This window comes from Luteipulveratus halotolerans, assembly GCF_001247745.1.
Taxonomy (GTDB): Bacteria; Actinomycetota; Actinomycetes; order Actinomycetales; family Dermatophilaceae; genus Luteipulveratus; species Luteipulveratus halotolerans.
This window is the reverse complement of record NZ_LAIR01000002.1, coordinates 1,072,776-1,128,824: the sequence shown is the minus strand read 5'-3', so window position 1 is coordinate 1,128,824 and position 56,049 is coordinate 1,072,776. Positions and strand designations below refer to the sequence as shown.

The 56,049-nt window shown below is 70.9% G+C and carries 53 protein-coding genes, 1 pseudogene and 1 riboswitch (2 of these 55 running past the window's edge); of the genes and pseudogenes, 30 read left to right on the top strand and 24 right to left on the bottom strand.

Translation table 11 applies throughout. The features are described from left to right. The 4 genes in view from VV01_RS05945 to VV01_RS05930 are tightly spaced (at most 10 nt apart) and all read left to right on the top strand, a layout consistent with a single transcriptional unit that may run on beyond the window. Positions 1-236, top strand: partial view of an ATP-dependent helicase gene (locus VV01_RS05945; protein ID WP_050671753.1) — the final stretch only. Its footprint begins 4,474 nt before the window's first position; only the last 236 of its 4,710 coding nucleotides appear in the window; its start codon lies off the left edge, out of view; it ends in the stop codon at positions 234-236. A 5-nt stretch (positions 237-241) separates the two neighbouring features. Beyond that, positions 242-811 (top strand): AAA family ATPase, encoded by a 570-nt coding sequence (locus tag VV01_RS05940; RefSeq protein WP_050669083.1) that lies wholly within the window; start codon positions 242-244, stop codon positions 809-811. 10 nt (positions 812-821) lie between these two features. Continuing rightward, positions 822-1,178: a VOC family protein gene (locus tag VV01_RS05935; protein ID WP_157508760.1), complete on the top strand. Its 357-nt coding sequence runs from the start codon at positions 822-824 to the stop codon at positions 1,176-1,178. Between the two features lie 3 nt (positions 1,179-1,181). Beyond that, the gene (locus VV01_RS05930) at positions 1,182-2,018 is read left to right on the top strand and encodes a DNA-formamidopyrimidine glycosylase family protein (protein WP_050669081.1); all 837 of its coding nucleotides are present in this window, start codon (positions 1,182-1,184) and stop codon (positions 2,016-2,018) included. 3 nt (positions 2,019-2,021) lie between these two features. Here the strand turns inward: VV01_RS05930 and VV01_RS05925 are convergent, their stop codons facing one another. Then, on the bottom strand, positions 2,022-2,321 hold the full coding sequence (locus VV01_RS05925) for a helix-turn-helix domain-containing protein (protein WP_050669080.1): 300 nt from the start codon (positions 2,319-2,321) through the stop codon (positions 2,022-2,024). 369 nt (positions 2,322-2,690) lie between these two features. On the opposite strand from VV01_RS05925, the gene VV01_RS05920 reads away from it, so the two are divergent. Further along, positions 2,691-3,605: an SPFH domain-containing protein gene (locus VV01_RS05920; RefSeq protein ID WP_050669079.1), complete on the top strand. Its 915-nt coding sequence runs from the start codon at positions 2,691-2,693 to the stop codon at positions 3,603-3,605. Between the two features lie 8 nt (positions 3,606-3,613). Continuing rightward, entirely contained in the window at positions 3,614-3,841 is a 228-nt protein-coding gene (locus VV01_RS05915) for a hypothetical protein (RefSeq protein ID WP_050669078.1), read from the top strand. Positions 3,842-3,923: 82 nt separating this feature from the next. Here VV01_RS05915 and VV01_RS05910 read toward each other — a convergent pair whose 3' ends face one another. From VV01_RS05910 to rimO, 4 genes are all read right to left on the bottom strand, one after another. Then, positions 3,924-5,918, bottom strand: coding sequence for an OPT family oligopeptide transporter (locus tag VV01_RS05910; RefSeq protein ID WP_050669077.1), 1,995 nt, complete (start codon positions 5,916-5,918; stop codon positions 3,924-3,926). Positions 5,919-6,003: 85 nt separating this feature from the next. Then, a complete protein-coding gene (locus VV01_RS05905; protein WP_050669076.1) occupies positions 6,004-6,486 on the bottom strand; it encodes a CinA family protein in 483 nt (160 codons plus the stop codon). Then, positions 6,483-7,121, bottom strand: coding sequence for a CDP-diacylglycerol--glycerol-3-phosphate 3-phosphatidyltransferase (gene pgsA / locus VV01_RS05900; RefSeq protein ID WP_050669075.1), 639 nt, complete (start codon positions 7,119-7,121; stop codon positions 6,483-6,485). The genes VV01_RS05905 and pgsA overlap by 4 nt, the downstream gene beginning before the upstream one ends. Beyond that, a complete protein-coding gene (rimO, locus tag VV01_RS05895) occupies positions 7,118-8,569 on the bottom strand; it encodes a 30S ribosomal protein S12 methylthiotransferase RimO (protein WP_050669074.1) in 1,452 nt (483 codons plus the stop codon). The genes pgsA and rimO overlap by 4 nt, the downstream gene beginning before the upstream one ends. Positions 8,570-8,610: 41 nt before the next feature. On the opposite strand from rimO, the gene VV01_RS05890 reads away from it, so the two are divergent. From VV01_RS05890 to VV01_RS05865, 7 genes are all read left to right on the top strand, one after another. Beyond that, positions 8,611-9,810: a dipeptidase gene (locus VV01_RS05890; RefSeq protein WP_050669073.1), complete on the top strand. Its 1,200-nt coding sequence runs from the start codon at positions 8,611-8,613 to the stop codon at positions 9,808-9,810. A gap of 80 nt (positions 9,811-9,890) precedes the next feature. Further along, positions 9,891-9,977: a K(+)-transporting ATPase subunit F gene (gene kdpF, locus VV01_RS24895; protein WP_071606306.1), complete on the top strand. Its 87-nt coding sequence runs from the start codon at positions 9,891-9,893 to the stop codon at positions 9,975-9,977. Continuing rightward, a complete protein-coding gene (gene kdpA, locus VV01_RS05885; protein WP_050669072.1) occupies positions 9,977-11,623 on the top strand; it encodes a potassium-transporting ATPase subunit KdpA in 1,647 nt (548 codons plus the stop codon). The genes kdpF and kdpA overlap by 1 nt, the downstream gene beginning before the upstream one ends. Next, entirely contained in the window at positions 11,620-13,632 is a 2,013-nt protein-coding gene (gene kdpB, locus VV01_RS05880; RefSeq protein ID WP_050669071.1) for a potassium-transporting ATPase subunit KdpB, read from the top strand. The genes kdpA and kdpB overlap by 4 nt, the downstream gene beginning before the upstream one ends. Positions 13,633-13,637: 5 nt before the next feature. After that, a complete protein-coding gene (gene kdpC / locus VV01_RS05875; protein ID WP_050671752.1) occupies positions 13,638-14,201 on the top strand; it encodes a potassium-transporting ATPase subunit KdpC in 564 nt (187 codons plus the stop codon). 56 nt (positions 14,202-14,257) lie between these two features. Beyond that, entirely contained in the window at positions 14,258-16,783 is a 2,526-nt protein-coding gene (locus tag VV01_RS05870) for an ATP-binding protein (protein ID WP_050669070.1), read from the top strand. Then, positions 16,780-17,460: a response regulator gene (locus VV01_RS05865; RefSeq protein WP_050669069.1), complete on the top strand. Its 681-nt coding sequence runs from the start codon at positions 16,780-16,782 to the stop codon at positions 17,458-17,460. Before VV01_RS05870 ends, VV01_RS05865 begins: the two co-directional genes overlap by 4 nt. Positions 17,461-17,475: 15 nt before the next feature. Here VV01_RS05865 and VV01_RS05860 read toward each other — a convergent pair whose 3' ends face one another. From VV01_RS05860 to VV01_RS05850, 3 genes are read right to left on the bottom strand one after another with little or no spacing between them, the layout of a single operon-like run. Then, positions 17,476-18,177 carry an ion channel gene (locus VV01_RS05860; RefSeq protein WP_082220844.1) on the bottom strand — a complete coding sequence of 234 codons (702 nt, stop codon included), beginning with the start codon at positions 18,175-18,177 and terminating at the stop codon, positions 17,476-17,478. Continuing rightward, positions 18,174-18,740, bottom strand: a complete 567-nt coding sequence (locus VV01_RS05855; protein ID WP_157508759.1) for a hypothetical protein — start codon at positions 18,738-18,740, stop codon at positions 18,174-18,176. The genes VV01_RS05860 and VV01_RS05855 overlap by 4 nt, the downstream gene beginning before the upstream one ends. Positions 18,741-18,761: 21 nt before the next feature. After that, entirely contained in the window at positions 18,762-21,512 is a 2,751-nt protein-coding gene (locus tag VV01_RS05850) for a DNA translocase FtsK (protein ID WP_407942897.1), read from the bottom strand. Positions 21,513-21,682: 170 nt separating this feature from the next. After that, a riboswitch (SAM riboswitch) is annotated at positions 21,683-21,795 on the top strand. A 16-nt stretch (positions 21,796-21,811) separates the two neighbouring features. Between VV01_RS05850 and VV01_RS05845 the strand changes: the two genes are divergently transcribed. Then, positions 21,812-23,185 (top strand): aminotransferase class V-fold PLP-dependent enzyme, encoded by a 1,374-nt coding sequence (locus VV01_RS05845; RefSeq protein ID WP_231635165.1) that lies wholly within the window; start codon positions 21,812-21,814, stop codon positions 23,183-23,185. A 17-nt stretch (positions 23,186-23,202) separates the two neighbouring features. Here the strand turns inward: VV01_RS05845 and VV01_RS05840 are convergent, their stop codons facing one another. Continuing rightward, positions 23,203-23,721, bottom strand: a complete 519-nt coding sequence (locus tag VV01_RS05840; protein ID WP_050669067.1) for a hypothetical protein — start codon at positions 23,719-23,721, stop codon at positions 23,203-23,205. A 170-nt stretch (positions 23,722-23,891) separates the two neighbouring features. Further along, complete coding sequence (locus VV01_RS05835) at positions 23,892-24,827, bottom strand: endonuclease/exonuclease/phosphatase family protein (RefSeq protein WP_157508758.1); 936 nt, start codon at positions 24,825-24,827, stop codon at positions 23,892-23,894. 123 nt (positions 24,828-24,950) lie between these two features. Here VV01_RS05835 and VV01_RS05830 point away from each other — a divergent pair, with 123 nt between their 5' ends. The 3 genes from VV01_RS05830 to VV01_RS05820 all read left to right on the top strand — a co-directional run bounded on the left by VV01_RS05830 (position 24,951) and on the right by VV01_RS05820 (position 27,478). Beyond that, entirely contained in the window at positions 24,951-25,595 is a 645-nt protein-coding gene (locus VV01_RS05830) for a SatD family protein (protein WP_050669065.1), read from the top strand. Then, the gene (locus VV01_RS05825) at positions 25,592-26,344 is read left to right on the top strand and encodes a hypothetical protein (protein ID WP_050669064.1); all 753 of its coding nucleotides are present in this window, start codon (positions 25,592-25,594) and stop codon (positions 26,342-26,344) included. Before VV01_RS05830 ends, VV01_RS05825 begins: the two co-directional genes overlap by 4 nt. A 156-nt stretch (positions 26,345-26,500) precedes the next feature. Beyond that, positions 26,501-27,478: a helix-turn-helix domain-containing protein gene (locus VV01_RS05820; protein ID WP_050669063.1), complete on the top strand. Its 978-nt coding sequence runs from the start codon at positions 26,501-26,503 to the stop codon at positions 27,476-27,478. 3 nt (positions 27,479-27,481) lie between these two features. Here VV01_RS05820 and VV01_RS05815 read toward each other — a convergent pair whose 3' ends face one another. Further along, complete coding sequence (locus VV01_RS05815; protein ID WP_050669062.1) at positions 27,482-29,164, bottom strand: ribonuclease J; 1,683 nt, start codon at positions 29,162-29,164, stop codon at positions 27,482-27,484. Further along, positions 29,161-30,048, bottom strand: coding sequence for a 4-hydroxy-tetrahydrodipicolinate synthase (gene dapA / locus VV01_RS05810; RefSeq protein WP_050669061.1), 888 nt, complete (start codon positions 30,046-30,048; stop codon positions 29,161-29,163). Before dapA ends, VV01_RS05815 begins: the two co-directional genes overlap by 4 nt. A 250-nt stretch (positions 30,049-30,298) precedes the next feature. Here dapA and VV01_RS05805 point away from each other — a divergent pair, with 250 nt between their 5' ends. Together VV01_RS05805 and VV01_RS22245 are read left to right on the top strand one after the other, a co-directional pair. Beyond that, positions 30,299-31,093 (top strand): thymidylate synthase, encoded by a 795-nt coding sequence (locus tag VV01_RS05805; protein WP_050669060.1) that lies wholly within the window; start codon positions 30,299-30,301, stop codon positions 31,091-31,093. Then, the gene (locus VV01_RS22245) at positions 31,090-32,046 is read left to right on the top strand and encodes a dihydrofolate reductase (protein ID WP_071606305.1); all 957 of its coding nucleotides are present in this window, start codon (positions 31,090-31,092) and stop codon (positions 32,044-32,046) included. The genes VV01_RS05805 and VV01_RS22245 overlap by 4 nt, the downstream gene beginning before the upstream one ends. Here VV01_RS22245 and VV01_RS05795 read toward each other — a convergent pair. Beyond that, the gene (locus VV01_RS05795; protein ID WP_050669059.1) at positions 32,031-32,993 is read right to left on the bottom strand and encodes a DUF3626 domain-containing protein; all 963 of its coding nucleotides are present in this window, start codon (positions 32,991-32,993) and stop codon (positions 32,031-32,033) included. The two genes, VV01_RS22245 and VV01_RS05795, sit on opposite strands and share 16 nt — an antisense overlap. Before the next feature lie 157 nt (positions 32,994-33,150). Here VV01_RS05795 and VV01_RS05790 point away from each other — a divergent pair, with 157 nt between their 5' ends. Further along, positions 33,151-35,016, top strand: a complete 1,866-nt coding sequence (locus tag VV01_RS05790) for an Hsp70 family protein (protein ID WP_050669058.1) — start codon at positions 33,151-33,153, stop codon at positions 35,014-35,016. Positions 35,017-35,020: 4 nt separating this feature from the next. Here VV01_RS05790 and paaE read toward each other — a convergent pair whose 3' ends face one another. From paaE to paaA, 5 genes are read right to left on the bottom strand one after another with little or no spacing between them, the layout of a single operon-like run. Then, positions 35,021-36,136: a 1,2-phenylacetyl-CoA epoxidase subunit PaaE gene (paaE, locus tag VV01_RS05785; RefSeq protein WP_050669057.1), complete on the bottom strand. Its 1,116-nt coding sequence runs from the start codon at positions 36,134-36,136 to the stop codon at positions 35,021-35,023. After that, entirely contained in the window at positions 36,136-36,624 is a 489-nt protein-coding gene (gene paaD, locus VV01_RS05780) for a 1,2-phenylacetyl-CoA epoxidase subunit PaaD (protein ID WP_050669056.1), read from the bottom strand. The genes paaE and paaD overlap by 1 nt, the downstream gene beginning before the upstream one ends. Next, positions 36,618-37,421: a 1,2-phenylacetyl-CoA epoxidase subunit PaaC gene (paaC, locus tag VV01_RS05775; protein WP_231635164.1), complete on the bottom strand. Its 804-nt coding sequence runs from the start codon at positions 37,419-37,421 to the stop codon at positions 36,618-36,620. Before paaC ends, paaD begins: the two co-directional genes overlap by 7 nt. After that, complete coding sequence (gene paaB / locus VV01_RS05770; RefSeq protein WP_050669054.1) at positions 37,418-37,714, bottom strand: 1,2-phenylacetyl-CoA epoxidase subunit PaaB; 297 nt, start codon at positions 37,712-37,714, stop codon at positions 37,418-37,420. The genes paaC and paaB overlap by 4 nt, the downstream gene beginning before the upstream one ends. Next, a complete protein-coding gene (gene paaA / locus VV01_RS05765; protein WP_082220841.1) occupies positions 37,711-38,754 on the bottom strand; it encodes a 1,2-phenylacetyl-CoA epoxidase subunit PaaA in 1,044 nt (347 codons plus the stop codon). Before paaA ends, paaB begins: the two co-directional genes overlap by 4 nt. 82 nt (positions 38,755-38,836) lie before the next feature. On the opposite strand from paaA, the gene VV01_RS05760 reads away from it, so the two are divergent. From VV01_RS05760 to VV01_RS05750, 3 genes and pseudogenes are all read left to right on the top strand, one after another. Beyond that, positions 38,837-39,379 (top strand): GNAT family N-acetyltransferase, encoded by a 543-nt coding sequence (locus VV01_RS05760; protein ID WP_050669053.1) that lies wholly within the window; start codon positions 38,837-38,839, stop codon positions 39,377-39,379. Then, positions 39,376-40,066, top strand: a pseudogene (locus VV01_RS22770) (AzlC family ABC transporter permease). The gene VV01_RS05760 and the pseudogene VV01_RS22770 overlap by 4 nt, the downstream one beginning before the upstream one ends. Then, positions 40,063-40,377, top strand: a complete 315-nt coding sequence (locus VV01_RS05750; RefSeq protein WP_050669052.1) for an AzlD domain-containing protein — start codon at positions 40,063-40,065, stop codon at positions 40,375-40,377. Before VV01_RS22770 ends, VV01_RS05750 begins: the two are co-directional and overlap by 4 nt. On the opposite strand, the gene VV01_RS05745 is transcribed toward VV01_RS05750, so the two are convergent. Next, positions 40,374-41,111: a FadR/GntR family transcriptional regulator gene (locus tag VV01_RS05745; RefSeq protein ID WP_050669051.1), complete on the bottom strand. Its 738-nt coding sequence runs from the start codon at positions 41,109-41,111 to the stop codon at positions 40,374-40,376. The genes VV01_RS05750 and VV01_RS05745 overlap by 4 nt on opposite strands. A 131-nt stretch (positions 41,112-41,242) precedes the next feature. Between VV01_RS05745 and VV01_RS05740 the strand changes: the two genes are divergently transcribed. From VV01_RS05740 to VV01_RS05725, 4 genes are read left to right on the top strand one after another with little or no spacing between them, the layout of a single operon-like run. Continuing rightward, positions 41,243-43,000: an L-lactate permease gene (locus tag VV01_RS05740; RefSeq protein ID WP_050669050.1), complete on the top strand. Its 1,758-nt coding sequence runs from the start codon at positions 41,243-41,245 to the stop codon at positions 42,998-43,000. After that, positions 42,997-43,740 (top strand): (Fe-S)-binding protein, encoded by a 744-nt coding sequence (locus tag VV01_RS05735; protein ID WP_050669049.1) that lies wholly within the window; start codon positions 42,997-42,999, stop codon positions 43,738-43,740. Before VV01_RS05740 ends, VV01_RS05735 begins: the two co-directional genes overlap by 4 nt. After that, positions 43,737-45,245, top strand: coding sequence for a LutB/LldF family L-lactate oxidation iron-sulfur protein (locus tag VV01_RS05730; RefSeq protein ID WP_050669048.1), 1,509 nt, complete (start codon positions 43,737-43,739; stop codon positions 45,243-45,245). The genes VV01_RS05735 and VV01_RS05730 overlap by 4 nt, the downstream gene beginning before the upstream one ends. Further along, complete coding sequence (locus VV01_RS05725; protein WP_050669047.1) at positions 45,242-45,871, top strand: LutC/YkgG family protein; 630 nt, start codon at positions 45,242-45,244, stop codon at positions 45,869-45,871. Before VV01_RS05730 ends, VV01_RS05725 begins: the two co-directional genes overlap by 4 nt. 10 nt (positions 45,872-45,881) lie before the next feature. Here VV01_RS05725 and VV01_RS05720 read toward each other — a convergent pair whose 3' ends face one another. From VV01_RS05720 to VV01_RS05710, 3 genes are all read right to left on the bottom strand, one after another. After that, the gene (locus VV01_RS05720; RefSeq protein WP_050669046.1) at positions 45,882-46,568 is read right to left on the bottom strand and encodes a DedA family protein; all 687 of its coding nucleotides are present in this window, start codon (positions 46,566-46,568) and stop codon (positions 45,882-45,884) included. Between the two features lie 92 nt (positions 46,569-46,660). Continuing rightward, the gene (gene dapB, locus VV01_RS05715; protein ID WP_050669045.1) at positions 46,661-47,407 is read right to left on the bottom strand and encodes a 4-hydroxy-tetrahydrodipicolinate reductase; all 747 of its coding nucleotides are present in this window, start codon (positions 47,405-47,407) and stop codon (positions 46,661-46,663) included. A gap of 72 nt (positions 47,408-47,479) precedes the next feature. After that, positions 47,480-49,201: an alkaline phosphatase D family protein gene (locus VV01_RS05710; RefSeq protein ID WP_050669044.1), complete on the bottom strand. Its 1,722-nt coding sequence runs from the start codon at positions 49,199-49,201 to the stop codon at positions 47,480-47,482. 214 nt (positions 49,202-49,415) lie between these two features. Here VV01_RS05710 and VV01_RS05705 point away from each other — a divergent pair, with 214 nt between their 5' ends. Further along, positions 49,416-50,243 (top strand): phytanoyl-CoA dioxygenase family protein, encoded by an 828-nt coding sequence (locus VV01_RS05705; protein ID WP_082220840.1) that lies wholly within the window; start codon positions 49,416-49,418, stop codon positions 50,241-50,243. A 111-nt stretch (positions 50,244-50,354) separates the two neighbouring features. Then, entirely contained in the window at positions 50,355-52,616 is a 2,262-nt protein-coding gene (locus VV01_RS05700) for a hypothetical protein (protein WP_050669042.1), read from the top strand. A 70-nt stretch (positions 52,617-52,686) separates the two neighbouring features. Here the strand turns inward: VV01_RS05700 and VV01_RS05695 are convergent, their stop codons facing one another. Then, positions 52,687-55,173, bottom strand: coding sequence for a polyribonucleotide nucleotidyltransferase (locus tag VV01_RS05695; RefSeq protein ID WP_050669041.1), 2,487 nt, complete (start codon positions 55,171-55,173; stop codon positions 52,687-52,689). Positions 55,174-55,353: 180 nt separating this feature from the next. After that, positions 55,354-55,623, bottom strand: coding sequence for a 30S ribosomal protein S15 (rpsO, locus tag VV01_RS05690; RefSeq protein WP_050669040.1), 270 nt, complete (start codon positions 55,621-55,623; stop codon positions 55,354-55,356). Positions 55,624-55,817: 194 nt separating this feature from the next. On the opposite strand from rpsO, the gene VV01_RS05685 reads away from it, so the two are divergent. Beyond that, positions 55,818-56,049 carry the 5' portion of a hypothetical protein gene (locus VV01_RS05685; protein WP_050669039.1) on the top strand. 197 nt of this gene lie beyond the right edge of the window, so 232 of the gene's 429 nt are visible here — the first part of the coding sequence; its start codon is at positions 55,818-55,820; its stop codon lies off the right edge, out of view.

Below are 56,049 nucleotides of genomic sequence, written 5' to 3'. Positions count from 1 at the left end.
TCGTCCTCTACGTCGAGCGCGGCGGCAAGACCCTGCTCTCGTGGAGCGACGACGCCGACGACCTGGGCGCTGCCGCCGACGCGCTGGCGCTGGCCGTCCGCGAGGGCGCGCTCGGCCAGCTCACCGTCGCCAAGGCCGACGGCGATCAGCTGCTCGGCTCCACCCATCCGCTCGCGATCGCGTTGACCGACGCGGGATTCCACACCACGCCCCGGGGTCTGCGCCTGCGATCCTGACGCCCGTGACCGCCTCAACACCTCGCGTCGTCCTGGTCGTCGGTGTGCCCGGAGCCGGCAAGACCACCGTCGCGCGCGCACTGGCCCAGCACTTCGAACGCTCCGCGTGCATCGAGGGCGACCTCATCCAGCACGAGCTCACGGTCAGCGGCCTGGTGCCACCAGGTGGTGAGCCCGTCGACGAGCAGGGCCGACAGCTGCAGCTGCGGTGGCGCAACTGCGCGGACCTCGCGGACAACTTCGCCGCCGAGGGGTTCACGGTCGTGGTCGAGCACGCCGCCTCGACGCCCGACTTCATCGAGCTGTTCCGGGACCGGCTGCGCACCCGTCCGCTCTCGCTGATCGTGCTCGCGCCCCGCCACGAGGTGACCCTGGAGCGTGACGCCGGGCGCCACAAGCAGGTGGCACAGCACTTCACCTGGATGGACGCCCAGATGCGCCAGACCCTGACCGGCTGGGGCTGGTGGCTCGACAGCTCGGACCTGAGTGTGGACCAGACGGTGGCCGCCGTCCTCGAGCGTGGTCTCGAGGCCGGCGTCCTCGAGGACCCCGTCGATGTCGGTCGACGTCCCTAGGCTGCACCGCATGGCCTCGACACATCACACGATCGACTACATCGAGCTCGGTGCTCCCGACGTCGCAGCGGCCAAGGCGTTCTACGCCGCCGCCTTCGGCTGGACCTTCAACGACTACGGGCCGGAGTACGCCGGCATCCGCGCGTCCTCCGGCGACGGTGAGGTGGGCGGCCTCAACGCCGGGTGCCCGGCGACGCGTGGCGGTCCGCTCGTCCTGCTCTTCTCCGACGACCTGGCAGCGTCCGAGCAGGCCGTCCGAGACGCCGGCGGCACGGTCACGGAGGGCCCCTACGCCTACCCCGGCGGGCACCGCTTCCACTTCACCGATCCCGCCGGCAACGAGCTCGGCGTCTTCGCCACGAGCTGAGTCGTGCCCGAGGGCGATGTCGTCATCCGCACCGCACGGCGACTGCACGCCGGGCTCGTCGACGACGTCCTCGTCGTGGCCGAGCTGCGGTGGGGCGGACGCGACGGGCGCAGGCTGGTCGGCCGTCGTACGACCGAGGTCGTCAGCCGTGGCAAGCACCTGCTCCACCGCGTCGAGGGCGGGCTCACCCTGCACAGCCACCTGCGGATGGACGGCAGCTGGCGGATCTCCGACGTGCAGCGGGTCAGCGCACGGACACGGTCGTCGCCCGACCTGCGCGCCCTGCTCGCGACCGCTCGCCGAGCAGCGTTGGGCTGGCAGCTCGGCATGCTCGACGTCGTCGCGACTGCCGACGAGCACACCGTGGTCGGGCATCTCGGTCCCGACGTCCTCGGCAGCGACTGGGACGAGGACACCGCGCTGCAGCGCCTGCGCCGAGATCCGACGGTCACGGTCGGCGCGGCTCTGCTCGACCAGCGCAACCTGGCCGGTCTCGGCACGATCTTCACCAGCGAGCCGCTCTTCCTCGAACGCACCCACCCCTGGGCCTCGGTCGGCGACCTCGACGACGACCACCTGCGGCGCGTCGTACGCCGCGCCTATCGGCTCATCGGCGCGAGTGCGGCCTCCGAGCGGCCGAGCAGCACGGGCGACCCGCGTGAGCCGATGTATGTGCACGGCCGCAGCGGGCGCAGCTGTCGACGCTGCGGTCAGGGCGTGCGTGTGGCGATGATCGGCGCGGCGCCGCGGGACCGGACGATGTTCTACTGCCCACGCTGCCAGGGCGGCCTCGCACCGACCGACGACGGACGCCCGCAGCGTCCACTCGGGGTGCGGTGAGGCTCAGGCTGCGGACGAGACGACGGCGTCGGCAGGGACCACCGGCAGCCGCACGGGCTGCGACAGCGCCTCGGCGACGGCGACCTTCTCGGTGACGAGCATCAGCGTCTCGGACAGCTGCAGACCGAGCGCGGCGCAGATCGACGAGAGCAGCTCGGAAGAGGCTTCCTTCTCGCCGCGCTCGAGCTCGCTGAGGTAGCCGAGCGAGACCTTGGCGGAAGCGGACACGTCGCGCAGCGTGCGCCCCTGGGTCTGGCGCTGCTCACGGAGCACGTCGCCGAGCTCTCGACGGAGCAAGATCATGACGCCCTCCTCATGTGTGATCTCGTGTGACCACCGTACCCCGCGGAGCTGACGCAGACCGGGGCGGCGGGCACGTGAGCGACAACGTCGAGGACACCACAGGATGTTCCGGATATAAACTGATATCACTGTGATAGCACCGTCCTGAGGGGACACATGACCGACTCCCAGTACCCCGGCCCGAGCGACCAGCCGCCGCCCGCCGGTCCGCCGCGCCACCCGCTCCCGACGCCGGGCGCTGGTCCGACGGGGCCCGCAGCGCCTCCCGGCGGGCCGTACCCACCCGGCGCGCCGCGACCGTACGCAGGCCCTCACTCCGCCGGCTCCGGGCCGGTCGGGCCCGGTGGGCCGGGCGGGCCGTTCACCGACATGGCTCCGGGGCCGGCCGAGCAGCCGCCGAGCGGTCGCCCCGTCGGCCACCAGGGGATGCGGGTCGACATCGACGAGCGGCCCGCGTGGGCCATGAACGGGTTCCTCGCGCTGCTCGTGGCCCTGGCGCTCGTCGTCGGCGCACTCGCGTGCTTCGGCAGCGGCGTCCCCGCGGCGGGTGTCGCGCTGGTGGTGCTCGCATTCTTCATCGCGACGCCGCTGGTGGTCATCCAGCCCGGCCAGACGCGGGTCGTCCAGTTCTTCGGGCGCTACGTCGGCACGGTCCGGCGTACCGGTCTGACGTGGGTCATGCCGCTCACCACCCGGCGCAACGTGTCGGTGCGGGTCAACAACTTCGAGACCAACGCCTTGAAGGTCAACGACGCCGACGGCAACCCGGTCGAGATCGCCGCGATCATCGTCTGGCAGGTGGCCGACACGGCGAAGGCGACGTTCGCGGTCGAGCACTACACCGACTTCGTCCGCGTGCAGTCCGAGGCGGCGCTGCGACACGTCGCGACGACCCACCCGTACGACGACCCTGACGGCAGCGGCACGTCGTTGCGGGGCTCGACCGACGTGGTCTCCCAGGAGCTCGCGCGCGAGGTGGCTGAGCGTGTGGTGATCGCCGGCGTCGAGATCCTCGAGGTACGCATCAGCCACCTCGCGTACGCCCAGGAGATCGCCCAGGCCATGCTGCAGCGCCAGCAGGCCAGCGCGATCATCGCCGCACGCGAGCGCATCGTCGAGGGCGCGGTGAGCATGGTCGAGATGGCCATCTCGCGCCTGGAGGACGAGGACGTCGTGCGGCTCGACGAGGAGCGCAAGGCGGCGATGGTGTCCAACCTGCTCGTCGTGCTCTGCGGTGACCAGCGGGCGACACCGGTCGTCAACACCGGCAGCCTCTACACCTGAGGGACGCCGTGACACGAGCAGCGGAGCAGAGCGGGTCCGGGCGCAAGGCGGTGCTGCTGCGCCTGGACCCCGCGGTCCACGAGGCGCTGACGCGCTGGGCCGGCGACGAGCTGCGCAGCGTCAACGCCCAGGTCGACATGGTGCTGCGCGACGCGCTGCGACGGGCGGGCCGGCTGCCCGGCACGGCAGCGCCGCCTCCGCGGCGTGGACGCCCACCGCGCTCCGACGGCACCTGACGCCCGTAGCCCCGGGTCAACGAGCGAGCCTGCACCGGCCCCCGGACGGGGCGGTGCAGGCTCGCTCTCTCGGTCGGCCCGGTCAGGCGGTGCTGCCGGTCTCGATCTTCTCCTCGGACTGCACCGACGAGCGGGTCGCTCGGTAGAGCCAGCCCACGATCAGCACGAACGCGATGACACCGATCGCCTTGGCCCAGCTCTCGAAGCCCTCGCCGACGATGCCGAGCGGTGCCTCCTCGCCCGATCCGGCCACGATCGCGGCGTACGCGACCCCGAACAGGCTCTCGCCGACGATCAGACCGGTCGCCATCAGCACCGCGAGGCGCTTGGCGTGCTCGGGGTCCTTGCGGCGGTCGGCCCAGCGCTCGTAGAAGAAGCCGATGACCGCACCGACCGCGATGAGCACGGTGAGCGCCATCGGCAGGTAGAGGCCCATGCCCACCGCGAGCGGCGGCAGCGCGAACCGCTTGCCCGACGTCCGGCCGAGCACCTCGTCGACGACGATGACGGCCACGCCGATCGCGGCGCCGAGGCCGATGCGGCCCCACTGCAGGTCGCCACCGAAGACGCCCTTGGCGAGCTCGGAGATGAGTGAGGCCTGCGGCGCGGCGAGAGCGTCGTCACCGGCGCCCGGTGCGCCGACGAACCCGAAGGCGGAGTTGAGCAGGTTGAGCACCGGCGCGATCACGATCGAGCCGAACACGACACCGACGACCAGCGCGGCCTGCTGCTTCCAGGGCGTCGCCCCCACGAGCTGGCCGGTCTTGAGGTCCTGCAGGTTGTCGTTGGAGATGGTGGCGATGCTGAAGACCACGGCGGTGACGAACAGCGTGTACGCGACGAGCGCGGTCGCCTGCTTCGGGTCGCCTTCACGTCCGTGCACCAGGACCATCAGCAGAGCCGCCGCGAGCACGACGACGATGCCGACACCGGAGATCGGGCTGTTGGACGAACCGATCAGTCCGGCCATGTAACCGCAGACGGCCGCGATGACCGCACCGATCAGCAGCACGAAGACCAGGCTCACGGCGATGGTGAGGAACAGGTTGTCCTGCAGGTGCGTGTCGCGCGCGAACAGCCACAGCATCAGGCCGATGGGCAGCAGCGAGACCAGGATGGTGCCGCCGACGACGGTGATCGGCAGGTCGCGCTCGGTGAGCTCGACCTGCTCACCGGCCGCACGCTCACGGGTCGAGGCCGCCGACTCGCGGATGCCCTTGATGATCGGGCCGAGGATCTTGATGAGCGTCCAGATCGCGGCGACCGCGATCGTGCCGGCCCCGACGAACCGGACCTCCTCGCTGAACGTCTTGTCGACGATGTCGGCGACCGCGCCACCCGCGGTCAGGTCGCCCGAGGTGTAGGCGGGGACGAGCACGGCCCAGGAGATGACCATGCCGACGAGCATCGCGATGCCGACCGTCAGGCCCACAAGGTGGCCGACACCGATCAGCGCCAGGGACAGGGAGGCCGAGGCCGCCGTACCGCCCGAGCCGATCTTGAACGCCGCGCTGACCTCACTGGCGGCGACCTTCAACGAGGTCAGCAGGTTGAACGCGACGGCCGCGAGGGCACCCTTGATGATCATGCGCAGACCGCGTGCGTTGCGCTCGGCGCTGTCCTCGTCGCCGACGCCGACCTTGAGCACCTCGGCCGCCGCCTTGCCCTCGGGGTAGGGCAGGTCGGAGCCGGTCACCAGCGCCCGCCGCAGCGGCACGGAGTACATGACCCCGAGGGTCCCGCCGATGGCGCACAGCAGCACGGTCGTCCAGTACGGGAAGTCCTGCCACCAGCCGATCATGATCAGACCGGGCAGCACGAAGATGATCGCCGCGAGGGTGCCGGCCGCCGAGGCGACCGTCTGGACGATGTTGTTCTCCTGGATCGTCGTCCCGCCGATGCGCCGCAGGATCGCCATCGAGATGACGGCGGCGGGGATCGCGGTCGCGAACGTCAGACCGACCTTGAGGCCCAGGTAGACGTTGGCCGCGGTGAAGATCAGGGTGATGACGCCACCGAGGACGATGCCTCTGACGGTCAGCTCACGCGGGGTGGACACGGACGTACTGCTGCTCATCGAGTTCCTCGGCTCCTGCAGGTCATGGGACGGGCGAGGTCGTCACGTCGGACCTCGCCCAGCCCACCCACGGTACCCATGCCGTTCACACGGATCGGGGCAGGTCCCTCACGCATTCGGCGAGCAGCGCGAGAACACCGTCGACCGAGGCGGCCCGGATCTGCTCACGGTCCCCGCTCAGCGACAGCCGCCGAGACCGTACGCCGGTCGGCGCGGCGACCGCGACGAAGACGGTGCCGACGGGTTGTCCGTCCTGGGGTTCGGGGCCGGCGACCCCGGTCGTGGCCAGGCCCCAGGTGGCAGCGAGCAGCCGGCGTACGCCGGACGCCATCTGCTCGGCAACCTGTGCCTGCACCGCTCCCCCGGCGTCGAGCAGCGCAGCATCGACACCGAGGACGTCGCGCTTGACGTCGGTGGCGTAGCTGACGACGCCGCCGCGCACCGTGGCGCTCGCGCCCGGGACGGACGTGAGGCGCGCGGTGACGAGCCCGCCGGTCAGCGACTCGGCCGCGGCGACCGTGTCACCGGAGGCGACCAGCGATCGTACGAGCGCGGTGGGGTCGGTCATGTGCCCTGGCGTCGGGCTCGACGAGCTGCCGTGCGCTCACTGGTCCGGCGCAGTCGGACGGCCCGGAGCACGTAGTCGACGCCCGTCACGACGGTGACGACCAGCGCCGCGACGAGGATGGCCCAGGCGAGCCAGTGCAGGACACCGTCGAGCGGCAGCACGAACAGGCCGATCGCGAACGCCTGCAGCGCCGTCTTGAGCTTGCCGCCCCGGCTGGCAGGCATCACGCCGTGCCGGATGACCGCGAACCGCAGCGCCGTGATGCCGAGCTCGCGCACGAGGATCACGACGGTGATCCACCAGGGCACCTCGTCGATCAGTGACAGGCCGATGAGCGCCATCCCTATGAGCGCCTTGTCGGCGATCGGGTCGACCACCTTGCCGAAGTCGGTGACCAGCCCGCGCGACCGGGCGAGATCACCGTCGATGCGGTCAGTGATCGAGGCGATCGTGAAGACCACGAATGCCGCGACCCGCATGCCGGTGGAGTCGCCGCCGTCGGCGAGCAGCAGCCAGCCGAAGACCGGCACCAGCGCGATGCGCAGCACCGTCAGGTAGTTGGCGATGTTCCAGTTGCTGACCCCGGAGCTCGGCTCGGCTGCGGGATCGGGCGTGACGGCGGGCCCGTGCGTCATCGCACCTCCGCGACGAGGTCGATGCCCTCGGTCGCGACGACCGTGGCGCGTACGAGGTCACCGACGGCCACGTCGGTGCCCTCGGCGAGGTAGGTGACGCCGTCGACGTCCGGGCCCTGCTGACCGGCGCGGCCGACCGGACGCTCGTCGTCCTCGTCGCCGACGCCCTCGACGAGGACCTCGAGGGTCTCGCCGACGCGCTCCTCGGCGCGCTGCAGGTTGAGCTGCTCGACGAGGGTCGTGAAGTGCTCCAGGCGGGCGGCGACCTCGTGGTCGGGCAGCTTGGTGTCGTAGGTCTCGGCCTCGGTGCCGTCCTCGTCGGAGTAGCCGAACACACCCACGACGTCCAGGCGCGCGTGCGTGAGGAACTCCTCGAGCTCGGCGAGGTCGGCGTCGGTCTCACCCGGGAAGCCGACGATCACGTTGGACCGGATGCCCGCCTGCGGGCTGCGCTCGCGCACCTGCTCCAGCAGCGTGAGGAACGACTCTCGCGAGCCGAACCGCCGCATCCGGCGCAGCAGCGGCTCGGACGCGTGCTGGAAGGAGATGTCGAAGTACGGGACGACCCCGGGAGTCTGCGTCATCACGTCGAGCAGGTCGGGACGGATCTCGGCGGGCTGCAGGTAGGACACCCGCACGCGCTCGATGCCGTCGACGGCGACCAGCTCGGGCAGCATCGTGTCGAGCAGGCGCAGGTCGCCGAGGTCCTTGCCGTACGACGTGGAGTTCTCGCTGACGAGGAAGATCTCCTTGACGTCGTGCTGGCCGAGCCACCGGGCCTCGGCCAGCACGTCGGCGGGACGTCGCGACACGAACGCCCCGCGGAACATCGGGATCGCGCAGAACGCGCACCGTCGGTCGCAGCCGCTCGCGATCTTCAGCGGCGCCCACGGGCGTCCGTCGAGGCGAGCCCGGATGACCCGGGGCGAGGACGCCGGTGACGCGACCTCGACGTCGTCCGGTCGGCGTACGTCGCCGTGGCCGGGCAGGGCGACGCCGTCGGCTTCGTCCTGACGGGCGACCGGCGACAGGGGCAGCAGCTTGCGGCGGTCGCCCGGCGTGTGTGACGCGGGAGCGTGACCGCCGAGGATCGCAGTGAGGTGCCCCGACATGTCCTGGTAGGAGTCGAAGCCGAGGACCGCATCGGCCTCGGGCAGCTGCTCGGCCAGCTGCTCGCCGTAGCGCTCGGCCAGGCAGCCGACGGCGACGACCGCCTGGGTGCGGCCGGTGTCCTTGAGGTCGTTGGCCTCGAGCAGCGCGTCGATGGAGTCCTTCTTGGCCTGCTCGACGAAGCCACAGGTGTTGACGACGGCCACGTCGGCCTCGCCGGCGTCGTCGACGAGCGTCCAGCCCTCGTCGGCGAGACGGCCCGCGAGCTCTTCGGAGTCGACCTCGTTGCGAGCGCAGCCGAGGGTCACCAGAGCGACGCTGCGGGAGGGAGATTGCATGGGCTCAACTGTAGAGGCGTGGCGCATGATGGGATGACGCCATGACGTCGACGCCGACCCCCGTGACCGACATCCTGCGCGACTCGCCCCTCATCGACGGGCACAACGACCTGCCGTGGGCCGCGCGCCAGCAGGTGGGTTACGACTTCGACCGGCTCGACATCGCGACCAACACCAGCGACCGCACGCACACCGACGTCGCACGGCTGCGCGCGGGCTGCGTCGGCGGCCAGTTCTGGTCGGTGTACGTCCCCGCCCAGCTCGAGGGCGACAGCGCCGTGTCCGCCACTCTGGAGCAGATCGACGCGGTGCACCAGATGGTCGGCCGCTACCCCGACGCGTTCGGCATCGCCCGCACCGCCGACGAGGTCGAGGCGGTCTTCGGCACGGGTCGGATCGCCTCTCTGATGGGCGCTGAGGGCGGGCACTCGATCGGCTGCTCCCTGGCCACGCTGCGCATGATGTACGTCCTCGGCGTCCGCTACATGACCCTCACCCACAACGACAACGTGCCGTGGGCCGACTCGGCCACCGACGAGCCGGTGCACGACGGGCTGTCCGCCTTCGGGGTCGAGGTCGTGCGCGAGATGAACCGCACCGGCATGCTCGTCGACCTCAGCCACGTCTCGGCCGACACGATGCGGGACGCGCTGAAGGCGAGCGAGGCGCCGGTGATCTTCTCGCACAGCTCCTCGCGCGCGGTCTGCGACAGCCCGCGCAACGCCCCGGACGACGTCCTGGAGTCCCTGCGCGACAACGACGGCGTGATCATGGCGACGTTCGTGCCCGACTTCGTGTCGCAGGCGTGCGCCGACTGGCGGCAGGCGGCCAAGGACGCTGCTGCCGCGGCCGGCCTGTCGCCGACGGACCTATCGCAGTTCGTCCCCTTCGCTCAGCAGTGGAAGGCCGAGCACCCTCGCCCCCGCGCCACGCTCGACGACGTCGTCGCCCACTTCGAGCACATCCGTGAGGTCGCCGGTGTCGATCACCTCGGCGTCGGCGGCGACTACGACGGCACCGACGAGTTCCCCGACGGCCTGGCCGACGTGTCGTCGTACCCGACGGTCTTCGCGGCGCTGCAGGACAAAGGCTGGTCCGACGACGACCTGCGCAAGGTCGCCGGCGGCAACGTGCTGCGCGTGATGCGCGACGCCGAGGCCAAGGCCCGCGAGCTGCAGGAGACGCGCGGGCCGAGCCTCGCGACCTACGCACAGCTCGACGGCGAGGCCACCGCCGGTTAAGGCGTCAAGAACGCGTCAAGGCGCGTGAAGGACGCGTCAATCCTGCGCTGTCCCAACGGTTTCCGGCGTTCGCTGGAGACATGGCCGAATACCTCGTCGCCGGCGCCATCGGCGCCGCACTCCTGCTCTACCTGATCTACGCGCTCGTCCGACCGGAGCGGTTCTGATGGGCACGGCCGGCTCAGGGCTGCTCACGATCGCGACGCTCGTGCTCATGCTCGCGGTGGTGCACGTACCGCTGGGCGACTACATCGCGCGCGTGTTCACCAGCACCCGCGACCTGCGGGTCGAGCGGGTGGCCTACCGGCTGTGCGGCGTCGACCCGCGGTCCGAGCAGCGGTGGAGCACGTACGCCGTGTCGGTGGCCGGGTTCTCCGTCGCCAGTCTCGTCACGGTGTTCGCGCTGATCCAGTGGCAGGGCTCATTGCCGCTCGCGCGAGGCGCAGCGATGGACACCGACACCGCGATCAACACCGCGATCTCGTTCGTCACCAACACCAACTGGCAGAGCTACGCGGGTGAGGCCGGCGCCTCGGCCGTCGTGCAGACCCTCGCGCTCGCGGTGCAGAACTTCGTGTCAGCCGCGGTCGGCCTCGCCGTCGCGATCGCGCTCGTGCGCGGACTGGCCCGTGACGCGTCCGGCACCATCGGCAACTTCTGGGTCGACCTGACCCGCGGTGTCGTACGCGTACTGCTGCCGATCGCGTTCATCGGCGCCGTCGTGCTGCTGGCCGGCGGTGTCGTCCAGAACCTCAACGCCCCCGAGACCGTCGGCACGCTCTCGGGCGGGCACCAGACCATTCAGGGCGGGCTCGTCGCCAGCCAGGAGTCGATCAAGCTGCTGGGCACCAACGGCGGTGGCTACTTCAACGCCAACTCGGCTCACCCGTTCGAGAACCCCAACGCGGTCACCAACCTCGTCGAGATCTTCCTGCTGCTGCTCATCCCGTTCTCGCTCCCCCGCACGTACGGCCGACTCGTCGGCGACCGCCGTCAGGGGTACGCCGTCCTCGGTCTGATGGCGACGTTGTGGGCCGCGATGCTCACGGTGATCACGTGGGCCGAGGTGTCCGCGTCCTCCGGGCCGCTCGGCGCGATGGAGGGCAAGGAGGTGCGCTTCGGCGTCTGGGCGTCGGCCCTGTTCGCCAACAGCACGACAGGGACCTCCACGGGTGCGGTCAACTCGATGCACGAGAGCTACAGCGCGATCGGCGGTGGGGGCGCGCTCACCAACATGCTGCTGGGCGAGATCTCACCGGGCGGTGTGGGCGCCGGCCTGTACGGCGTGCTCGTGATCGCGGTCCTGGCCGTGTTCATCGCCGGGCTGATGGTCGGCCGGACCCCGGAGATCCTCGGCAAGACGATCGGGCGGCGCGAGATCACCTGTGTTGCGCTCGTGACGATCACGACGCCCGCGCTCGTGCTGCTCGGCACCGGAGCCGCCCTCGCCAACGGCGCCGCCCAGGACGGGATGCTCAGCGGCGGCGCACACGGCCTCAGCGAGATGCTGTACGCCTTCGCGTCCGCCTCGAACAACAACGGCAGCGCGTTCGCCGGCCTCACGGCCGACCAGCCCTACCTCAACCTGACCCTCGGCGCGTGCATGCTGATCGGCCGGTTCGTGCCGATCGCTCTGATCTTGATGCTCGCGGGTTCGCTTGCGGCACAACGCAAACGGCCGGTCACCGACGGCACGATGCCGACGCACACTCCCCTGTTCACCGGGCTCATGGTCGGTGTCGCGCTGCTCGTGACCGGCCTGACCTTCCTGCCCGCTCTCGCCCTCGGTCCGCTCGCGGAGGCCCTTTCATGAACGCCCTTCTCACCACCGCCGGCGCGTCCTTCCCGGACGCCGTGCGCAAGCTCAACCCGCAGCACCTGTTCCGCGCACCCGTCCTGTTCGTGGTGTGGGTCGGGGCGGTCCTCACGACCGTCCTCGCCGTGCTGCACCCCTCGACGTTCAGCATCAGCGTCGCCGTCTGGCTGTGGCTGACCATCGTGTTCGCCAACCTGGCCGAGGCCGTGGCCGAAGGGCGCGGAAAGGCTCAGGCCGACTCGCTCCGTCGGACCCGCACGACCACGACCGCGCGCAGGCTGCTCGCCGACGGCTCGGAGGAGCAGGTCGCCGGCGCCGACCTGCGGCTGGATGACCGTGTCGTCGTCGAGGCCGGTCAGGTGATCCCCGGTGACGGTGACGTCGTCGAAGGCGTTGCCACTGTGGACGAGTCGGCCATCACGGGAGAGTCCGCACCCGTCGTACGCGAGGCCGGAGGCGACCGGTGCGCCGTCACCGGAGGTACGACGGTGCTGTCCGACCGCATCGTCGTACGCATCACCTCCAAGCCGGGTGAGACGTTCATCGACCGGATGATCTCCCTCGTCGAGGGTGCGGCCCGGCAGAAGACGCCCAACGAGGTCGCGCTCGGCATCCTGCTGATCGTCCTCACGATCATCTTCCTGCTCGCGGTCGCGACGGTCCCGCCGCTCGCCGGCTTCACGGGCGAGAAACCGACCGTGATCATGCTCGTGGCACTGCTCGTCTGCCTCATCCCGACCACGATCGGTGCGCTGCTGTCAGCGATCGGCATCGCCGGCATGGACCGTCTCGTGCAGCGCAACGTGCTCGCCATGTCGGGTCGCGCGGTCGAGGCCGCCGGTGACGTCAGCACGCTGCTGCTCGACAAGACCGGCACGATCACTCTCGGCAACCGGCAGGCCTGCGAGATCGTGCCCGTCGGCGGTGCGCTCGGCGCCGAGACCCACCGGTTGGCGTGCCTGTCGTCGCTCGCCGACGAGACGCCCGAGGGCCGGTCGATCGTCGACTGGACACGCACGCAGCTCGGCGAGATCGCCCAGGCACCAGGCGAGTCCGTCGCCGTGCCGTTCACCGCGCAGACCCGGATGAGTGGGGTCGACCTGCCGGACGGCACGCAGATCCGCAAGGGTGCGGCGGGCGCCGTACGAGCGTGGGTCGCCGAGACCGGCGGACAGGTGGACGCCGACGTGACGACGGCCGCCGACACGATTGCCGCCGCCGGCGGCACTCCCCTGGTCGTCGCCGTGCGCGCAGCGGGCGAGCCCGCGCGAGCCGTCGGAGTGATCCACCTCAAGGACGTCATCAAGCCCGGCATGGTCGAGCGCTTCGCCGAGCTGCGCCGGATGGGCATCCGCACCGTGATGATCACGGGCGACAACCCGCTGACCGCCAAGGCGATCGCCGAGGAGGCCGGTGTCGACGACTTCCTGGCCGAGGCCACGCCCGAGGACAAGATGCGCCTCATCAAGCAGGAGCAGGCCGGTGGTCGGCTCGTCGCCATGACGGGTGACGGCACCAATGACGCACCCGCTCTCGCCCAGGCCGACGTCGGCGTCGCGATGAACACGGGCACGTCGGCCGCGAAGGAGGCCGGCAACATGGTCGACCTCGACTCCGACCCGACCAAGCTCATCGACATCGTCGCGATCGGCAAGCAGCTGCTCATCACCCGCGGTGCGCTGACGACCTTCTCGATCGCCAACGACCTGGCGAAGTACTTCGCGATCATCCCGGCGATGTTCGTACCGCTCTACCCGGGACTGGCCGACCTCAACGTGATGCACCTGTCGTCACCGAGCTCGGCGATGCTCTCGGCGGTCATCTTCAACGCGCTCGTCATCGTGGCGCTGATCCCGTTGGCGCTCAAGGGTGTTCGCTACCGGCCGCTGCGCGCCGACCAGATGCTCGCGCGCAACCTGCTGATCTACGGCCTGGGCGGGGTCATCACGCCGTTCGTCGGGATCAAGCTCATCGACCTCGTCGTCTCCCTCTTCCCAGGACTGTGATCACGATGCCTGTCTCTCTCATGCGTCAGACGCTCGCCGGGCTGCGGATGCTGCTCGTCATGACCGTGCTGGTCGGTGTGCTCTTCCCCGCAGCGGTGTGGGGCCTGGGTCGCGTCGGCCTCAGCGATCAGGCCGACGGCTCGCTCGTCCGCCGTGACGGCGCCGTTGTCGGCTCCTCCCTCATCGGCCAGGACTGGAAGGGACCGCAGTGGTTCCACGGCCGCCCGTCGGCCTCGGACTACGCCGGTGACACCAGCGGCGGCACCAACCTCGGAGCCGACGACCCTGCGCTGCGGCAGGAGGTCACCGACCGTCGTACGACGGTCGGGCCGGGCGTCACCGCGCCGGATGCCCTCACCGCGAGCGGTAGCGGCCTGGACCCGCACATCACGCCGGCGTACGCCCAGCAGCAGGTCCGTCGGGTCGCCGCCGCGCGCCACCTCGACCCCGACGTGGTGGAGAAGGTGGTGCGCGAGCACACGCAGGGCCGCACGCTCGGCTACCTCGGCATGCCCCGCGTCAACGTGCTCGAGGTCAACCTCGCCCTGGCCGGCCTGGCCGGTGACTGATGGCGACACGCACCTCCGGTGACCGCGCCCGGGACGATCGGCAGCAGAATCGGCGTATGGCACGCGGACTGCTCCGGATCTACCTGGGCGCGGCCCCAGGGGTGGGCAAGACCGTCGCCATGCTCTCGGAGGCGCAGCGTCGTCGCGACCGCGGCACCGACGTCGTCGTCGGTCTCGTCGAGACGCACGGCCGGGCGTACACCACCTCGATGCTCGAGGGGCTCGAGGTGCTGCCGCGCGTGCGGGTGCAGCACGGTGACACCTGGCTCGAGGAGCTCGACGTCGATGCGGTGCTGCGTCGGCGCCCCGAGGTCGTCCTCGTCGACGAGCTCGCCCACACCAACGCCTCCGGCTCTCGCCACGAACGACGGTGGGAGGACATCGAGCAGCTCCTCGACGCGGGCATCGACGTCATCTCGACGGTCAACGTGCAGCACCTGGAGTCGCTCAACGACGTCGTCCGCGAGATCACCGGCGTCCGGCAACGCGAGACCGTGCCCGACGAGGTGGTGCGCGCAGCCGACCAGATCGAGCTGGTCGACATGTCGCCGGAGGCGCTGCGCCGCCGCCTGGCCCACGGCAACGTCTATCCCGCCGAGCGCGTCGACGCGGCCCTGTCCCACTACTTCCGGCCCGGCAACCTGTCGGCCCTGCGCGAGCTCGCACTGCTGTGGGTGGCTGACCGGGTCGACGAGGCGCTGACCCGCTACCGCCACGACCAGGACATCGACCGCACGTGGGCGACCCGTGAGCGCGTCGTCGTCGCGCTCACGGGCGGACCCGAGCAGGAGGTGCTCCTGCGTCGAGGCGCCCGCATCGCCTCCCGCGGCGCGGGAGGCCAGCTGCTGGCGGTCAAGGTCGTCCCCGACTCCGGTCTGCGCGACGTCGGCGACGACTCGATCAGCGCCGCCCGTGAGCTCACCCGAGAGCTCGGCGGCGAGCTGCACGTCGTCACCGGCAGCGACATCAGCGCCGCCATCCTCGACTTCGCCCGCAGCGTCAACGCCTCCCAGATCATCGTCGGTGCCAGCAGCCGCGGCCGGTGGAGAGCGCTGGTCTCACGGGGCGTCGGCGAGCAGGTCGTCGCCGGCTCGGGTGAGATCGACGTGCTCATGGTCACCCACCCCTACACCTCGCGCCGCGCCCGAGCACGGGGCCGTACGCCGGTCGGTCGCGCCCGCGCGATCAGCGGGTGGCTGCTCGCGACCGTCGGTACGGCGGCGCTCACCTGGGCGCTCGCGGCGACGAGGCCGCAGCACGACCTCCCGCTGGAGGTGCTGCTCTTCCTCCTCCTCACCGTCGCGACCGCGATCGTCGGGGGCCTGGTCCCCGCGCTGCTCGCCGCCGTGCTCGCGAGCATCGCCCTCAACTGGTACTTCACACCGCCGTTCAACACGCTCACGATCAACGAGCCGCAGAACGCCGTCGCGCTCGCCGTCTTCGTCCTCGTCGCGGTGTCGGTCGCATCCGTCGTTCACCTGAGCGCCCGCCGGACGGCCGAAGCCGTTGCGGCACAACGCAGCTCGCGCATCCTGGCCGACCTCTCGCACTCACTGCTGGACGCCGAGCGCCCGTTGTCGGCACTGCTCGACCAGGCCCGTGACATCTTCGGGTCGTCAGGTGCGGCGGTCGTACGCCGTGCCCGCTCGGGCGGCCTCGGCGACCCTGTCGTGATCAGCGGTGAGGTGCCGTTGCGCGACCCGGGGGCCGACCTCACGACCGCCGCCATCGACGACGGTCACGTGCTGGTGCTCGCGCGGGGCGACCGACGTGCGGACGAGCGCGATCTCGTCGAGGCGTTCGCGCACCACGCGGCGGCCGTGATGCGCGGCCAACGGCTCAGCGAGGCGGCGTCGGCGGCGCAGCACCTCGCACGCGACAACCGCGCCCGTGGTGCTCTGCTGGCGGCCGTCTCGCACGACCTGCGCACGCCGCTCGCCGCGATCAAGGCCGGCGTCTCGAGCCTGCGTTCGCGTGACGTCGTCCTGGGCGCCGACGACCAGGCCGAGCTGCTCGAGATGGTCGAGGAGTCCTCCGACCGGCTCGACGCGCTGATCGAGAACCTGCTCGACATGTCGCGCATCCAGACCGACACCGTCACGCCACGCACCGACGAGGTGCTCGCCCACGACCTGCTCGAGGCGGCGCGCCACGGTGTGAGCGATCCCGATCGGGTACGCCTGTGGCAGCCCGAGATGCACCTCACCGTCGTCGCCGACGCGGGCCTGGCCGAGCGCGTGCTCGCCAACCTGGTCGAGAACGCTCTGCGCTTCTCCCCCGGCCGGCAGGAGGTCGTCATGAGCGCCGAACGGCTGCAGCAGACTCTCGAGGTGCGCGTCATCGACAGGGGTCCGGGTGTGCCGCGCGACCAGAAGGACGGGATCTTTGCGCCGTTCCAGCGCTACGGCGACGCGCCACGCGGTGACGGTGTCGGGCTCGGCCTGGCCGTCGCACGCGGGCTCGCTGAGGCGATGGGCGGGACACTGAGCGCAGAGGACACCCCCGGAGGTGGTCTGACGATGGTCCTTCGCCTGCCGCTCGGCACCGCCGATCCAGCCACAGCACAAGGAGATTCGCGATGACACGGGTTCTGGTGGTCGACGACGAGCCAGCTCTCGTACGCACTCTGAGCATCAACCTCAGAGCGCGCGACTACGAGGTGGAGCACGCCTACGACGCCCGCAGCGCCCTGCAGAGCATCGCCGAGGTCGAGCCCGACGTCGTCGTCCTCGACCTGGGACTGCCCGACCTCGACGGCGTCGAGGTCATCCGGCAGGTACGTCGCAGCAGCGAGGTGCCCATCATCGTCCTGTCGGCGCGGCACGAGTCCGATGACAAGGTCGAGGCGCTCGACCTCGGCGCGGACGACTACGTCACCAAGCCGTTCGGGATGGACGAGCTGCTCGCCAGGGTGCGCGTCGCCGTACGCCGGCACACCCCGTCCGACCCGCACGCCGCGACTGTCAGCACCCGCGACTTCACGCTGAACTTCGTCGAACGCCAGGCTGTCCGGGGTGAGCAGTCACTGCGGCTGACGCCCACCGAGTGGAGCCTGCTCGAGGCGCTGGCCGAGCAGCCCGGCCACCTGGTCTCCCAGGCCGAGCTGTTGCGCCGGGTGTGGGGACCGGGGTACGAGCGCGAGACCCACTACCTGCGGGTGTACGCCGCCCAGCTGCGTCGCAAGCTCGAGCCCGACCCGAGCCACCCGCGGTATCTGATGACCGAGCCGGGTCAGGGCCTGAGACTGATGTCGGCGTGAGCGAGCCGCGGCGCCTCAGCCGGGAGTCCTGCTGAACTTGGCCAGCATCATCCCGAGCAGCCGCGCCACCACCAGCGCGATGTAGTAGAGGCCCGACAGCTGCTCCAGCATCACCACCGACCGCGCGTGGGTGCCGACCGGTGAGATGTCGGACAGGCCGGTGTTGGTCATCGTGGTGAAGGACAGGAACAGCAGCTCCATCCAGCTCAGGTCACCGTGGTGCTCGGCGGTGGCGAACTGGTCGGCGCCCCAGACGACCTGCACCACGCCGTACAGGTAGGCGAACGCCCACGCCACGACGGTGAAGCAGGCGCCGGTCGCGAACATCTCGTCGGTGGTGACGTGCTCGTCGCTGAACATGTAGCGGATCAGCCCGTAGGCGAGGTAGAGGTAGAACGCGGCGTGCGTGATGCCGCTCAGCAGCTGGACGACGTCGTGGTCGGGCGCGAACGCCTCGGCGATCGTCAGCACGGCCGCGGGGACGCCGAGCGTCACCAGCACGCGCGACAGGGCCGGCGTCATGCGCACGGCTGCCACTGCGATGACGAGCACGAGCAGCTGGAACAGCGAGAACGCCGCTCGACCGATGTCGCTCTCGGTGAACGGGTAGACGACGATGCCGAGCAGCTGGACGATCAGCAGCGCCGCGCAGGGCAGGGTCCGGATGCGCCTGAACCAGCCGGCGGGCCCCTCACGGCCCGTGACCGCCGTGCTCACGGTCGTTCCTCGCGAGTGGCCGGCTGCCAGGCCGGCTGGTGAGGGGCGGTGACCGGGCGACCGCGGTTGGTCATCGCGTAGGCGATGGTCGCGGCGAGGGCCGGGACCCAGCCCAGCAGGACGCCCCACCACGGAGCGCGTTCGAGCACGTCGGCCCAGTACGCCGGCGCGCGCCCGCCGCCGATCTGGTCGGCGTAGACGATCGCCCACGGCACCTGCGCCGTTGTGGTGGCGAGGACGACGGCCATCCAGGTGAGCAGCAGGACCGCCGGCGCCGGCGTACCGGCGACGAGCAGGCGGGCGCTGAGGAAGGTGAGCAACCCGGTGATCACCGCCGCGAGCACGACGACGGCGACGAACGCCAGCTGCAGGGTGCGGCTGCGTCCGTCGGTGAACGGCCACACGAGCTGGTCGAGGCGGTGCACCACCAGCAGGTCGAGGGTCTCGCGGGTGCGGACGCCTTCGCGGCGGATCAGATGACCGGCGAACGAGGCCGCGACCTGCAGGACGAGCAGGACCACGGCTGCGGTCGTGGCCGCGCGGCCGGCTCTGGCCCTGATCACGGGCAGGCTCCGGCTGCGGGCTCAGCCATGTCGGTCGGTCAGCTCCCAGGCGTCCTCGGACTCACCGTCGTCGCCGCCACCGTCGTGACCGTCGTGGTAGGTCACGCTGTCGTCGGCCGTCGGGACGTCCTCGCCACGCAGCAGCGCCAGCGTGGTCGGCAGGTCGTCGGGCTGGACGAGCACGTCACGCGCCTTGGAGCCCTCGGACGGGCCGACCACACCGCGCGACTCGAGGAGGTCCATGAGGCGGCCGGCCTTGGCGAACCCGACGCGCAGCTTGCGCTGGAGCATCGAGGTGGAGCCGAACTGGCTGGTGACGATCAGCTCGGCCGCCTGCAGCAGCACGTCGAGGTCGTCACCGATGTCCTCGTCGATCTCCTTCTTGGGCGCGCTCACCGTGACGTCGTCGCGGTAGCGCGGCGTCAGCTGTTCCTTGACGTGTGCGACCACGCCCTGGATCTCCGACTCCTTGACCCAGGCGCCCTGCACACGCATGGGCTTGGAGGCACCCATGGGCAGGAACAGCGCATCACCCTGGCCGATGAGCTTCTCGGCGCCGGGCTGGTCGAGCACGACGCGGGAGTCGGCCAGGGACGACGTCGCGAACGCCAGTCGTGACGGCACGTTGGCCTTGATCAGACCCGTGACGACGTCGACCGACGGGCGCTGGGTCGCGAGCACCAGGTGGATACCGGCGGCACGTGCCAGCTGGGTGATGCGGACGATCGACTCCTCGACGTCGCGCGGCGCGACCATCATCAGGTCGGCGAGCTCGTCGACGATGACCAGCAGGTAGGGGTAGGGCTGGATGACACGCTCGGACCCCGGCTGCGGCTGGACCTTGCCCGCGCGGACGGCCTTGTTGAAGTCGTCGATGTGCTTGTAGCCGAACGCCGCGAGGTCGTCGTACCGCGTGTCCATCTCGCGCACGACCCACTGGAGCGCCTCGGCGGCCTTCTTGGGGTTGGTGATGATCGGCGTGATCAGGTGCGGGATGCCCTCGTAGCCGGTGAGCTCGACCCGCTTGGGGTCGACGAGCACCATGCGCACCTCGTCGGGCGTCGCGCGCATCAGGATCGAGGTGATCATCGAGTTGACGAAGCTGGACTTACCGGCGCCGGTCGCACCCGCGACGAGCATGTGCGGCATCTTGGCGAGGTTGGCGGTGACGTAGCCGCCCTCGACGTCCTTGCCGACGCCCATCACCATCGGGTGCTCGTTGCCGCGCGCCGCCTGGCTGCGCAGCACGTCGCCCAGACTGACCGTCTCGCGGTCGGTGTTGGGGATCTCGATGCCGATGGCCTTCTTGCCCGGGATCGGGCTGAGGATGCGCACGTCGGCCGAGGCGACGGCGTACGCGATGTTCTTGGACAGCGCGGTGACCCGCTCGACCTTGGTGCCGGTGCCGAGCTCGACCTCGTAGCGGGTGACGGTCGGCCCACGGGTGAAGCCTGTGACCTGGGCGTCGACGCCGAACGACTCCAGCGTCTCGGTGAGCGCCTCGACCACCTTGTCGTTGGCCGCCGAGCGCGACTTGTGGGGCGTGCCCTGCTCGAGCAGCTGGCTCTCGGGCAGCGTGTAGGTGACGTCGCCCGCCAGCGCGAGCTGCTCGACCCGTTGCGGCAGCTGCTGGGTGGGCGGCGCCTCCAGGCCGCGGCTGGTCTGCTCGGCGAGCGCCCCGGGCTGGGGCTTGGGCAGCTTGCTGCCGCGCTTGGCGCGTTCGAGGGCCTCGGCCGCTGCACCGCCGCTCGTCGCGCCCTCGACCTCGTCGTGGTCGTAGACCTCGACGTCGTCGGCGGGTGCCTTCTCGCCCGGGCGCAGCGCGCGCCCGCTCTTGGTCCGTCGAGGGGCGACCTGGGCGGCCTGCTCGAACGCCTCGTCGCCGACGACGCTGTCGTCGTCCTCGGTCTTGGCCTTGCGGGTCGTACGCCGGCGCTTCTTGCCGTCGATGTCGGCGCCGTGGCGGTCGGCTGCGACGGCGTCGAGCTCGTCGTCGGTGCTGTCGGACTCGCTGTAGTAGAGGAGCCGGTCGCGGGCCTCACGCAGGCGGTAGCCGATCTGGTGGACCGGCGTCGCGGTGACGACCAGGAGGCCGAAGATCCCGAGCAGCAGCAGGATCGGCACGGTGCCCCACACGCGGACGCCGGCGACGAGCGGGCTCGAGGCGAGGTAGCCGATCATGCCGCCGGCCCGGTTGACCGCCTCGGTGCCCTCGGACGGCTCGGGCATGCCCTTGGCGAGGCTCGCCAGGCCGCACGCCGAGAACGCCAGCATGACCAGACCGATGATGATGCGGTTGGTGGGCTGGTGCCCCTTGGGCGAGCGCATCATGTGCACGCCGAGCAGCAGCAGGACCAGCGGAAGGGCGAAGCCGGCGACCCCGAAGGTGCCGGCCACGACCGAGTGGACGATGTCGCCGAAGCGGCCCGACAGGCCCCACCACTCACGGGCGGCGACCACGATCGCCAGCGCGATCAGCAGGAAGCCGATGCCGTCGCGGCGGTGCTCGGGCTCGAGGTCGCGCGCGGACGTGCCCACGCGTCGTGCGGCTCCACCGGCCACGTGTGCGACTCCCATCCAGGTGCCGCGCACGGCGCGCAGCGGCAGGGGCAGACCTCCACCCTGGGCCGGACGGCTGCCGCGAGCGGTCGCGGCACCCTTCTTGGCCGGTGGGCGGGTCGAGGTACGACGGCCTGAGGACTTCGGACGCGCCGACGTCGACCGGTTCCCGCTGGAGCCGGTCTTGGACGACGTGGACTGACGTGTGGCCACGCTCGCAGAGTAGTCGCGAACCCCATCAGACCCATAGGTCACACGCGGGGTGCGGCGGCTTTTCTCGGCCGGCGCGGCAGCCGGCGTGCGGCTCGGTGCGCTCTCAGATGTCAAGACTTGCTGCCCACGGGATGGACCCCCGGCGACGGCTGTGGCTATCGTCGGGGACAGGTCAAGAGTCTCAGCGACAAGCCCCGGCTGGCTGAGCGGCAACCCTCCATCGCGGTGGGGTGCTCCGGGTGACGACCCGGCCGACGGCATCCGCCCTCGGCAAGCGCGAACGTCCAAGGAGCGTCCCTGTGTCGACGGCACCCCACTCCCCCGCTGCCCCTGCGCCCCGCCTGAGCCTGGTTCGCCAGAGCCCGCGTCCTGCACCTCGGACGACCGGTGACCTGCCGCTCACCGTCGGCGCCGAGCTCGGCGTACCCACCATCCACCGCACGGTCGTCGACTTCGGCAACCTCGACCACGCGGCCACGACGCCGGCTCTGGTCGCCGTCACCGACGCCGTCGAGGCGGTCCAGCGGCGCTACGGCTCGGTCCACCGCGGTGCGGGATACACCAGCCGCCTCACGACCGACTGGTTCGAGCAGGCTCGCGGCGAGGTCGGCCAGTTCGTCGGAGCCCGGGCCGACGACGAGGTCGTCTTCACCCGCAACACCACCGACGCCCTGCGCCTGCTCGCGCACACGCTGCCGCCGCGCACCAACGTGCTGGTGTTCGAGTCCGCGCACCATGCGGCACTGCTCCCCTGGACCGTCGCCCGGACCACGCGCATCCCCGTGCCGACCAGCGCCGAGGAGTCCGTCACGCTGCTCGACGACGCCCTCGCGGCCCTCGATCCCGCTGAGCCCGCACTCGTGGTGATCACCGGCGCGTGCAACGTCACCGGCGACATCTGGCCGGTCGCCGACCTGGCCGCGGTCGCCCGCCGCTACGGCGCGCGGACGGTGCTCGATGCCGCGCAGCTGGCTCCGCATCGCCGGGTCGACATCAGCGAGCTCGACGTCGACTGGGTGGCCTTCTCGGGCCACAAGACCTACGCGCCCTACGGTGCGGGCGCGCTCGTCGGCCGCACCGACTGGCTCGACGCCTCCGAGCCCTACCTCCCCGCGGGCGGCGCCACCCACACGGTCTCGCACCAGCACACGCGCTGGCAGGAAGGCCCGGCGCGGCACGAGGGCGGTACGCCCAACGCCGTCGGTGCCATCGCCCTGGCCAGCGCCTGCGCGACGATCTCGGCCCATCGCGACGCGATCGAGGCTCACGAGGCCGAGCTGCTCGACGCGCTGCGCGCGGGCCTCACCGAGATCCCCGGCGTGACGCTGCACCACGTCCTCGGCCCGGCTGCCGACGGCGTGGGCGTCGCGACGTTCACCGTCGACGGGTACGCCCCGTCACTGGTGTCGCAGGTGCTCGCCGACGAGTACGGCCTGGCCGTGCGCGACGGACGGTTCTGCGCCCACCTGCTGTGCGAGACGTTGTTCGACGGCGACGGCACGGCGGTCCGGGCGAGTGTCGGCCTGGCCACCACCCGCGAGCACATCGAGCGGCTCGTGCACGGCGTACGACGGCTGGTCGAGAACGGCCCGACGTCGACGTACGAGCACACCGACACCGGGTGGGTCGCTCAGGACGACCCGCGCGACCTGTCCGAGCCGCGCCCCTGGTGACCGAGCAACCAACCGACCTACGGGTGAGCCCTGCGGAGGGCTGACTGCAGTGCGGCAGCGCTGACCGTGCCGAACTTCGGCGACCTGAACGACGTGCTGCCCATGACGGGTTCGAAGATGCCCTCGTCGCCGCCGACGACCTCGGCTTCTCGGCCGTCCGGATGGACCTCGAGGAACAGGAGGTAGTCGGTGCTCGGCTCGACGTCGCGCATTCCCTGCATCGGCTCAGCGGGTGTTCCCGGCCGGATCAGGTCGATGGTCTGCCCGGCGGCCAGGTCACCCGCCAGGGCGTCGGTGACCGTGGCCGCACGCAGCTTGTGCGGCACGTCGTGGCCGGCCATCGGCACCGTCGACTCCCGGACCGACGACGACACCGTGAGGCGGGCGACCACCGTCGAGGCCGACGCCAGCTCGTCCAGGGACGCGTACGAGGGGTAGTCCGCCCGCACCTCACCGGCCTGATCGTGCGATGAGCACGCTGCCAGGGCGAGTGCGGCCACGAGCGCTGCGCCGGCGCGCCTGCTGCTCCCCTGCATCGCCTTCACCTCCCCTGAGCCCTCACGCACCCAGCAACCCGCGGGATGCCGGGTGCGTGAGGTGCGATCGGCGTCCTTCAGCCGAAGTATCCCCGTCCCCGCGCGTGGCGTCTACGACGCGGGAGCCGGGACTGCGCCTCGCGGTGCCGACGGGGCTCACCGACGCTGGATCAGCCGACGCGCAGGCGGGCCCAGACCGCGGCGTGATCGGTGCGCGGCACGGTCGTGACGCCGGCGTCGACGACGCCCATCCCGCGTACGAGCACGTGGTCGATCTGCACGAACGCCGGTGTACGGCCCTCGTGCGGCCAGGTCCGCACCCACCCGGCGCCGGTCGAGCCGTGGGCGTCGTGCATCGTGCGTGCGAGCGCTCGGAAGCCCGGGTGCGAGGACGAGGCGTTGAAGTCGCCGGCGATCACCAGGGGTACGTCGGCCGGCTGAGCTGCCCGCCAGGTGGCGAGCTCGTCGAGCTGACGGCGCCAGGAGCGTACGAGGTCGGGGATCGGCGGGTAGGGGTGCGCGGCACGCAGGACGTAGTCACCCTCCGGCGCGTGGACCGTGGCCACCGGCTGGTCGAACCTGCGCGGCACGTGCACGCTCTCCCGCTCGCTCAGCGGATGCGCACTGCGGATGACGGTGCCGTCCGCACCGGGGCGCGGTGCGCCCACCTGGTGCGGCAGGGCGGCATCCAGGCCGGCCTGCCGAAGCCGTGCGGCGGCATCGGGCGTGACCTCGACGAGGACGAGCGCGGTGACGTGCCGGTCGCGCACCTCGCGCACGATCGCCCGCGGGTCGGCCTGGCCGTACTGCAGGTTGGACACCATCACGACCTCGTCACGCGCGCCGGCGGCGACGGTGTCGGGGATCAGCGACCGGATGCCGAGGACGACCGGGGCGATCGTCACGAGCGCCGCGGCCACCACGAACCGGACGTCGCGCAGGGCGATGCACCCGATGAGCAGGAGCACGGCGAGCACGCCCAGCACCGGGAACACCGACTGCAGCACCGGAACACGCAGATGTGTGGTGTCGACCCAGCGGGTGGCCAGCCCGAGCGCCGTGAGCCCGAGCAGCCCGGCCACGACCCATCGCAGACCTGATCTCATCGTCTCCCCCGTGCTCGACCCCGAACCGGGCACCATCGTCGGGCATGAGGCTGAGTGCTCCACCACCGGTCCGAGACTCAAGAGATGACCTTCACTTCTCGCTTATGAAGGTAAGATCTTCACATGGCCGAAGTGAAGCATCCTGCTCAAGAGGCGACGCTCATCGGGGACCTCGTGCGATCGCGGGCCTCCGCCGACCGCGCCGCTCTGCACCGGCGGCTGGTCGCCGCCCTGTCAGATCTCGAGATCGACGGCACGATCGAGCCGGCAGCCGTCACCTTCGCCGACGAGCTCCAGGGGCGCTACACGACCGTCGGCGCCGCCGTGCACGCGGCGCTGCTCATCCGACTGGCGCTCCTGCCCGAGGCCGATGTGCGCTTCGGCATCGGTCGCGGCACGGTGACCACGCTCGACACCGACCGGCGCACCCAGGACGGCCCCGGCTGGTGGAGCGCGCGCGCCGCGATCGAGGCCACCGAAGCAGGCGAGCGACGTGCCGGGCTCCGCCTGGTGCGCACGACCTACAGCCCGTACGACGACGACCCCGCCGCCCCGGCCGTCAACGCCGCGCTCGCCTGTCGGGACCATCTGATGGGATCACTGGACGAACGCTCCCTGCGCATCCTGAGAGGCCTCATGACCGGTCAGACCAAGACCGCCCTCGCCGACGCCGAGGGCATCAGCGCATCGGCGGTGTCGCAGCGCGCCGTCCGCGACGGGCTCGACACCATCGTGCTCGCGAGCGACTGGCTGCGGCAGGTCCGATGAGCCACGTCGCGGTTCTCCTGCTCGCCGTCGGCGTGGCCGACCTGGCGCGCCCCCTCCGGCGTACGGCGCACTGGTCTCCCCTGGCCGTCGGCCTCGCCACCCTGGTCGGTGCTGCCCTCCTCGCCGGGCTCACCTCGGGCGCCGACATCGCCCTCCTGATCGGCTGCGCAGCCGTCACCGCCGGGTGGGTCGAGCTCAGTGCCCGCGCCGAACGACGTCATCGTGACGAGCTGCGCCCGCTCGTCGTGCTGTGCGGTGGGGTCGTCGGCCTGCTCGCCGTGTCCGGAGCGGGTTCGAGTGCCGACGGCGCGGTCGGGCGCTGGCTGCGCTGGGTCGACCTGCCCCCGTTGCACGACCTCTCGGCCGAGAAGTTCCTGCTGCTGCTCGCCCTCGGGCTCGTCCAGCTCAGCACCGGCAATGAGCTCGTCCGCCTGGTGCTGGCCGCTGTCGGCGCCCTCAAGCCCCAGGGGCAGCCCCAGCCCTCGGACCGGCTCAAGGGCGGGCGTCTGCTCGGCCCGCTCGAGCGCGTCTTCATCCTCGGCCTCGGGCTGGCGGGCGAGGTGGCCTCGGCCGGCCTGGTGATCGCGGCCAAGGGCCTCATCCGGTTCCCCGAGCTCAACGCCCGCCGCAGCCTCACTCAGGCACAGTCGGAGGTGGGCATCGACGAGGTGACCGAGTACTTCCTCGTGGGCAGCTTCGTCAGCTGGCTGGTGTCGTTGAGCGCTCTCGCGCTCGCAGCACTGGCCTGAGGTCGCACCGGCACCCCGTGCCGGATGCCGTGTGCCGCGTGCACACCGAACGCCAGGTCTCGCAACAGGTTCCAGATGGTCGTCATGCGTCGAGCCTGCTCGGTGCGCCGCCCCCACAACAGTGGCAGAAACGACGCTGTTCGCTAAAATCACGCCATGGCGACGTCCAGCCCCGGAACGGTGTCCGTGCTCGCGTACGACGGGATGACCGGCTTCGAGTCCGGCATCGTCGCCGAGGTGTTCGGCCTCACCTGGCCCGACATCGACCAGCCCTGGTACGACCTCAAGGTGTGTGCCGCCGACCGTCGCCCGCTCACGATGCTGGGCGGCGCGACGATGCGGACGGCGTACGACCTCGACCACTTCGCCGCCGCTGACACCGTCGTCGTCCCGAGCGTGCGCAACCCCGACGAGCCGGTGCACGCGGGAGTCATCGAGGCGTTGCGCAGCGCCCACGCACGGGGAGCCCGCGTCGTCTCGATCTGCTCCGGCGCCTTCGCACTCGCCGCCGCCGGGCTGCTCGACGACCGACCCGCGACGACGCACTGGCGCTACGCCGACGACCTGCAGCGGCGGTACCCGCGGATCAGGGTCGACCGCGACCCGTTGTACGTCGACGACGGCGACATCCTCAGCAGCGCCGGCTGCGCGGCAGGGCTCGACCTGGCGCTGCACCTCGTGCGACGCGACCTCGGGGCCGCGACCGCCAACGCCGTCGCGCGCCGACTGGTCGTCTCACCCCACCGCCCGGGCGGCCAGTCGCAGTACATCGAGGCACCCGTGGCCACTGACCCCGACGACGAGCGCCTCGCGGCGACGCTGGCGTGGGCGCAGGCTCACCTCGACGAGCCGATCCGCGTCGCGGACCTGGCCCGTCGTACGGCGATGTCCGAGCGCACCTTCGTACGCAGGTTCGCCGCCGCCACGGGTACGAGCCCGGCCCAGTGGGTCATCGAACGCCGGGTGCAGCGAGCCGTCGAGCTGCTCGAGACGACGGACATGCCGGTCGAGATCGTCTGCGGCGCAACAGGATTCGCGTCGCCCGCTGCGCTGCGCCACCACTTCGTGCCGCGGATGGGTACCAGCCCGACGGCGTACCGGCGGACCTTTCGGGCACAGCAGGTGGCCGGTTGAGCCTCAGGCGTCGATGACGATCGGGATGATCATCGGGCGCCGGCGCAGCTTGCTGCCGACGAACCCGCCCACTGTGCGGCGGAGCACCTGCTGCAGCTGATAGCTGTCGGTGATGCCCTTGGCGCGCGCTTCTTCGAGGGCTTCCTCGAGCTTGGGCAGCACGCGGTCGAAGACCTGCTCGTCCTCGGCGAAGCCACGGGTCTGGATCTCCGGCCCGGCCGCGATCTTGCCGGTCGCGGCATCGCGCACGACGATGATCGTCACGAAGCCCTCGTCGCGCAGGATGCGGCGGTCCTTGAGCAGCTCTTCGTCGGTCGCGCCCACGAGCGAGCCGTCGACGTAGATGTAGCCGCACGGGACCTTGCCCGTGATGGCCGCCCGGCCCTTGACCAGGTCGACGACCACACCGTCCTCGGCGAGCACGACGTTCTTGCGCGGTACGCCGGTCTGCACCGCGAGGTCGGCGTTGGCCACCAGGTGGCGCCACTCACCGTGGATCGGCATCACGTTGCGCGGCTTGACGATGTTGTAGCAGTAGAGCAGCTCGCCGGCGCTCGCGTGGCCCGAGACGTGCACGAGCGCGTTGCCCTTGTGCACGACCTTGGCGCCGAGGCGCATCAGACCGTTCATGACGCGGTAGACGGCGTTCTCGTTGCCGGGGATGAGCGAACTGGCCATCAGCACCGTGTCGCCCTCGCCGACGTCGATCTTGTGGTCACGGTTGGCCATCCGCGACAGCGCCGCCATCGGCTCACCCTGAGAGCCGGTGCAGATGAGCACGACCTGGTCGTCGGGCAGCTGGTCGAGCTTCTTGAGGTCGACCAGGACGCCGTCGGGAATGCGCAGGTATCCGAGGTCGGAGGCGATGCCCATGTTGCGCACCATCGACCGACCGACCATCGCCACCTTGCGGCCGTAGAGCTCGGCGGTGTCGAGCACCTGCTGCACGCGGTGCACGTGCGAGGAGAAGCAGGCGACGATGATGCGTCGCTCGGCGGTCTCGAAGACACGCTCGATCGCCGGTGTGATGTCACGCTCGGGAGTGGTGAACCCCGGCACCTCGGCGTTGGTGGAGTCGGTCAGGAAGAGGTCGACACCCTCCTCGCCGAGGCGAGCGAACGCGCGCAGGTCGGTGATGCGGCCGTCGAGCGGCAGCTGGTCCATCTTGAAGTCGCCGGTGCACAGGAGCGTGCCGCCCGGCGTACGGATGAACACCGCGAGCGCGTCGGGGATGGAGTGGTTGACGGCGACGAACTCGCAGTCGAACGGACCGATCTGCTCGCGCCCGCCCTCCTTGACCGCCATCGTGTAGGGCTTGATGCGGTGCTCCTTGAGCTTGGCCTCGACGAGGGCCAGCGTCAGGGTGGAGCCGATCAGCGGGATGTCGCGCTTCATGCGCAGCAGGTAGGGCACGGCGCCGATGTGGTCCTCGTGGCCGTGGGTGAGCACGATGCCGTCGATGTCGTCGAGGCGGTCGGCGATGTACTCGAAGTCGGGAAGGATCAGGTCGACACCCGGGTGGTCCTCGGGGAACAGCACACCGCAGTCGATGATCAGCAGACGCCCGTCGTGCTCGACGACCGTCATGTTGCGGCCGACCTCGCCGAGCCCGCCGAGGGCCACGACGCGAACACCGCCCTGGGCCAGTGCGGGGGGCGGGCCGAGCTCGGGGTGGGGGTGACTCACATCAGTCCTGACTTGGTCAGCGCCTCGCGCAGCAGTGCGCGGTGCTCATCGGGCGCCGGCAGCAGAGGCAGCCGGCAGAAGTCTGAGTCGATCACACCCAGCAGGTGCATCGCAGCCTTGGCCTGGATCGCGCCTTGGCTGACGTGCATGATCGCATCGACCAGCGGGATCAGCGAGGTGTGGATCTCGCGAGCGCGCACGAGATCACCGCGGTCGACGGCGGCGACCATCTCGGCGTACTGCGCGCCGGCGACGTGCCCGACCACGGACACGACCCCGACGGCACCCTGGGCCAGGTGCGCGAGGTTGACGACGTCGTCGCCGGAGTACCACAGCAGGTCGGTCTCGGCCATCAGCCGGCTGGCCTCGAACAGGTCGCCCTTGGCGTCCTTGACGGCCTTGACCTGATCGATCTCCGCGAGTCGGCGGATGGTGTCGGTCGCCAGCGCGGTCGCCGTGCGGCCGGGGATGTCGTACGCCATCGCGGGCAGGTCGGTCGCGGTCGCCACCGAGCGGAAGTGCTCGACGATGCCGGCCTGGGTGGGCTTGTTGTAGTAGGGCGTCACGATGAGGACGGCGTCCGCGCCGAGCTCGGCCATGCGTCGGGCGACGCGGGTGGAGTGCTCGGTGTCATTGGTGCCGACGCCTGCGGTCACGGCGACGCGGTCACCGACGGCGTCGACGACCGCCTTGACGGTCGCGAAGTTCTCCTCGTCGGTGGTGGTCGCGGACTCGCCCGTCGTGCCGTTGACGACCAGGCCGTCATGGCCCTGGTCGACCAGGTGCGAGGCGAGCTTGGCGGTGCCGTCGAGGTCGAGTGAGCCGTCGGCGTGCATCGGGGTCACCATGGCCGTCACGACGCGGCCGAAAGGAGTGCTCGTCATGGCTGATCAGGCTAGTCGCTGAGACCCCTGGACGCCCGCGCGGCTCACGGGCTGAGCGGCGGCGTCGGGTGAGACAAGTAGATCGCGTCGCCACCCGCTCGGGGGTCCGGGTGGCGACGCGATCACGGGTTACATCGGGGCGTACGAGGATTCGTTACGAGACATCATTGTGATCTGGATCACACTGAGTAGCGCCCGGGTGCGCGCCGGCGCGGCGCCGTGTCAGGGGCCGCTGCTAGCGTCACCGGTCGTGAAGCAGTACCTCTCCCTGCTCGAGCGTGTGCTCGACGAAGGCACCCGCAAGGACGACCGCACCGGCACCGGGACGCTCTCGGTGTTCGGGCATCAGATGCGCTTCCCGCTGCAGGACGGTTTTCCCGTCACGACGACCAAGAAGCTGCACCTGCGCTCGATCTTCGGTGAGCTGCTGTGGTTCCTGCGCGGTGACACCAACGTCGCATGGCTGCACGAGCGCAAGATCTCGATCTGGGACGAGTGGGCCGACGAGCACGGCGACCTCGGCCCGGTCTACGGCCACCAGTGGCGATCCTGGCCCACGCCCGACGGCCGCTCGATCGACCAGCTCGCCCGCGTCGTCGACGGCATCCGCACCAACCCCGACTCGCGCCGGCACATCGTCTCGGCCTGGAACGTCGCAGACGTCGACGACATGGCGCTGCCGCCCTGCCACACGATGTTCCAGTTCTACGTCGCGGACGGCCGGCTGTCGTGCCAGCTCTACCAGCGCTCGGGCGATGTGTTCCTCGGCGTGCCGTTCAACATCGCCTCCTACGCCCTGCTCACCTCGATGGTCGCGCGGGTGACCGACCTGCAGGTCGGCGACTTCGTGCACACGATCGGCGACGCCCACCTCTACCTCAACCACGTCGACCAGGCGCGGCTGCAGCTGACGCGCGAGCCCAAGCCGCTCCCCCGCCTGGTGCTCAACCCCGCGATCAAGGACATCGACGCGTTCGACCTCGACGACATCTCGCTCGAGGGCTACGTCGCCGACCCCGGCATCAAGGCGCCGGTCGCCGTATGACCGCTGCGGCCGACGCGCGCGACGGCCGCGTGCGGGTGCCACTGGTCCCTGCCTCGTACGTCGTCCTCACCCGCGAGGTCGACACCCGCACCGAGGTCGCGCTGCAGCTGCGCCGTGGCACTGGATACATGGACGGCTGGTGGGCGTGCGCGGCTGCCGGGCACGTCGAGTCCGGCGAGTCCGCTGCTGCCGCGGCGGTGTCCGAGGCTCGCGAGGAGCTCGGCATCGACATCGGCTCCGATGACCTCGAGCCGCTGACCACCCTGCAGCGTCACAGCCTCCTCGGACAGCCCATCGAGGAGCGGGCCGACTTCTTCTTCCGGGTGCGCCGGTGGCAGGGCGAGCCGTCGTTGCAGGAACCCGACAAGGCCGCCGAGCTGCGCTGGTTCGCGCTCGAGGACCTTCCGGACCGTGTCGTCCCCCACGAGCGCCAGGTGCTGGACGCCGTGGCCGCCGGTGCGGTGCCGCCCATCATGCAGCGGGGGTTCGAGCAGCGCCTGACCCTCGTCGCGGCCATGGGCACCAACCGCGTGATCGGGGCGGACGGCGACATGCCGTGGCACCTCAGCGACGACCTGAAGCGGTTCAAGGCGCTCACGACCGGCGGCACGATGATCATGGGCCGCGGCACCTGGGACTCCATCGGCCGCGCGCTCCCGGGCCGTACGACGGTCGTGGTCACCCGCGACCGCACCTGGTCTGCACCCGGCGCGGTGGTCGCCCACTCGCTGGCCGAGGCACTTGCGGGCGCGCCCGACGGTGAGCTGTTCGTCGTGGGCGGTGGCGAGATCTACGCACAGACCATCGACCTCGCCGACCGGCTCGAGCTCACCCTGGTCGACCAGGCACCTGAGGGCGAGACCGTCTTCCCGGAGGTCGACCCGGCACGCTGGCACGAGACCGCGCGCGAGCAGCGCGACGGGTTCGCCTGGGTGACCTACGAGCGCTCCTGATCGACCGCGCCCCGATCGACCAGGTGGTGCCACAGGTGCTTCAGCTCCTGCAGGACCTGCACCACATCGCCGTACGCCGCCCAGGCCGCGGGGTCGGCGACCACCGCCTGTACGGCCCGGCCGATCAGCTCGGCGTCCAGCTGCTGTCCCGGTCGCGCGAGCCGGGTGTGGACGTCCTTGGCCAGCCGAGGTGAGAGCTCGGTGCGGAACTGTGGGTCGAGCCCCTCGGCGTCGAGGACGTAGCCGTCGTGCCAGCGCAACGGCACCGCGAAGCGCGTCGCCATGCGCTGCAGGTCATCCCCCACCGGTGAGCCACGGAACGACGGGTCGGCCACCAGGGCCTCCACGTCCGTACGCAGGTCGACCCGGTGGTGGATCTGGGCCTCGACGTAGCGGTCGAGCCGCGCGAACCCTGCGTGGCGAGCGTGGACCTCGGGCATGTCATCGACGACCGCGGCCGCGACCACCGGGCCGAGCGTGTCCCACGTCCCGACCGCCGTGGGCTCGGTGACGCTGTCCCCGTAGGAGTACGTCGCGCACTCACGCAGATGTGGCCGCAGCCGGAGGTGGCAGGAGCCGAACCTGGGGCACGCTCCGGCGGCATATCCCACCAGGTCCAGGCCGCCGTACCTCGGGCGGTCGGCCGCGACGACACCGTCGTACGCCGACCCGAACATCGCCCGCTCCCAGCGCGAGCGCGCGCCGTTCATGACCGCGTCGAGGCCACCCGCTGAGATGCCGGTCTCGAACTGGGTGCGGTACATCCCGTCGTCGGCCAGCGCAGCCGCAGCCGTCCGCCCGTCACGGGACGGGCGGTCGGGGTGGAAGTTGATGGTGAGCGCGGCACGCCGCCGGACGTCCTCGAGGAGCGCGACGTCGACGTCGACACCCGTGCGCCGGGCGATGGACCTGACGTGCTCGAGAGCGGCCTTCGACGGTGTCGGCATGCGCACATTCTGAAGGGACACGCCGCATCAGCGCGCAGCCCCAGGGCGTTCACGGGTGAACCATGAGTTGACCCAGGTCCGGGTCGCGACGTGTACTGGTCACCAAGCCAAGAGGGCATCGCTCTCGGGGGCGGCGCCGCCGAGCAGAGGGGCGGAAGTGGACAAGATCGGCATCGAGGTCGGCACCGCGTACACGCGTGCCGTCCTGCACGTGGGCGGCAAGCGCCTGCACACGTCCGTACCCAGCGCTGTGGCGGTCGACCCCGCGGGTGACGTGGTCGTGGGCGAGGACGCTCTCGCGCGGATCGAGCAGAGCCCCAGCGCCGGACTGATCGGGCCGTCCCGCCGCGTGGGCGATCGGGTCCCGTTCATCCTCTCCGGCCGCCGGGTCACCGCCGAGTCGCTGCTCGGCGCTCTCGTGGCCGGTGTGATCGATCCGGTCCTGCTCCCGACCGAGCGTGACGCCGCGCAGGTCAGCCTCGTGGTTCCCGACGAGTGGGACGCCGACCGACGGGCGTCGGTCAGCGAGGCGGTGTCCGACGCGGGTTATCCGACCGTGCGCTGCGTCGGCCGCGCCGCGGCCGCGCTCGTCGCGCACGGTCTGCACGCCGACCGGCTGGTGCGCTGGGGCGGCCAGACCTACGACGCCGTCGTCGTCAACGCCGGCGCGAGCGGTATGACCGCCTCGGTCATGCGTCCCGCGGACGGAGCCTGGGGCCTGGTGCAGGGCTGCTCGACCACCGAGTTCGGCGCCGACGACCTCGACGACGCGATCGTGGCGCACACCCGTGCGAGCCTGCCAGCCGTCCTCGATGACCCGCCGTCCTCCCAGACGTTGCACCGCGCAGCCCGTGAGGCCCGCACCCAGCTCGGCTCGGCCGACACCGCGCGGGTCCAGTGGGGCACCGCCCCCGGCGAGGCGACCGTCGTGTCGGCGAGCACCCTCGAGACCGGTGTCGGTCGCCGCCTGCGCGCCGCGGTGCAGAGTCTGGTGCGGCAGGTCGACGACGCACTCGATGGTGGTCGGCCCTCCAGCGTCGTCCTCATCGGCGCCGCAGCGACGCTACCGCTGGTGGTCGACTCCGTCGCCGAGGGTTTCGGGCACGCGCCACTGGTCCACGTCGACCCTGAGCTCACGGCTGCGCGCGGCGCGCTGCGCCACCCGGCCATCGCCGTACACCCTGTCCCTGCCGCGGCGCCTCTGCCCGCGGCCGGTGGTGCGGCCGCAGCCGCGAGCGGCGCTGCTGCGGCTCCTGCTTCGGCAGCCGCGCCTGATGCGCCGCGCACCGTCGCAACTCCTCCCGGTGCCCCTGCAGCGTCCGTGCCTGCACGCACGCTCACCTCTGTTCCGCCGGTCGATCCTCAGGCCGCGACCGCAGCCGTACGACCTGTCCCGGTCACGTCGGCGCCGCGCGGACCGGTCAGGCCGCACCGCGACGGCGAGCACCGCTCCCGCGTGCTCCTCGCGGGTGGCGCGATCGCTGCGTCGGCCCTGCTCATCGCGGGGGCGAGCCTGGCCTCGTCCCTCTTCGGCGGTTCGGACTCACCCGCCTCGGCGCAGTCGACACCCTCGTCGGTCGTGACCTACTCGCCGACGCCCACCCCCACGGCCACGCCGTCCGTCGTGGCCACGCTGCCCGAGGTCGAGTCGGCCGAGCCGCTCTACAAGAAGGTGCGGCGTTCGACCGAGCGGTCCACCGTCCGTGAGGAGCCTGCTCCCCGTCGTACGACCGAGAAGAAGCAGACACCCACGCCGAGGACGACCACACCGCGTCCCACCACGCCCAAGCCTCCGGCTCCGAAGCCCACGACGCCCAAGCCGACCGCACCGAAGCCGACGGCTCCCAAGCCCACGACGCCCAAGCCGACGGCCCCCGCGCCCACCGCACCGAAGCCGACGGCTCCCAAGCCCACGGCGCCGAAGCCCCCGACGCAGCCGAAGCCTTCGGCGACCTCGTCGCAGCAGCAGCCGGCGACGAGCAGTCAGGCATCGGCGCAGCAGCCGGCGTCCACGACGCGGTAGGACCTCAGGCGTCGTAGTCGAGGGTGACCGTGTCCGTGACGGGGTGGGCCTGGCACGCCAGGACGACGCCGGCGTCGACCTCCTCGGGCTCCAGCGCGTAGTTGCGGTCCATCCGGACCTCTCCCTCGACGACGCGCGCACGACAGGTGCCGCACACCCCGCCCGTGCAGCTGAACGGCGCGTCCGGGCGCTCGCGCAGTGTGGCGTCGAGGATCGACTCCTCCTTGCTGGGCATCGGGACCTCGGTCGTGCGACCGTCCAGGTTGACCGTGACGACTGCTTCGGGTGGTGCCCCGGGATCGGTGACGACGACCGAGGCAGGAGCGCCGACCTCGTCGACGTGGAACACCTCGTGATGGACGTGCTCGTGCCCGACACCGTTGTCGTTCAACAGCTCTCGGGCGTCCTCGACCATGCCGAACGGGCCGCAGATGTACCACTCGTCGACGCCGTCGATGGGCGCGAGTGCAGCCAGGATCCGGTCGAGGCGGTCTCGGTCGAGCCGTCCGTGGAACAGCTCGACGTCCTGCGCCTCGCGCGAGAGCACATGGATGAGGTGGAACCGACCGGAGTGGGCGTTCTTGAGGTCCTCGAGCTCCTCGAGGAACATGATCGAGTCGGTACGGCGGTTGCCGTAGAGCAGCGTCACCCGTGACTGCGGCTCCTCCTCCAGGACCGTCGCGAGCAGCGACAGCACCGGAGTGATGCCCGAGCCGGCGGCGACGAACACGTGGTGCCTGCTCACGTCGGCGTCGGTCGGGCAGGTGAAGCCACCGAGCGGCGACATCACCTCGATCTCGTCGCCGACGTCGACCTTCTCGTTGAGCCACGTCGACATCGCGCCACCGGCGACGATCGCCGAGCCGACGCGAACCTCCTTGCGTCGCAGCGACTCTGAGCGTGAGAGGCAGATGGAGTACGAGCGGCGCACGTCTTCGCCGTCGATCGTCGCACGCAGCGTGAGGTGCTGCCCGGGCTCGAACGCGAAGACGTCGGCGAGCTCGTCGGGCACCGCGAACGACACCGCCACCGCTCCGGGTGTCAGCTGCTGAACCCCGGAGACGGTGAGCGAGTGGAACCGCGGGCGGCTGCGGCGAGCGGGCTGGGAGACGAGCGCCATCACAGGGCCTTGAACTCTTCGAACGGCTCGCGGCAGGACAGGCAACGGCGCAGCGCCTTGCACGACGTCGACCCGAAGCGCGAGATCTCCTCGGTGTCGTGCGAACCACACAGCGGGCAGTCGACACGGCGCACGCTGAGCCCGACCGCCACGGGCTCGTCGGAGCGCACGTGCGGTGGCGCAACACCGAAGCGCCGCAACGCATCTCGGCCACGCTCGGACATCCAGTCGGTCGTCCAGGCCGGCGACAGACGGGTGGTCACCTCGGCGCACAGACCGTGATCGGTGACCACGCGTTCGATGCGTGCGCGGATCGCCTCCATCGCAGGGCAGCCGGAGTAGGTGGGCGTGATGGTCACGCGCACCACACCGCCCTCGACCGCGACATCGCGCAGGATGCCGAGGTCGTCGATCGAGATGACGGGCACCTCGGGGTCGGGGACGGCGCGTACGGCCTCGACCACGTCGGTCGCGGTTGCGGTCACCATGACGCCCCCGGGTGCGAGCGTGCGATGTGCTGCATCTCGGCGAGCAGGTGGCCCATGCTCTGGTCGTGGACGCCGATGCGGCCCCCGCGCGAACGCCAGGTCACCTCGTGAGGGAGGGTCAGCGTCGCTCGTACGACGACGTCGCCGACACGCTCGACCACCGCGTCGTGGAGGGCCGACGGCAGCGCCCCGACACCGGCCGACGCGGCCGCGACCGACACCTCGTCGTCGTCGAAAAGCTCTGCCAGATAAGGGAGTACGGCCTGCAGAGAATCCTGCATACGCACGTGCGACTCGTCGGTGCCGTCACCGAGACGAAGCACCCACTGCTCGGCGTGGTCACGGTGGTAGGCGGACTCCTTGACGGCCTTGGCAGCGACTGCGGACACGACCGGGTCGCGCGAGTCGACCAGTGCGGCGTACAGCTCGCACTGGTAGGTCGCGAACCACAGCAGCCGCGCCATCTCGAACCCGAAGTCACCACGCGGCTGCTCGACCAGATGAACGCTGCGGAAGTCACGCTCGTCGCGGAAGTAGGCGAGGTCGTCCTCGGAACGACCTGTGCCGTCGAGCTCGCCGGCACGCGTGAGCAACGCTCGCGCCTGGCCGAGCAGGTCGAGCCCGATGTTGCCGAGAGCCATGTCCTCCTCGATCTGAGGGGCCCGCGAGATCCACTCGCCCAGCCGCTGCGCATAGATCAGGGCGTCGTCGCCGAGGTGCAGGCAGTACGCCGCGGTCAGCGAGTCTCCCTGTGGCACAACGGGTCTCGGGTCGCGGCCGAGAGGAACAGTCGTCACAGGTATTCCACGTCCTCGGGCACGTCGTAGAACGTCGGGTGCCGGTAGATCTTGTCGGCCGAAGGGTCGAAGAAGGAGTCACGCTCGTCCGGGCTGCTCGCGCGGATGTCGTCGGACCGCACGACCCACAACGACACACCCTCCTGCCGGCGGGTGTAGAGGTCGCGCCCGTTGCGAAGCGCCATCTCGGCATCGGGGGCGTGCAGTGACCCGACGTGCACGTGCGACAGACCACGCTTGCCGCGTACGAAGATCTCCCACAAGGGCCAGCTGCCCTGCTGTGCCTCGGTCATGCCACGGCTCCCTTCGCGCGGGCGGCGGTCTTGTCGGCGTACGCGCTCGCGGCCTCGCGCACCCATGCACCTTCGTCGTGCGCTCGGCGACGGTGGCTGATGCGCGCGGCGTTCATCGGGCCGTCGCCCTTGATGACGCGCCACAGCTCGTCCCAGTCGATCGCGCCGAAGTCGTAGTGGCCGCGCTCGTCGTTCCAGCGCAGGTCGGGGTCGGGCAGGCTGAGGCCGAGCTTCTGGGCCTGCGGCACGGTCATGTCGACGAACTTCTGACGCAGGTCGTCGTTGCTGAACCGCTTGATGCCCCAGGCCATCGACTGCTCGGTGTGGCCACCGGAGGCCGCCTCGCCGGAGTCGGGCGGGCCGAACATCATCAGGGCCGGCCACCACCACCGGTCGGCGGCGTCCTGGGCCATCGCACGCTGCGCGTCGGTGCCGCGCGCGAGCGTCCACAGGATCTCGAAGCCCTGCCGCTGATGGAACGACTCCTCCTTGCAGACCCGGATCATCGCGCGGGCGTAGGGCCCGTAGGAGCAGCGGCACAGCGGCACCTGGTTCATGATCGCGGCGCCGTCGACCAACCAGCCGATCGCGCCGACGTCGGCCCAGGTGGCCGTCGGGTAGTTGAAGATCGAGGAGTACTTCTGCCGCCCCGAGTGCAGCTTGTCGAGCAGCTCGGAGCGGTCGACGCCCAGGGTCTCGGCCGCGCTGTAGAGGTAGAGCCCGTGCCCCGCCTCGTCCTGCACCTTGGCCATCAGGATCGCCTTGCGGCGCAGCGAGGGCGCCCGCGAGATCCAGCTGCCCTCGGGCTGCATGCCGATGATCTCGGAGTGCGCGTGCTGGGCGATCTGGCGGATGAGGGTGGTGCGGTAGGCCTCGGGCATCTCGTCGCGCGGCTCGATGCGCTGCTCGGCGGCGATGAGCTCGTCGAACGAGCCGGGCGTCGTACGCCGCTCGGTCGCCGTCGGGAGCACGTCGTCGAGGGCGCCGCCCTCGGCCGCGTTGAGCGGTTCGGAGGGGTCGGCGAAGTCGTTCCCGTACATATCTCCAGCATGCCCGCCGTGACACTCTTCTGCAAATGTGTGTCATGTCTGTCATACGCCCGTGGGTTGTCAGACTGAGCCGGTGACCTCCGAGCAGCCCGTTCCTGACAGCGCCGTACGCACCGCGCGCGTGGCCGACGCCGCGGCGGTCGGGGCGGTGCAGAGTGCGGCCTGGCGTGCCGCGTACGCGGACGTGCTGCCGTCGGAGGTGCTCGACACGTTCGACGCCGCAGCGTTCGCCCAGGTGTGGGCGCGGTCGCTGAGCGACCCGCCGTCGCCCCAGCACCGGCTGCTGGTCGCGACCAGCGCGGACGACGTCGTCGGCCTCGCAGCCATCGGGCCGACCGGCACCGAGGGCCGCGGAGAGCTGCTCGTCCTCGGTGTGCACCCCGATGCCCGACGGACCGGGCACGGGTCACGGCTGCTCAACGCCGCAGCAGACACGTTGCGCGCCAACGACTTCCGCGAGGTCGAGGCATGGATACCGGCACGCGACGAGGCCGCGCGAGCGTTCCTCGAGGCCTCCGGGCTGCGCCCGGACGGCGCCTGGCGCGAACGCGAGGTCAGCGACGACGGCAGCACCGTGCGAGAGGTGCGCCTCACGGCCCTGCTGCACGACACATGAGCACGCACGCCCCGGCCGACGCCGACGGTGTCGCCCGACGCGCAGTCGTCCGCCAGAGCGTCTCGGTGGCCACCGCCACCGGGCTGTACGGCGTGAGCTTCGGGGCCCTGGCCGTCGCTGCCGGTCTGTCCACCTGGCAAGCGGTCGCACTGTCGGCGTTGCTGTTCAGCGGGGGTTCGCAGTTCGCGCTCGTCGGCGTCATCGCAGCCGGCGGCGATCGCGACGTCCACACTGCTCGGCGTGCGCAACGGTCTCTACGGACTCCAGGTGAGCAGGTTGCTGCAGGCGCACGGCTGGCGGCGGCTGCTCGCCGCGCACCTCACGATCGACGAGTCGACCGCGGTCGGCGTCGCCCAGCCCGAACCACGGCTGAGCCGAGTCGAGTTCTGGTGGACCGGCCTCGGCGTCTTCGTCGGCTGGAACCTCATGACGCTCGTCGGAGCACTCATCGGCGAGGCCATCGGTGACCCGACGACCTACGGCCTCGACGCCGCCGCGGTCGCCGCGTTCATCGCCTTGCTGTGGCCGCGGCTCGGCACGACCGAGGCCCGGCTCGTCGCCGTGGCACCCGCGGCGATCGCGCTGGCACTGGCCCCGCACACCGCAGCCGGCGTACCCGTCCTGGCCGCCACCGCGGCTGCCGTCGGCGCCGGCCTGCTTCCCCGCCGCGCGCAGGAGCCGGCATGAGCCTGTGGTGGACCGTCCTGGTCGCCTGCGCGGCGGCGTACGCCCTCAAGGTGCTCGGCTACGTCGTCCCCGCGCATCTGCTCGACGGGCCGGTCGTGTCGAGGATGGTGCGCCTGCTGCCGATCGCCCTGCTCGCGGCGCTGGTGGTGGTGCAGGCGTTCGTCACCGGCGACGGCTCGCTCGTGCTCGACGCGCGAGCGGCGGGACTCCTCGTCGCCGTCACCGCGCTGGCGCTGAGGGCACCGTTCGTCGTGGTCGTCGTGCTCGCCGCCGCGACGGCCGCGGGCCTGCGCGCCGCCGGGATCGGCTAGTCCGGGTCGACGCCGATCGAGGCGAACGCCGTACGGATGTGCTGCTCGACCAGGTCGGCGGCGGCATCGGCCTGCCGCGCCTCGATCGCCCGCATGATCCCGTGATGCTGCTCGCGCAGGGCCGCGCGGTGCTGGTGCCAGTCATCGACCCTGCGCAGACCGGCGAGGATCGGCAGACGCATCGACTCACGGATCGCGATGGTCATGTCGGCGGCGAGCCGGTTGCCCGCGGCCCGGGCGATCGCGACGTGGAACTCGGTGTCGAGCGCGTTGAACTGCTCACGGTCGAGGCCGTCGTCGTCCATCGCCTCGAGCACCTCGCGCACCCGCGCGACCTCGCCGGGAGATGCCTGCTCCGCGGTGAGCGCCACGGAGAGCCGTTCGAGCACCACGCGCACCTCGGTGACGTCCCGGCCCGGGAAGTTGGCGAGCGCGACGTGCAGGCGAAGCATCCGGGTGAGCGCCTCGTGCGGTGTGGCCGCGATCGTCGTACCGCCGGTGGCACCGGCCCCGACCGCTGAACGCACGACGCCGGACGCCTGCAGGGTACGGACGGCCTCGCGCACGGCCGACCGGCTCACCCCGAGCTGCTCGGCGAGGTCGCGCTCGGCGGGCAGCTGCTCGCCGACCTTGAGCTCGCCGCCCAGGATGCGCTTCTCGACCCAGGCGACGACGACCTCCCATGCGCGGGGTGGACGCGCGGCCTGATCACGGTCACCGGGGGCTGAGGTCACCCGCTGAGCCTAGACGCGCGGCAGCCGTCCACCACCGGCCGCTCGCCAGATCGCCGTCGGGGCCCTATGATATGGGTCACATATTGGTCTGACCATTAGATCTCACGCTCGTCCGACCCCGGAGGTGTCCTGTGCTCGTCGCGTCGTACAGACCTGAGCTCGCGCCCGTCGCCGACAGCCTCTGGCTCTCGGCGCTCATCGCGCTGCTGCCCCTGCTGACCGTCTTCCTCACGCTCGGCCTGCTGCGCTGGCCGGCGCACTGGGCGGGCCTGACGTCCCTCGGTGTCGCCGTCCTGGTGGCCGTCCTCGCCTACGGCATGCCGTTGGACCTCACGCTGCTCTCCGCGAGCGAGGGCGCGGTCTTCGGCCTGATGCCGATCATGTGGATCGTCTTCTGCGCGATCGTGCTCTACCAGGTCACCGTCGTCAGCGGCCGGTTCGAGGACCTGCGCGCGGTGTTCCATCTCATCTCCGGCGACCCGCGCGTCCAGGCGATCATCATCGCCTTCTGCTTCGGCGGACTGCTCGAGGCGCTGGCCGGCTTCGGTGCCCCGGTCGCCATCACCGGCGTGATGCTCATGGCCGTCGGCTTCTCACCCCTGCGAGCCGCCGCCGTCGCACTGCTCGCCAACACCGCACCGGTGGCGTTCGGCGCGATCGGGACGCCGATCATCACCGCGGGTGCGCTCACGAAGATCGACTACAACGACATCGGCGCGTACGTCGGTCACCAGACTCCGCTGCTCGCGGCGTTCGTCCCGCTGCTGCTGGTCTTCATGGTCGACGGACGACGAGGCCTGCGGCAGACCTGGCCGATCGCCCTCACCGTCGGCCTGGTCTTCGGCGTCGCCCAGTGGCTCTCTGCGACGTACGTCTCGGTCGAGCTCACCGACATCGTCGCCAGCCTGGCAGCCCTGGCCGCCGCCGTCGTCCTTCTGCGGGTCTGGTCACCGCAGGGCGGCCGCGACGCTCAGGAGCACATGGCGGCCGAGCGCGAGCGCGACCTCGTCGGCGCGACCGTCGCCGTCGACGGGGCCGGTCACGACCGGACCCGGTTCAGCACCTCGGGTGCGACAGCAGCCGACGGTCCGAAGGACGTGACCGACGTCGCGGACATCGACGCACGGGCCCGCTCGCTCACACCAGGCCGCATCGGCATGGCCCTGCTCCCCTACCTGCTCGTCATCGCGGTGTTCTCGTGCGCCAAGCTCATCGACCCCGTCAAGGAGTGGCTCGCCGGCACGGACGCGAAGGTCGCCTGGCCCGGGCTCGACGGCAACGTGCAGACCGTCACCGGCAAGACGAGCACCTCGACGGTCTACCTGTTCCAGTGGTTGTCCTCGCCCGGCACGCTGCTGCTGATCTGCTCCGTGGTGGTCGCGCTGATCTACCGCGTCTCGCCGCGAGAGTGGCTCACCGAGCTCAGCGGCACCGCGGTCAAGCTGCGGTTCGCGTTCCTGACCGTCGCCTCGGTGCTGGCGCTCGCGTACGTCATGAACCTCTCCGGCCAGGTCATCACCATCGGCACCTGGATCGCCGGGGCCGGTGCGGCGTTCGCGTTCCTCTCGCCGCTGCTCGGGTGGCTCGGGACGGCGGTCACCGGGTCCGACACCAGCGCGAACGCACTCTTCGCCACACTGCAGCAGACCGCCGCCGACAAGGCCGGCATCGACCCGACCCTGCTCGTCGCGGCCAACAGCTCGGGCGGCGTCGTCGGCAAGATGATCAGCCCGCAGAACCTCACCATCGCGGCGACGTCGGTGGGTCTGCTCGGCAAGGAGTCGGAGATCTTCCGCAAGGTCGTGCTGTGGAGCGTGGGACTCGTGATCGCGATGTGCCTGCTTGTCGGGCTGCAGCACACCGTCCTTTCGTGGATGCTGCCCTCATGACCCGCGTCGCCCTGTTCGCCACCTGCTTCAACGACACGATGTGGCCGCAGACCCCGCAGGCCACGGTCCGGCTGCTCGAACGCCTCGGCGTCACGGTCGACTTCCCCGCCGCCCAGACGTGCTGCGGCCAGATGTTCACCAACACCGGGTACGCCGACGAGGCGATCCCGCTGGTGCGCTCGTTCATCGACGTCTTCGGCTCGTACGACGCCGTGGTCGCCCCGAGCGGGTCGTGCACGGGTTCGGTGCGCGACCAGTACGCCGACCTGGCCGCGCGCGCGGGAGACCCAGGGCTCGCTGCCGACGTCGCGCAGATGACCCCTCGGGTCCACGAGCTGTCGGAGTACCTCGTCGACGTCCTCGGCGTGACCGACGTGGGGGCGTACTTCCCTCACCGCGTCACCTATCACCCGACCTGCCACTCGTTGCGGATGCTGCGTGTGGGCGATCGGCCGCTGCGACTGCTGCGCGCTGTCAAGGGCATCGACCTGGTCGAGCTGCCCGGCGCCGAGGAGTGCTGCGGGTTCGGCGGCACCTTCGCGATGAAGAACGCCGACACCTCCGTGGCGATGGGCGGCGACAAGGTCCGCCACATCCGTGAGACCGAGGCCGAGGTGGTGGTCGCCGGCGACAACTCCTGCCTCGCCCATATCGGCGGCCTGCTCGACCGACAGCGGTCAGGGGTGCGCAGCATGCACCTGGCCGAAGTTCTCGCCTCGACCGAGGAGGAGCCCGCATGAGCAGCCCTGCACGTCACCAGAGCAGCGCTGGAGGGCAGGACATCCCGCACGCCAGGACGACGAGCACGTTCGTCGGGATGCCGAAGTTCCCCGCCATGGCCAAGGAGGCACTGGCCAACACCCAGCAGCGCCACAACCTCAACCACGCCACCCACACGATCCGCGCCAAGCGCGCCGAGGTCGTCGACGAGGTGCCCGACTGGGAAGCCCTGCGTGTCGACGGCGCCGGCACCAAGGACCGGGTCCTCGCCGACCTCGACACCTACCTCCTACAGCTCGAGGACAACCTGACCCGGGCAGGGGCGACGGTGCACTGGGCACGCGACGCCGACGAGGCCAACCGCATCGTCGTCGACCTGGTGCGCGCCCAGCAGGTCGAGGAGGTCGTCAAGGTCAAGTCGATGGCCACGCAGGAGATCGAGCTCAACGAGGCGCTCGAGGCGGCCGGCATCAGTGCATGGGAGACCGACCTCGCCGAGCTGATCGTCCAGCTCGGGCACGACCGCCCGTCGCACATCCTGGTGCCGGCGATCCACCGCAACCGCAGCGAGATCCGCGAGATCTTCCGGGCGGAGATGGGCAAGGTCGGCAAGCCCGCACCCGATGACCTCACCGATGACCCGGCGCGCCTCGCCGACGCAGCGCGGCTGCACCTGCGGGAGAAGTTCCTGCGGGCGAAGGTCGCGGTGTCCGGGACCAACTTCGCGATCGCCGACACCGGCACCCTCGTGGTGCTGGAGTCCGAGGGCAACGGTCGCATGTGCCTCACGCTTCCCGAGACGCTCATCTCGGTCGTCGGCATCGAGAAGGTGCTGCCGACCTGGGACGACCTCGGCACCTTCATGCAGCTGCTCCCCCGGTCCAGCACGGGTGAGCGGATGAACCCCTACACCTCCACCTGGACGGGCGTCACGCCCGGCGACGGCCCCCAGGAGGTGCACGTCGTTCTGCTCGACAACGGGCGCACGTCCGTGCTCGCCGACGAGGTCGGCCGCCAGGCACTGCGGTGCATCCGCTGCTCGGCGTGCCTCAACGTCTGCCCGGTGTACGAGCGCGCCGGCGGGCACGCGTACGGCTCGGTCTACCCGGGTCCGATCGGCGCGGTCCTCACGCCCCAGCTGCGAGGCACCGGCAGCAAGGTCGACCAGTCGCTCCCCTACGCCTCGAGCCTGTGCGGTGCGTGCTTCGACGTCTGCCCCGTGCGCATCGAGATCCCGAAGCTGTTGGTACGCCTACGAACTCAGGTCGTCGACGAGCACCGCGGCGGCGCGCCGTCGGCGGAGGCCGTCTCGATGAAGGCAGCGGCCTGGATGTTCGCCGACCACCGCCGACTCGAGAAGGCACAGCAGGCGGTCACCGCGTCCTCGCGGCTCTTCGGGCGTCGTACGTCGCTGGAGAACCTGCCGTGGCCGGCCACCTCCTGGAGCACCGCCCGCAACGCACCGGCACCACCGCGTGAGACGTTCAGGCAGTGGTGGCTGCGTACCCACGGGGAGGACGCATGAGCACCGCACGCGAGGAGATCCTGCGCCGGGTCCGAGCCGCGCAGGGCGCACCGCCGGACAGCACGCCCGCCGAGCTGCCCGCCCGCCCGGACAAGGAGCGCGGCGCCGTCATCGACGAGTTCGCCGAGATCACCGCCGACTACCGGGCCGTGGTCGAACGATGCTCCGCCGACGACATCAGCGCTCGTGTCGCTGCAGCCCTGTCGACGTACGACGTCCGCACCGTCGTGGTGCCGCCCGGGCTCGACGCCGGCTGGATGCGCGACGTGGCTGCGGAGCACGTCCCCGACGACGAGCTGACCGCCGCGGCGCTCGACACGATCGACGCCGTCGTCACCGCAGCAGCCGCAGCCATCGCCGACACCGGGACGATCGTGCTCGACCACGGAGCCGACCAAGGTCGCCGCGCGCTCACCCTCGTACCCGACGTGCACGTCTGCGTCGTGCGCGAGAGCCAGGTGTACGCCGACGTGCCCACCGGCGTACGGGCGCTGCGGCCCGCGGTCGAAGCAGGACGCGCGCTCACCTGGATCAGCGGGCCGAGCGCGACCAGCGACATCGAGCTGCAGCGGGTCGAGGGCGTGCACGGCCCGCGCACGCTGCACGTGATCGTGGCCGGCGACTGATCGGGTTCCGTCAGGAGCGCTCGCGCGCCGTCGCCTCACCGGCAGCGGCGACCTGCACATCGGCCGATGTCTCGTCGCGGGTCGCCGCAGCGCTACGGCCGCGGCGGCGCTGCAACCACGCGCGGAACACCTCGATCAGGGCCGACACGACCAGGGCCATCCCGATCCCGAGCACGAGGCCCTTGATCGGCTCGTCCTGGAACGCCGCCCCGCCGATGTAGCCCATCAGGCAGCCGTGCGTCGCCCACACCAGCGTGCCGAGCGCGTCCCAGGCGCTGAACCGGCGCAGCGGATAACGGGTGGCGCCGAGCACGAGTGTGGTGGCGATGCGGCCCCACGGGATGAACCGCGCGACGACCAGCGCCATGCCGCCGCGCCGCTCGAGCATGACCGTGGCGGAGGAGATCGCCCGGCCCCAGCGGCTGTCCGGGTCGACCCGAGCGATACGACCGGACAGCAGCCGGCCGAGGAAGAACGTCGCATGGTCGCCGACGAACGCACCGAACCCGGCCGCGAGGATCACCAGGAACAGGTTGGGCGAACCGGTCGAGCCGGCGTACACCCCCGCCATGATGAGCGGTGCCTCGCTCGGGAACAGGGGTACGACCGAGTCCAGGGCCGACATCCCGAAAAGCCCTGCGTAGACCCAGGGCGAGCCCATCAGGTGCTCGATCCAGCCCAAGATCGCGTCGATCACGTCCCCACCACGCCCCGCATGTCGTCACGCTAGGTCGACCAGGCGACCAGTGTCTGAACTCCGAATGACGCTCGCGCGCCGAAGGCCTCGGCTCAGAGGCCGAGGAAGTGCTCGAGCCCGACCGTCAGGCCGGGGTGCTCGCCCACCCGGCGTACGCCGGTGAGGACGCCGGGCATGAAGCTCACCCGGTCGAACGAGTCGTGGCGGATGGTCAGCGCCTCGCCGACGCCGCCGAACGCCACCTCCTGATGGGCGACGCGACCGCGCAGGCGCAGCGCGTGCACCGGCACACCGTCGACACGGGCGCCACGAGCACCGTCGGGGTCGCTCGTCGTGGCGTCGGGCACGTCGCCGAGGCCCGCCTCGCGACGCGCGTCGGCGATGAGTGCAGCGGTGCGGGCGGCCGTACCCGACGGCGCGTCGACCTTGTCGGGGTGGTGGGTCTCGACGACCTCGACCGACTCGTAGAAGCGGGCTGCCTGCTGCGCGAACGACATCATCAGCAGCGCGCCGATGGCGAAGTTCGGGGCGATGAGGACGCCGACCTCGGGCTGCGCAGCGAGCTGGTCGCGCAGAGCGGCGAGCCGCTCGTCGTTCCACCCCGTGGTGCCGACGACCGCGTGCACACCCCGCTCGACGCAGTGCGCGATGTTGCTGGGCGAAGCGTCGGGCACGGTCAGCTCGACCGCGACCTGGGCGCCTCCGAGGTCACCGAGGTCGTCGCCGGCGTCGAACCGCCCGACCAGGTCGAGGTCGTCGGCGTCGTCGACCGCCTGACAGGCCTGGCTCCCCATACGGCCCGAGGCCCCGATCACGGCAACGGCGATGCGCTCACTCACGCGTCCAGGGTACGAGCGTCCGACCTCAGTCGTCCGCGCCGCCCACCATGCAGGCCGCCGGTGTCAGACGCGTCACACCGGTTGTCGGCTCGCCCCTTCGACGTCGCCGACGTGGTCGACGGCGACATCGGCGACGTCGGCGACGACGCGCAGCACCGGTGCGTCGTAGCGGTCGTCGACCACGTCGCCCGTCACCCAGCGCAGCGCGAGCGAGCCGTCGTCGCGCACGTCGGCGACGGCGAGGTTGTTGTCGAACCACGGGCCCTGCGTCAGCGACCACTCGTACGCCGGGTCGGGCACCCGATCTGCGCGAGAGGCAGCCCACCGCATCGGACGGGCCAGCCCTCGCCCGAGCAGCGAGGTCAGCACGCGAACGTGCCTGGGCAACGGGTTGCGGATGGGCGAGCACACCGCCTGCCGCACCCGAGACTCGAATCCGTAGCGCTGCCAAGGGATCTCGGCGACGTATGAGTGGTGCACGTCTCCCGACAGGAACGTGATCGTCCGGGGCGCCGCGCCACGCCGGCCACGCGCGACCTCGGCGACCATCTCGAGCACGCGCGCGAACGACCCCTGGAACGCGCCCCAGTGCTCGAGGTCAACGGCCTGCCGCAGCCGCTCGCCCGCCCGGGCCGCGAGGCGCCCGTACACACCCTCGGACATCGCCTCGTCGATGGCCTCCAGGTCGTGCAGGCCCGGCGGCATCAGGAAGGGCAAGGACGTGCCGATGAACAGGTGCTCGACGTCGCCGCGCAGCTGCTGATCGAGCCAGGCCTCCTCGTCGGCGTCCAGCATCGCGCGGTGGCCGGGCCGCAGGTCACGCGCAGCCCGCGAGTCGATCATGATCAGTCGTCCGCGACCGAGGTCGCGGGTGTAGCTGAACCGGTACGCCGCCGGGGTGCGATCGACCCGCTCGGCCAGCCCCCGGACCACCGGCGTGAGGTCGAGCTCGTGCTCGGCCCCGCTGCGCTCGTGCTGCTGCACCACCTGCCACACCTCGTCGGCGGCCAGCTTGTCCGGCGCGAGGTTGCCGAGGTGCTGGTAGACCCAGTACGACGACAGCGCTCCGACGATGCGCTCGTGCCACCACGGCGTGGCGTTCATCTCGGCGTGCCAGGAGGCCGAGGTGTTCCAGTCGTCGCGCACGTCGTGGTCGTCGAAGATCATCGCGCTCGGCAACGTCGAGAGCAGCCACCGGTTGGACGGCTCGGACCAGGCGATGTCGTACAGGTGGGCGTACTCGGTGTAGTCCTTCAGCTCACCGACGGGCTCGGAGTCGCGTCCACGTCGCTGCGCGATGAACGCCTCCATCTGCTCGGAGATCTCGTCGGCGTAGACCTGATCGCCGAGCAGCACGAGCACATCCGGCCACGAACGCACGTCAGGGTGAGCCGCCATGTCGAGCGCGTACGCCCGCAGTGCGTCGACGCCGTGGGTCGCTGTCGACTGGCGGTCGTGCGGCACGCTCGTCCGGCACGACCCGAACGCCACGCGCGGCGCCTTGTCCTCGCGCAGGGTAGCGATCCGGCTCGGCGGGAACACGCTGCCGGGCTCGGGCCAGACGAGCTCGTCGTCGATCGCCACGGAGTAGTCGTTGACGGTGCCGGGCTCGAGATGGTCGATGACGACCAGGGCGTAGTGGAAGCCTTCGACCCCGAACGTCCTGGCCGTCGTGGAGCGCCCCGCGCACGTCACCGTGACGTGGGCAGCCTCCCGGGTCTGCACCCACACGGTCGCGGTGGTGCGAGACACGTGGCGCAGCAGCGGACCGAGGACCAGGGATGAGTCGGACATCGGGACAGTGTCCACCACGGGTCCGAACCTCATGGCCGTACCCCGTGAGCGGCGCCCACGGACCGGGCGGCGTGGATGCCTGCGCGCTCGACGCAGGTTTGGCACACTGGACGGCACCGGGAAGACCCGGCATGCACCACGCGGGCCGCGCACGGCGTACGGTCGGTGGGTCAACGGGTGCATACCCACACGCTTGCGAAGGGATGGCACAGGCATGCCAGTGCTGGATAGGCCGGTCGACGTCGACGGGTTCTGGAAGGACGGATACACGATCGTCAAGGGCGTCTACAGCCCTGAGGAGATCGAGGCGTTCCGCGAGGCATGCCGTCAGGGCGGCGGCCACAAGGGCGGCGACCTGCTGGCCCGTCCGCTGCTGCGCTCGGTGCTCACCGACGGCGCGATGATCGGCATCGCCAAGAAGATCCTCAAGAGCGACGAGATCTGGTACGGCGGCGACAGCTCGTTCACGATCAACTCCGCCGGTCGTGGCTGGCACAAGGACAACGCCGACCGCACCGACGGTGACGCGCCCGACTGGAAGTCCGACTACACCCAGCTGCGCTTCGGCATCTACCTGCAGGACCACACCGAGCACACCGGCGGCCTCAACCTGCGACGCGGGTCGCACAACGTCGTGCCGCTGAGCGAGGGCGAGAACATCTACGTCAAGTCGGCCGTCGGCGACGTGGGCGTGTGGAGCATGCGCATCACCCACTCCGGCAACGGTCAGCTGCTCAAGGACGGCAGCACCACCGACCCCAACGACACGACCCCGGTCGACCCGAGCCTGCTCGCGGACAAGGACGGCGACCGCATGGCGATCTTCGCCGCGCTGGGCCTGGACGACGAGCACGCGGCGCGCTACACCGAGTACCTCAAGACCCGTAAGTACATGGCCGACGTGTGGCGCTACGGCCAGTACGACGACGCGGCCCGCCAGGCGGCCAAGGACGCCGGTCTGATCCTGCGTGACGTGCCGAGCGAGGTCGTGGGCGACCCCAACGCCGGCAAGAACGCCGACTGGGCCCCCATCCCCTACTGATCCCGTTCTCGGGACAGCACCCGAAGGGTCCGGCACCTCCTCCGAGGAGCCGGACCCTTCGCGCGTCATACTGCGGTGCGGAAGTGCCCTGGTGACTCAGGAGGGACGGGGATGACGACGTTGACGGAGGCGCGGGGGTGGACCCGGCCGGTGTCTCGCGGCCTCAGCATCGTGGCCGTTCTTGCGGCCGCAACGGTCTTCGTGACCTGCACGATCCTGGACTCCGGCGGCCTGCCGGTCCTCGCGGCGCTGGAGGCCCTCGGCGCCATCGCGCTCACGCAGCTGTTCCCCGGCGTGCTGCTGTGGCGGTGCGTGCGCCCGCGCGAGGGCTGGCTCGTCGAGGACCTGGCCTGTGGCCTCGCTCTCGGCACCGGGCTCACGGTCCCTGCGCAGATCCTCGGCGGCACGCTCGACGCACGCTGGCCGGCGTACGCCGTGCCGCTGGGTGTCGCAGCCGTTCTCCTCGCCCTCCCCCTCACCCGCGGGCGCATCCGTACGGCGCGGTGGGCGCCGGTCCCCTGGTGGTTCGGGGTCGTCCTCGGCGCAGCGTCACTCCTCGCCCTGCCCCAGCTGATCAACTTCGTCACCTCGCACCCGGTGCGCTGGACGGTGCCGACGAGCGCGTCGCCGGACCAGCAGTTCCACCTGGCGCTCGCCGGAGAGCTGCTGCACCGCGGCCCGAGCGGCTGGCCGATGGTTCAGGGCGAGACGCTCGGCTACCACTGGTTCGGGCACGCCTGGCTGGCCCAGGTCAGCGCCGCCACCGGGCTGCCGCTGGACGAGGTCCTGCTTCGCGTCGCCGCGTTCCTCATGCCCCTGGTCATCGTGGCGGCCACCGCCGCACTCGCACTGCGCCTCACGTCCACGGCATGGGCCGGCGCAGTCGCTGCCGTCCTGGTCATGGCGGGTGCCGCGTTCAACCCGTGGGGCGAACGCATCGTCTCGATCCCGGTCAACCCCGAGTCGTTCACCCTCGGCCTGAGCGCACCGCTGCTGCTGTGCCTCGTCAATCTGCTGACCCTGCGCTGGCGGGGTCTGGCGGAGCGCGGCTCGGTCGTCCTGGTCCCCCTGCTCACCATGGTGTGCGCCGCGACCAAGGGCTCGACGGTTCCGGTCATCATCGCCGGCACCGGCATGGCGGCGGTGGCCATGCTGCTGTGGCGCCGCGACCGCCTGCGACTGGTCGCCCTCGATCTGCTGCTGCTGGTCGTCGCGCTCGCGGTGACGCTCAAGGTGGTCTTCAACGGCTCGGCGGGCGGGCTGACGTTCGACCCGGTCGCAGCCGTCAACCACACGTTCTTCTCCGGTCAGGTCCAGGGCGTCGACGACGTCGGCGCGCAGGTGATCGCCGGCGTGGTCACGGTCGTCGGCGGGCTGACCCGCGCCCTGCTCGGGTTGTGCGTGGTCCTGCGTCGCCGCACGGTCAACGGTCGTCTCGACCCGGTCGCCTGGCTGCTGCTCGGCGCGGCTCTCGGCGGGTCGCTGGTGCCGGCGCTGTTCATCCAGCCCGGCATGAGCCAGTACTACTTCACGATCTCGGCGTTCCCTCTGGCCGCGGTCGCCTCGGCGGTCGGAGCCGTGGTGCTCGCCGAGCGGTTCGGGTCCGCGGCCCTGCGCGGCTGGGCCGTGTTCGGGGTCCTCGGCGGGCTCGCGGTGTGGTGGCTGCCGACGGCGGTGCTCGGACCGGTCCACATCGACGACCTCGCGAGCGCCAACCGGGTCCTGATCGGCGGGGTCGTGACCGCGCTGGTCCTCGGTGCGGCCGCGGCGGTGTTCAGCCGCCGACGCCGGCCGGCTGCTGTGCTCGCGACCGCCACGATCGCCGTGATCGCCTCCGGCGCCGTCGGTTCGCTGATGTCGTTGCGTACGCCCGTCCGCCAGCCTCCCGGCCCGGCCAGTGTGCTGGCGCGCGGGGTCGTCACCCAGGGACAGATCGACGCCGCGACCTACATCCGCAGGCACTCGGGTCGGCACGACGTGGTCATGACCAACCGGCACTGCACGGTGCCGGTGCCCGCACCGGGCGAGCCGTGCGAGAGCAGACGGTTCCTGGTCGCCGGCTACAGCGAGCGTCAGGTCCTGCTCGAGGGCTGGGCCTACAGCCCGACCATCGGTCGGATCGCGCCCGAGGCGCGCACGTCGCTGACGCACGCGTTCTGGAACCCCTCGCTGCAGCGGCTCAACGACACGTTCTACACCGCGCCGACCGCTGCCGCCCGTAACCTGTTGTGGCGCAAGGGTGTTCGCTGGCTCTACATGGACAGCGCCATCCGGCACAAGCAGCGTCTGGCGCCGTTCGCCCAGCTGCGCTTCACCGCTCGTGACGGCACGGCGACGGCGTGGAAGATGATCCCCCCGCCCAGGTCGTCCTGACCACCGCCGTCGACGACGACGGCCCGGCACCTCCCGCAGGAGGTACCGGGCCGTCGTACTGCCGATCAGGTCAGCCGGCGTCCTCGGAGGTGGCCGGCGCCGCAGCGTCGGGCTCACCCTCGTCGGAGCTCTGCGACGGCTTGTCGCCGCCCTCGGCGTTGCGGCCACGGCCACGACCACCGCGACGACGACGCGGGCGCTTGCGCTCCTCGCCACCCTCGCCGGCCTCGCCACTCTCGTCGCCGTTGTCGGCGCCGTCGGCCGCGGGAGCCTCGGCAGCGGGAGCGTCCGCCGCGGGGGCCTGCGCTGCCGGAGCCTCGGCAGGTGCCTCGGCGGCCGGAGCGTCCGCGCCGGCCTCCTCGACGACCGCGAGCGAGAGCTTGCCGCGCGGGTCGATCTCCTTGAGCTCGACCTGGACCTTCTGGCCGATCTTGAGGACGTCCTCGACCGCGTCGATGCGCTTGCCGCCGACGAGCTTGCGCACCTCGGAGATGTGCAGCAGACCGTCCTTGCCGGGCAGCAGCGACACGAACGCACCGAACGTCGTCGTCTTGACGACCGTGCCGAGGAAGCGCTCGCCGACCTCGGGCATCTGCGGGTTGGCGATCGCGTTGATCGCCGCGCGCGCAGCCTCGGCCGACGGGCCGTCGGTGGCACCGATGTAGACGGTGCCGTCGTCCTCGATGGAGATGTCGGCGCCGGTGTCCTCCTGGATCTGGTTGATCATCTTGCCCTTCGGGCCGATGACCTCACCGATCTTGTCGACCGGGACCTTGACGCTGATGACGCGAGGAGCGAACGGGCTCATCTCGTCGGGCGCGTCGATGGCCTCGTTCATGACGTCGAGGATGTGCAGGCGCGCGTCGCGAGCCTGGGTGAGCGCGCCACCGAGCACGTCGGCGGGGATGCCGTCGAGCTTGGTGTCGAGCTGGATCGCCGTGACGAACTCCTTGGTGCCGGCGACCTTGAAGTCCATGTCGCCGAAGGCGTCCTCCGCACCCAGGATGTCGGTGAGCGCGGCGTACTCGGTCCGACCGTCGACCTCAGCCGAGACCAGACCCATCGCGATACCGGCCACGGGTGCGCGCAGCGGCACACCGGCGTTGAGCAGGGCCAGCGTCGAGGCGCAGACCGAACCCATCGAGGTGGAGCCGTTGGAGCTGAGCGCCTCCGACACCTGGCGGATGGCGTACGGGAACTCCTCGCGCGTCGGCAGCACCGGCATCAGGGCACGCTCGGCGAGCGCACCGTGACCGATCTCGCGACGCTTCGGCGAACCTACGCGACCGGTCTCACCGGTGGAGTAGGGCGGGAAGTTGTAGTTGTGCATGTAACGCTTGCGCGTCACCGGCGACAGCGTGTCGAGCTGCTGCTCCATGCGCAGCATGTTGAGCGTGGTGACACCCATGATCTGGGTCTCGCCGCGCTCGAAGATCGCCGAGCCGTGCACGCGCGGCAGGACCTCGACCTCGGCGCTCAGGGCGCGGATGTCGGCGAGGCCACGGCCGTCGATGCGGACCTTGTCGCGCAGGATGCGCTCACGGACGAGCTTCTTCTGCAGCGAGCGGAACGACGCGGAGATCTCCTTGTCGCGGCCCTCGAACGCCTTGCCCTCGCCGGCCAGGTCAGCCTTGAGCTGCTCCTTGATCTCATCGAGCCGGCTCTCGCGCTCCTGCTTGTCCGCGATCTGCATCGCGGCGGTGGCGTCGGCGAGACCGGCCTTCTCGGTCGCGGCGTACGCGTCGTCCTGGTAGTCCAGGAACAGCGGGAACTCCTGCACCTCCTTGGCAGCCTTGGAAGCCAGCTCGGCCTGCGCCTCGCACAGGACCTTGATGAACTTCTTGGACGCCTCGAGGCCCTCGGCCACGATCTCCTCGGTGGGGGCCTGCTTGCCCTGGTTCTTGACCAGGTCCCAGGTCGACTCGGTCGACTCGGCCTCGACCATCATGATGGCCACATCGGCGTCACCGGCTGCGTTCGTTACCAAGCGACCGGCGACGACCATGTCGAACGTCGAGCGCTCGATGTCGGAGAAGTTGGGGAACGCGACCCACTGACCGTCGATCAGCGAGACGCGGGTCGCGCCGATCGGGCCGGAGAACGGCAGACCGGAGATCTGCGTGGACGCGGACGCGCCGTTGATGGCGAGCACGTCGTACTGGTGGTCGGGGTTGAGCGACAGCACCGTGATGACGACCTGGACCTCGTTGCGCAGGCCCTTGACGAAGGCCGGGCGCAGCGGGCGGTCGATGAGGCGGCAGGTGAGGATCGCGTCGGTGGACGGGCGGCCCTCACGGCGGAAGAAGCTGCCGGGGATCTTGCCCGCGGCGTACATGCGCTCCTCGACGTCGACCGTCAACGGGAAGAAGTCGAAGCCCTCGCGCGGCTGCTTGCCGGCCGCGGTGGTGGACAGCAGCGTGGTGTCGTCGTCGAGGTAGCAGACGACGGCGCCGGCGGCCTGCTTGGCCAGCCGTCCCGTCTCGAAGCGGACGGTACGGGTGCCGAACGAGCCGTTGTCGATGCTCGCCTCGGCGAAAGTGATCTCTGGACCCTCCATGGGCCCTCCTGTTCTTCGGTGTTCAGACCACGGATCGTCGTTGTCCGTGAGTCGTCCTTCTCGGTGGGCGTACGCCGCACGCTCGCCAGGGTGCGAGTCATGCGGTCGGTCGTACTCCCCTCCTACGCCTCAAGGCGGTCACCCGGAGGTGACCGCCTTGAGGTCGTAAGTCTGTGGTGATCAGCGACGCAGACCCAGTCGCTTGATCAGCGAGCGGTAGCGCTCGATGTCGACGCTCTCGAGGTAGCGCAGCATCCGCTTGCGCTGACCGACGAGGAGCAGCAGGCCACGACGGCTGTGGTGGTCGTGGGGGTGCTGGCGCGAGTGCTCGGTGAGGTCCTTGATGCGCTGCGTCAGCATCGCGATCTGCACCTCGGGCGAACCGGTGTCGCCGTCCTTGGTGGCGTACTCGGTCATGATCTTCTGCTTGGTGGCAGTGTCGAGAGGCATAGTGAGGCGACTCCGTTTCGTCTGTCGTTGCGCGGTGCTCCTGGGCATGTCCACCAGGGCGCTCTGTCTCCGCGGCCGGTTCACGGCAGGTTCAACGGTAGCAGCGCCCGTCATTCCGCCCTAATCGGCGCTTCACGGGTGCAACCGGGCCAGTCTGTCGCACGTCTGTGCTCCCAGAGGTGAGGGAGGTCGACATGCGCACCGGACGTTGCGTGCTCGTGCTCGCTGCGGTGACGCTCGCGGGCGTGCTGTTCTGGGTCGCCGTCGGGATCGGGGTCTACCACCACCGCAGCGACGCGGCTCCCGCCCAGCAGGAGAAGTGCACCGAGCGGATCGACGTCAAGTGCACCGACATCCCGCTCGCCAAGATCGAGAAGGCCTCACACCTGGACCTGCCGGACGGTACGCAGGTGCTGGAGTCGTCGT

What these genes read in the sequence shown, in the direction of transcription:
- VV01_RS05935 (WP_157508760.1), top strand. Translation starts at nt 822, where the DNA reads ATGGCCTCGACACATCACACGATCGACTACATCGAGCTCGGTGCTCCC.
- VV01_RS05925 (WP_050669080.1), bottom strand. Translation starts at nt 2,321, where the DNA reads ATGATCTTGCTCCGTCGAGAGCTCGGCGACGTGCTCCGTGAGCAGCGC.
- VV01_RS05920 (WP_050669079.1), top strand. Translation starts at nt 2,691, where the DNA reads ATGGCTCCGGGGCCGGCCGAGCAGCCGCCGAGCGGTCGCCCCGTCGGC.
- VV01_RS05910 (WP_050669077.1), bottom strand. Translation starts at nt 5,918, where the DNA reads ATGAGCAGCAGTACGTCCGTGTCCACCCCGCGTGAGCTGACCGTCAGA.
- VV01_RS05905 (WP_050669076.1), bottom strand. Translation starts at nt 6,486, where the DNA reads ATGACCGACCCCACCGCGCTCGTACGATCGCTGGTCGCCTCCGGTGAC.
- pgsA (WP_050669075.1), bottom strand. Translation starts at nt 7,121, where the DNA reads ATGACGCACGGGCCCGCCGTCACGCCCGATCCCGCAGCCGAGCCGAGC.
- rimO (WP_050669074.1), bottom strand. Translation starts at nt 8,569, where the DNA reads ATGCAATCTCCCTCCCGCAGCGTCGCTCTGGTGACCCTCGGCTGCGCT.
- VV01_RS05890 (WP_050669073.1), top strand. Translation starts at nt 8,611, where the DNA reads ATGACGTCGACGCCGACCCCCGTGACCGACATCCTGCGCGACTCGCCC.
- kdpF (WP_071606306.1), top strand. Translation starts at nt 9,891, where the DNA reads ATGGCCGAATACCTCGTCGCCGGCGCCATCGGCGCCGCACTCCTGCTC.
- kdpA (WP_050669072.1), top strand. Translation starts at nt 9,977, where the DNA reads ATGGGCACGGCCGGCTCAGGGCTGCTCACGATCGCGACGCTCGTGCTC.
- kdpB (WP_050669071.1), top strand. Translation starts at nt 11,620, where the DNA reads ATGAACGCCCTTCTCACCACCGCCGGCGCGTCCTTCCCGGACGCCGTG.
- kdpC (WP_050671752.1), top strand. Translation starts at nt 13,638, where the DNA reads ATGCCTGTCTCTCTCATGCGTCAGACGCTCGCCGGGCTGCGGATGCTG.
- VV01_RS05870 (WP_050669070.1), top strand. Translation starts at nt 14,258, where the DNA reads ATGGCACGCGGACTGCTCCGGATCTACCTGGGCGCGGCCCCAGGGGTG.
- VV01_RS05865 (WP_050669069.1), top strand. Translation starts at nt 16,780, where the DNA reads ATGACACGGGTTCTGGTGGTCGACGACGAGCCAGCTCTCGTACGCACT.
- VV01_RS05840 (WP_050669067.1), bottom strand. Translation starts at nt 23,721, where the DNA reads ATGCAGGGGAGCAGCAGGCGCGCCGGCGCAGCGCTCGTGGCCGCACTC.
- VV01_RS05835 (WP_157508758.1), bottom strand. Translation starts at nt 24,827, where the DNA reads ATGAGATCAGGTCTGCGATGGGTCGTGGCCGGGCTGCTCGGGCTCACG.
- VV01_RS05830 (WP_050669065.1), top strand. Translation starts at nt 24,951, where the DNA reads ATGGCCGAAGTGAAGCATCCTGCTCAAGAGGCGACGCTCATCGGGGAC.
- VV01_RS05825 (WP_050669064.1), top strand. Translation starts at nt 25,592, where the DNA reads ATGAGCCACGTCGCGGTTCTCCTGCTCGCCGTCGGCGTGGCCGACCTG.
- VV01_RS05820 (WP_050669063.1), top strand. Translation starts at nt 26,501, where the DNA reads ATGGCGACGTCCAGCCCCGGAACGGTGTCCGTGCTCGCGTACGACGGG.
- dapA (WP_050669061.1), bottom strand. Translation starts at nt 30,048, where the DNA reads ATGACGAGCACTCCTTTCGGCCGCGTCGTGACGGCCATGGTGACCCCG.
- VV01_RS22245 (WP_071606305.1), top strand. Translation starts at nt 31,090, where the DNA reads ATGACCGCTGCGGCCGACGCGCGCGACGGCCGCGTGCGGGTGCCACTG.
- VV01_RS05795 (WP_050669059.1), bottom strand. Translation starts at nt 32,993, where the DNA reads ATGCCGACACCGTCGAAGGCCGCTCTCGAGCACGTCAGGTCCATCGCC.
- paaE (WP_050669057.1), bottom strand. Translation starts at nt 36,136, where the DNA reads ATGGCGCTCGTCTCCCAGCCCGCTCGCCGCAGCCGCCCGCGGTTCCAC.
- paaD (WP_050669056.1), bottom strand. Translation starts at nt 36,624, where the DNA reads ATGGTGACCGCAACCGCGACCGACGTGGTCGAGGCCGTACGCGCCGTC.
- paaB (WP_050669054.1), bottom strand. Translation starts at nt 37,714, where the DNA reads ATGACCGAGGCACAGCAGGGCAGCTGGCCCTTGTGGGAGATCTTCGTA.
- paaA (WP_082220841.1), bottom strand. Translation starts at nt 38,754, where the DNA reads ATGTACGGGAACGACTTCGCCGACCCCTCCGAACCGCTCAACGCGGCC.
- VV01_RS05750 (WP_050669052.1), top strand. Translation starts at nt 40,063, where the DNA reads ATGAGCCTGTGGTGGACCGTCCTGGTCGCCTGCGCGGCGGCGTACGCC.
- VV01_RS05735 (WP_050669049.1), top strand. Translation starts at nt 42,997, where the DNA reads ATGACCCGCGTCGCCCTGTTCGCCACCTGCTTCAACGACACGATGTGG.
- VV01_RS05730 (WP_050669048.1), top strand. Translation starts at nt 43,737, where the DNA reads ATGAGCAGCCCTGCACGTCACCAGAGCAGCGCTGGAGGGCAGGACATC.
- VV01_RS05725 (WP_050669047.1), top strand. Translation starts at nt 45,242, where the DNA reads ATGAGCACCGCACGCGAGGAGATCCTGCGCCGGGTCCGAGCCGCGCAG.
- VV01_RS05710 (WP_050669044.1), bottom strand. Translation starts at nt 49,201, where the DNA reads ATGTCCGACTCATCCCTGGTCCTCGGTCCGCTGCTGCGCCACGTGTCT.
- VV01_RS05705 (WP_082220840.1), top strand. Translation starts at nt 49,416, where the DNA reads ATGCCAGTGCTGGATAGGCCGGTCGACGTCGACGGGTTCTGGAAGGAC.
- VV01_RS05700 (WP_050669042.1), top strand. Translation starts at nt 50,355, where the DNA reads ATGACGACGTTGACGGAGGCGCGGGGGTGGACCCGGCCGGTGTCTCGC.
- VV01_RS05695 (WP_050669041.1), bottom strand. Translation starts at nt 55,173, where the DNA reads ATGGAGGGTCCAGAGATCACTTTCGCCGAGGCGAGCATCGACAACGGC.
- rpsO (WP_050669040.1), bottom strand. Translation starts at nt 55,623, where the DNA reads ATGCCTCTCGACACTGCCACCAAGCAGAAGATCATGACCGAGTACGCC.